This is a genomic window from Streptomyces flaveus, from assembly GCF_014647675.1.
Taxonomy (GTDB): Bacteria; Actinomycetota; Actinomycetes; order Streptomycetales; family Streptomycetaceae; genus Streptomyces; species Streptomyces flaveus.
In genome coordinates this window covers 271,555-323,826 of record NZ_BMPQ01000009.1, presented here as the reverse complement: position 1 = coordinate 323,826, position 52,272 = coordinate 271,555, and the positions used below count along the sequence as shown (strand labels likewise).

The 52,272-nt window shown below is 69.9% G+C and carries 51 protein-coding genes and 2 pseudogenes (1 of these 53 only partly in view); 16 read left to right on the top strand and 37 right to left on the bottom strand.

All coding sequences use genetic code 11. From position 1 onward, the window contains the following. Positions 1-488: transketolase-like TK C-terminal-containing protein (locus IEZ21_RS21035; protein WP_281399463.1), on the top strand; the 488-nt coding region annotated here is incomplete at its 5' end. Between the two features lie 13 nt (positions 489-501). Beyond that, positions 502-1,650: a transaldolase gene (gene tal, locus IEZ21_RS21030; protein ID WP_189323454.1), complete on the top strand. Its 1,149-nt coding sequence runs from the start codon at positions 502-504 to the stop codon at positions 1,648-1,650. Between the two features lie 655 nt (positions 1,651-2,305). Here the strand turns inward: tal and IEZ21_RS21025 are convergent. The 3 genes and pseudogenes from IEZ21_RS21025 to IEZ21_RS21015 form a co-directional block, all read right to left on the bottom strand. Further along, a pseudogene (locus IEZ21_RS21025) lies at positions 2,306-2,530 on the bottom strand (CorA family divalent cation transporter); the annotation flags it as partial. A 307-nt stretch (positions 2,531-2,837) separates the two neighbouring features. Next, positions 2,838-3,629, bottom strand: a complete 792-nt coding sequence (locus IEZ21_RS21020; RefSeq protein WP_189323453.1) for a MerR family transcriptional regulator — start codon at positions 3,627-3,629, stop codon at positions 2,838-2,840. Positions 3,630-3,715: 86 nt separating this feature from the next. Continuing rightward, the gene (locus tag IEZ21_RS21015) at positions 3,716-4,330 is read right to left on the bottom strand and encodes a TetR/AcrR family transcriptional regulator C-terminal domain-containing protein (protein WP_189323452.1); all 615 of its coding nucleotides are present in this window, start codon (positions 4,328-4,330) and stop codon (positions 3,716-3,718) included. Between the two features lie 50 nt (positions 4,331-4,380). Between IEZ21_RS21015 and IEZ21_RS21010 the strand changes: the two genes are divergently transcribed. The 3 genes from IEZ21_RS21010 (at position 4,381) to IEZ21_RS21000 (ending at position 7,569) form a co-directional block, all read left to right on the top strand. After that, complete coding sequence (locus tag IEZ21_RS21010) at positions 4,381-5,835, top strand: FAD-dependent monooxygenase (RefSeq protein WP_189323451.1); 1,455 nt, start codon at positions 4,381-4,383, stop codon at positions 5,833-5,835. Positions 5,836-6,044: 209 nt separating this feature from the next. Next, on the top strand, positions 6,045-6,248 hold the full coding sequence (locus IEZ21_RS21005; protein ID WP_189323450.1) for a hypothetical protein: 204 nt from the start codon (positions 6,045-6,047) through the stop codon (positions 6,246-6,248). A 478-nt stretch (positions 6,249-6,726) separates the two neighbouring features. Then, on the top strand, positions 6,727-7,569 hold the full coding sequence (locus tag IEZ21_RS21000) for a cation diffusion facilitator family transporter (protein ID WP_246567965.1): 843 nt from the start codon (positions 6,727-6,729) through the stop codon (positions 7,567-7,569). A 480-nt stretch (positions 7,570-8,049) separates the two neighbouring features. On the opposite strand, the gene IEZ21_RS20995 is transcribed toward IEZ21_RS21000, so the two are convergent. Then, positions 8,050-8,604 (bottom strand): C40 family peptidase, encoded by a 555-nt coding sequence (locus tag IEZ21_RS20995; protein ID WP_246567963.1) that lies wholly within the window; start codon positions 8,602-8,604, stop codon positions 8,050-8,052. Positions 8,605-8,954: 350 nt separating this feature from the next. On the opposite strand from IEZ21_RS20995, the gene IEZ21_RS20990 reads away from it, so the two are divergent. The 6 genes and pseudogenes from IEZ21_RS20990 to IEZ21_RS20970 all read left to right on the top strand — a co-directional run bounded on the left by IEZ21_RS20990 (position 8,955) and on the right by IEZ21_RS20970 (position 13,634). After that, positions 8,955-9,344, top strand: coding sequence for a hypothetical protein (locus IEZ21_RS20990; RefSeq protein WP_189323448.1), 390 nt, complete (start codon positions 8,955-8,957; stop codon positions 9,342-9,344). A gap of 178 nt (positions 9,345-9,522) precedes the next feature. Then, positions 9,523-10,132 (top strand): annotated as a pseudogene (locus IEZ21_RS20985) (carbonic anhydrase). 86 nt (positions 10,133-10,218) lie between these two features. Further along, positions 10,219-10,515 carry a hypothetical protein gene (locus IEZ21_RS48620; RefSeq protein WP_308429640.1) on the top strand — a complete coding sequence of 99 codons (297 nt, stop codon included), beginning with the start codon at positions 10,219-10,221 and terminating at the stop codon, positions 10,513-10,515. After that, on the top strand, positions 10,497-10,808 hold the full coding sequence (locus IEZ21_RS20980; RefSeq protein WP_308429639.1) for an STAS domain-containing protein: 312 nt from the start codon (positions 10,497-10,499) through the stop codon (positions 10,806-10,808). Before IEZ21_RS48620 ends, IEZ21_RS20980 begins: the two co-directional genes overlap by 19 nt. Before the next feature lie 45 nt (positions 10,809-10,853). Continuing rightward, positions 10,854-11,480, top strand: a complete 627-nt coding sequence (locus IEZ21_RS20975; protein WP_373302257.1) for a hypothetical protein — start codon at positions 10,854-10,856, stop codon at positions 11,478-11,480. A gap of 84 nt (positions 11,481-11,564) precedes the next feature. Then, positions 11,565-13,634, top strand: a complete 2,070-nt coding sequence (locus tag IEZ21_RS20970; RefSeq protein ID WP_189323447.1) for a copper resistance CopC/CopD family protein — start codon at positions 11,565-11,567, stop codon at positions 13,632-13,634. Between the two features lie 106 nt (positions 13,635-13,740). Here the strand turns inward: IEZ21_RS20970 and IEZ21_RS48855 are convergent, their stop codons facing one another. Further along, positions 13,741-14,091, bottom strand: a complete 351-nt coding sequence (locus IEZ21_RS48855) for a TetR/AcrR family transcriptional regulator C-terminal domain-containing protein (RefSeq protein ID WP_220450452.1) — start codon at positions 14,089-14,091, stop codon at positions 13,741-13,743. On the opposite strand from IEZ21_RS48855, the gene IEZ21_RS48850 reads away from it, so the two are divergent. Then, a complete protein-coding gene (locus IEZ21_RS48850) occupies positions 14,020-14,337 on the top strand; it encodes a DUF6281 family protein (RefSeq protein ID WP_246567961.1) in 318 nt (105 codons plus the stop codon). The genes IEZ21_RS48855 and IEZ21_RS48850 overlap by 72 nt on opposite strands. Before the next feature lie 174 nt (positions 14,338-14,511). Here the strand turns inward: IEZ21_RS48850 and IEZ21_RS20960 are convergent, their stop codons facing one another. The 14 genes from IEZ21_RS20960 to IEZ21_RS20895 form a co-directional block, all read right to left on the bottom strand. Next, the gene (locus IEZ21_RS20960; RefSeq protein WP_189323445.1) at positions 14,512-15,012 is read right to left on the bottom strand and encodes a DUF6174 domain-containing protein; all 501 of its coding nucleotides are present in this window, start codon (positions 15,010-15,012) and stop codon (positions 14,512-14,514) included. 119 nt (positions 15,013-15,131) lie between these two features. Next, positions 15,132-15,554 (bottom strand): hypothetical protein, encoded by a 423-nt coding sequence (locus tag IEZ21_RS20955; RefSeq protein ID WP_189323444.1) that lies wholly within the window; start codon positions 15,552-15,554, stop codon positions 15,132-15,134. A 314-nt stretch (positions 15,555-15,868) separates the two neighbouring features. After that, complete coding sequence (locus IEZ21_RS20950) at positions 15,869-16,612, bottom strand: DUF1775 domain-containing protein (RefSeq protein ID WP_189323443.1); 744 nt, start codon at positions 16,610-16,612, stop codon at positions 15,869-15,871. Positions 16,613-16,656: 44 nt separating this feature from the next. Beyond that, positions 16,657-17,193 (bottom strand): hypothetical protein, encoded by a 537-nt coding sequence (locus IEZ21_RS20945; protein WP_189323442.1) that lies wholly within the window; start codon positions 17,191-17,193, stop codon positions 16,657-16,659. Positions 17,194-17,407: 214 nt separating this feature from the next. Next, complete coding sequence (locus tag IEZ21_RS20940) at positions 17,408-17,863, bottom strand: DUF3093 domain-containing protein (protein WP_189323441.1); 456 nt, start codon at positions 17,861-17,863, stop codon at positions 17,408-17,410. Between the two features lie 42 nt (positions 17,864-17,905). Then, positions 17,906-18,472, bottom strand: coding sequence for a carbonic anhydrase (locus IEZ21_RS20935; protein ID WP_189323440.1), 567 nt, complete (start codon positions 18,470-18,472; stop codon positions 17,906-17,908). 21 nt (positions 18,473-18,493) lie between these two features. Further along, the gene (locus IEZ21_RS20930) at positions 18,494-19,162 is read right to left on the bottom strand and encodes a DsbA family protein (protein WP_189323439.1); all 669 of its coding nucleotides are present in this window, start codon (positions 19,160-19,162) and stop codon (positions 18,494-18,496) included. Beyond that, positions 19,159-21,204, bottom strand: a complete 2,046-nt coding sequence (locus tag IEZ21_RS20925) for a bifunctional copper resistance protein CopD/cytochrome c oxidase assembly protein (RefSeq protein WP_189323438.1) — start codon at positions 21,202-21,204, stop codon at positions 19,159-19,161. Before IEZ21_RS20925 ends, IEZ21_RS20930 begins: the two co-directional genes overlap by 4 nt. Further along, entirely contained in the window at positions 21,194-21,787 is a 594-nt protein-coding gene (locus tag IEZ21_RS20920; protein ID WP_189323437.1) for a copper resistance CopC family protein, read from the bottom strand. Before IEZ21_RS20920 ends, IEZ21_RS20925 begins: the two co-directional genes overlap by 11 nt. Positions 21,788-21,871: 84 nt before the next feature. Beyond that, positions 21,872-22,543, bottom strand: coding sequence for a hypothetical protein (locus IEZ21_RS20915; protein WP_189323436.1), 672 nt, complete (start codon positions 22,541-22,543; stop codon positions 21,872-21,874). 420 nt (positions 22,544-22,963) lie between these two features. Continuing rightward, positions 22,964-23,653, bottom strand: a complete 690-nt coding sequence (locus IEZ21_RS20910; RefSeq protein WP_189323435.1) for a DUF305 domain-containing protein — start codon at positions 23,651-23,653, stop codon at positions 22,964-22,966. Further along, a complete protein-coding gene (locus tag IEZ21_RS20905; RefSeq protein ID WP_189323434.1) occupies positions 23,653-24,306 on the bottom strand; it encodes a thioredoxin-like domain-containing protein in 654 nt (217 codons plus the stop codon). The genes IEZ21_RS20910 and IEZ21_RS20905 overlap by 1 nt, the downstream gene beginning before the upstream one ends. Before the next feature lie 121 nt (positions 24,307-24,427). Continuing rightward, positions 24,428-24,862, bottom strand: a complete 435-nt coding sequence (locus IEZ21_RS20900) for a hypothetical protein (RefSeq protein ID WP_189323433.1) — start codon at positions 24,860-24,862, stop codon at positions 24,428-24,430. Between the two features lie 520 nt (positions 24,863-25,382). Further along, complete coding sequence (locus IEZ21_RS20895; RefSeq protein ID WP_189323432.1) at positions 25,383-26,549, bottom strand: magnesium and cobalt transport protein CorA; 1,167 nt, start codon at positions 26,547-26,549, stop codon at positions 25,383-25,385. 175 nt (positions 26,550-26,724) lie between these two features. Between IEZ21_RS20895 and IEZ21_RS20890 the strand changes: the two genes are divergently transcribed. Beyond that, entirely contained in the window at positions 26,725-27,840 is a 1,116-nt protein-coding gene (locus IEZ21_RS20890; protein ID WP_189323431.1) for a winged helix DNA-binding domain-containing protein, read from the top strand. Positions 27,841-28,050: 210 nt separating this feature from the next. Here IEZ21_RS20890 and IEZ21_RS20880 read toward each other — a convergent pair whose 3' ends face one another. The 3 genes from IEZ21_RS20880 to IEZ21_RS20870 form a co-directional block, all read right to left on the bottom strand. Then, the gene (locus IEZ21_RS20880; RefSeq protein ID WP_033324660.1) at positions 28,051-28,842 is read right to left on the bottom strand and encodes a S1 family peptidase; all 792 of its coding nucleotides are present in this window, start codon (positions 28,840-28,842) and stop codon (positions 28,051-28,053) included. 282 nt (positions 28,843-29,124) lie between these two features. Next, on the bottom strand, positions 29,125-32,040 hold the full coding sequence (locus IEZ21_RS20875; protein ID WP_189323430.1) for a helix-turn-helix transcriptional regulator: 2,916 nt from the start codon (positions 32,038-32,040) through the stop codon (positions 29,125-29,127). A 181-nt stretch (positions 32,041-32,221) separates the two neighbouring features. Beyond that, positions 32,222-33,052: a helix-turn-helix transcriptional regulator gene (locus IEZ21_RS20870; RefSeq protein ID WP_189323429.1), complete on the bottom strand. Its 831-nt coding sequence runs from the start codon at positions 33,050-33,052 to the stop codon at positions 32,222-32,224. Positions 33,053-33,168: 116 nt separating this feature from the next. On the opposite strand from IEZ21_RS20870, the gene IEZ21_RS20865 reads away from it, so the two are divergent. Beyond that, positions 33,169-34,839 (top strand): AMP-binding protein, encoded by a 1,671-nt coding sequence (locus IEZ21_RS20865; protein WP_189323428.1) that lies wholly within the window; start codon positions 33,169-33,171, stop codon positions 34,837-34,839. After that, positions 34,836-36,443: an AMP-binding protein gene (locus tag IEZ21_RS20860; RefSeq protein ID WP_189323427.1), complete on the top strand. Its 1,608-nt coding sequence runs from the start codon at positions 34,836-34,838 to the stop codon at positions 36,441-36,443. Before IEZ21_RS20865 ends, IEZ21_RS20860 begins: the two co-directional genes overlap by 4 nt. A gap of 60 nt (positions 36,444-36,503) precedes the next feature. On the opposite strand, the gene IEZ21_RS20855 is transcribed toward IEZ21_RS20860, so the two are convergent. The 5 genes from IEZ21_RS20855 to IEZ21_RS20835 all read right to left on the bottom strand — a co-directional run bounded on the left by IEZ21_RS20855 (position 36,504) and on the right by IEZ21_RS20835 (position 40,022). Next, complete coding sequence (locus IEZ21_RS20855) at positions 36,504-36,977, bottom strand: carboxymuconolactone decarboxylase family protein (protein ID WP_189323426.1); 474 nt, start codon at positions 36,975-36,977, stop codon at positions 36,504-36,506. Positions 36,978-37,123: 146 nt separating this feature from the next. Further along, on the bottom strand, positions 37,124-38,092 hold the full coding sequence (locus tag IEZ21_RS20850) for a glycoside hydrolase family 113 protein (RefSeq protein ID WP_189323425.1): 969 nt from the start codon (positions 38,090-38,092) through the stop codon (positions 37,124-37,126). Next, entirely contained in the window at positions 38,086-38,382 is a 297-nt protein-coding gene (locus IEZ21_RS20845; RefSeq protein ID WP_189323424.1) for a hypothetical protein, read from the bottom strand. Before IEZ21_RS20845 ends, IEZ21_RS20850 begins: the two co-directional genes overlap by 7 nt. Positions 38,383-38,511: 129 nt before the next feature. Further along, on the bottom strand, positions 38,512-39,027 hold the full coding sequence (locus IEZ21_RS20840) for a GNAT family N-acetyltransferase (RefSeq protein ID WP_189323423.1): 516 nt from the start codon (positions 39,025-39,027) through the stop codon (positions 38,512-38,514). Positions 39,028-39,197: 170 nt separating this feature from the next. Further along, entirely contained in the window at positions 39,198-40,022 is an 825-nt protein-coding gene (locus IEZ21_RS20835) for a hypothetical protein (protein ID WP_189323422.1), read from the bottom strand. A 301-nt stretch (positions 40,023-40,323) separates the two neighbouring features. On the opposite strand from IEZ21_RS20835, the gene gcl reads away from it, so the two are divergent. After that, positions 40,324-42,108, top strand: coding sequence for a glyoxylate carboligase (gcl, locus tag IEZ21_RS20830; protein ID WP_189323421.1), 1,785 nt, complete (start codon positions 40,324-40,326; stop codon positions 42,106-42,108). A gap of 283 nt (positions 42,109-42,391) precedes the next feature. Here gcl and IEZ21_RS20825 read toward each other — a convergent pair whose 3' ends face one another. The 10 genes from IEZ21_RS20825 to IEZ21_RS20780 form a co-directional block, all read right to left on the bottom strand. Further along, on the bottom strand, positions 42,392-43,285 hold the full coding sequence (locus IEZ21_RS20825; RefSeq protein ID WP_189323420.1) for a 2-hydroxy-3-oxopropionate reductase: 894 nt from the start codon (positions 43,283-43,285) through the stop codon (positions 42,392-42,394). Between the two features lie 44 nt (positions 43,286-43,329). Beyond that, entirely contained in the window at positions 43,330-44,187 is an 858-nt protein-coding gene (locus IEZ21_RS20820) for a TIM barrel protein (RefSeq protein WP_189323419.1), read from the bottom strand. 168 nt (positions 44,188-44,355) lie between these two features. Beyond that, the gene (locus tag IEZ21_RS20815; protein WP_189323418.1) at positions 44,356-45,198 is read right to left on the bottom strand and encodes an Rv1363c family protein; all 843 of its coding nucleotides are present in this window, start codon (positions 45,196-45,198) and stop codon (positions 44,356-44,358) included. A gap of 41 nt (positions 45,199-45,239) precedes the next feature. After that, the gene (locus IEZ21_RS20810) at positions 45,240-45,815 is read right to left on the bottom strand and encodes an Rv1363c family protein (RefSeq protein WP_246567959.1); all 576 of its coding nucleotides are present in this window, start codon (positions 45,813-45,815) and stop codon (positions 45,240-45,242) included. Then, positions 45,788-47,065: an MCE family protein gene (locus IEZ21_RS20805; RefSeq protein ID WP_189323417.1), complete on the bottom strand. Its 1,278-nt coding sequence runs from the start codon at positions 47,063-47,065 to the stop codon at positions 45,788-45,790. The genes IEZ21_RS20810 and IEZ21_RS20805 overlap by 28 nt, the downstream gene beginning before the upstream one ends. Next, a complete protein-coding gene (locus IEZ21_RS20800; RefSeq protein ID WP_189323416.1) occupies positions 47,062-48,357 on the bottom strand; it encodes an MCE family protein in 1,296 nt (431 codons plus the stop codon). Before IEZ21_RS20800 ends, IEZ21_RS20805 begins: the two co-directional genes overlap by 4 nt. Beyond that, the gene (locus tag IEZ21_RS20795; protein WP_189323415.1) at positions 48,354-49,475 is read right to left on the bottom strand and encodes an MCE family protein; all 1,122 of its coding nucleotides are present in this window, start codon (positions 49,473-49,475) and stop codon (positions 48,354-48,356) included. The genes IEZ21_RS20800 and IEZ21_RS20795 overlap by 4 nt, the downstream gene beginning before the upstream one ends. Positions 49,476-49,498: 23 nt before the next feature. Next, positions 49,499-50,611: an MCE family protein gene (locus IEZ21_RS20790; protein ID WP_189323414.1), complete on the bottom strand. Its 1,113-nt coding sequence runs from the start codon at positions 50,609-50,611 to the stop codon at positions 49,499-49,501. Then, positions 50,608-51,660: an MCE family protein gene (locus tag IEZ21_RS20785; protein WP_189323413.1), complete on the bottom strand. Its 1,053-nt coding sequence runs from the start codon at positions 51,658-51,660 to the stop codon at positions 50,608-50,610. Before IEZ21_RS20785 ends, IEZ21_RS20790 begins: the two co-directional genes overlap by 4 nt. Beyond that, positions 51,657-52,272, bottom strand: the 3' end of a protein-coding gene (locus tag IEZ21_RS20780; protein ID WP_189323412.1) for an MCE family protein. The gene runs 632 nt beyond the window's last position; the window shows 616 of its 1,248 coding nt (coding positions 633-1,248); the start codon falls outside the window, past its right edge — the gene reads right to left on this strand; it ends in the stop codon at positions 51,657-51,659. The genes IEZ21_RS20785 and IEZ21_RS20780 overlap by 4 nt, the downstream gene beginning before the upstream one ends.

Sequence of the window (52,272 nt, the reverse complement as noted above, 5' to 3'; positions counted from 1 at the left end):
GCGCCCCGCACGGTCTCGCGCTGACCCGTCAGGGCGTACCGACGTACGAGGCCAACGAGAACGCCGCACGTGGCGGTTACGTCCTGTTCGAGGCATCTACCGAGATGCCGGAGGTCATCCTCATCGCGACCGGTTCCGAGGTGCACCTCGCCGTCGAGGCGCGCGGGCAGCTGGAAGCCGAGGGGGTCGGTACCCGCGTGGTCTCGATGCCATCGGTGGAGTGGTTCGAGGAGCAGTCCGCGCAGTACCGCCAGAGTGTCCTGCCATCGTCCGTGAAGGCCAGGGTCGCGGTCGAGGCGGGCGTGGGCCTGACCTGGCACCGGTACGTCGGCGACGCCGGACACATCGTCTCCCTGGAGCACTTCGGCGCTTCGGCCGACGCCAAGGTCCTCTTCCGCGAGTTCGGCTTCACCGCCGAGAACGTCGCAGCCGCAGCCCGCGCCTCCCTCGCCGCCCTGGACAGCAACCGCGACAACAAGCACCAGTAGGAGAAGCTCTTCCATGACCGACGACGTACTCAAGCGCCTCTCCGACGAAGGTGTCGCGATCTGGCTGGACGACCTGTCCCGCAAGCGGATCACCTCCGGAAACCTCGCCGAACTCATCGAGCGCAAGCATGTGGTCGGCGTGACCACCAACCCCACGATCTTCGAGCAGGCGGTCGGCAGGGGTGACGACTACGCGGACCAGTTCCGCGAACTGGCGCTGCGCGGTGTGACGGTCTCCGAGGCCGTCCGCATGATCACCACGGCGGATGTCCGGGACGCGGCAGACATCCTGCGCCCGGTGTTCGACGCCACCGGCGGCCGTGACGGCTGGGTCTCCATCGAGGTCGACCCGTGCCTCGCGCACGGTACGGCCGCGACCGTCGCCGAGGCCAAGCAGCTGGCCTGGCTGGTGGACCGGCCCAACACCCTCATCAAGATCCCGGCCACCAAGGCAGGTCTTCTTGCGATCACCGAGGTCATCGGCCTCGGCATCAGCGTCAACGTCACGCTGATCTTCTCGCTGGAGCGATACCGCGAGGTCATGGACGCCTACCTCATCGGCTTGGAGAAGGCCAAGGAGCGTGGTCTGGACCTCTCCACAATCCACTCCGTCGCCTCCTTCTTCGTGTCCCGCGTCGACACCGAGATCGACAAGCGACTGGACGCGATCGGCACCCCCGAGGCCAAGGAGGCCCGCGGCAAAGCCGCCCTGGCCAACGCCCGCCTCGCCTACCAGGCTTACGAGGAGGTGTTCGGTTCTGCCGACGGATCGACACAGGCTTCCGGCCGCTGGGCGGCCCTCGACCGGGCCTCGGCAAACAGGCAGCGCCCTCTCTGGGCCTCGACGGGTGTGAAGGACCCCTCGTATCCCGACACCCTCTACATCACCGAGCTGGTCGCACCGGGCACGGTCAACACCATGCCGGAGGCCACCCTCGATGCCACAGCGGATCACGGAGAGATCACCGGCAACACCATCACCGGAACCTACGAGCAGGCCCGATCCGACTTCAGTACCCTCGCCGGACTGGGGATTTCCTACCGCAATGTCGCCCAAGTCCTGGAGACCGAAGGGATCCAGAAATTCCAGCGGTCCTGGGACAGCCTCCTGAATGCCGTACGGCATGCGCGGCCGACCAAGGCGCCCGCTATTGCCGACTGAGGTGACCGGCCGGCTTCGAGAGGGTCCGAGCTGGGTGCGTGATGGTCTGGGAGCCGAGGGGCCGCATCCGTGAGGTCGCCCGTCGCGGGCGGCGCAACAGAATCACGGACACCAGGGCGGCGAGCAGTGTCAGGGCTGCGGCCACGATCAGGCACAGACGGAGGCCGTCAAGGAAGGCATCGCCTACGGCGCCCAGAGCTTGGCCGGTGCTGTCGCCCAGGCGCATCTGGGCGACAGCGCACAGTCCTCCCGAATTCGCGGCCTCCACAATGCTCTGCCGCGTTGCCCCGTCACCCCGGCGTCGGCGAGATGGCCGGGGACGTGTCGAGGGCTCTGGTGGTTCGTCAGGCGTGGTGCCAGACGACGCGCAGTCCCTCCTCGGAGGCGAACCGTTCGAGGTGTACGCCGACGACGTGCTGGACCTGGGCAGGGTGTCCTCGTCAGGGCCCGCAGCGGCCAAGCGCAGGGTCGTGGCGTCGGTAGGTCATGGCGCAGGAGCCACCGGCGAGCAGCAGCGTGATTGTGTCGCCGTCGTGCACCACCTCGCATTGCGGCCGAGGTCCCCCATCACTTCTCCCCAGGGCCCGTCGCGGTCCTGTATTCGGGAGAGGAAAGAGCAAACGCTGCGCGCTACTTGCGTACGTGTTGGCCGACCCTAGAGCCAGTCCCGGCGCTTGAAAATCACGTACAAACTGGCGCAAACCACCCCCATCAGGCCGATCGCGAAGGGGTATCCGAAGTGCCAGCCCAGCTCGGGCATGTCGTCGAAGTTCATGCCGTAAATGGTTCCCACGAGTGTGGGAGCGAAGAGAATCGCCGCCCACGACGAGATCTTCTTGAAGTTGTCTACCAGGTGGCCATGACCTGCGAGTATGCGGTTTGAGGCGTCTCTGACCTGCGCGGATGCTTCTTTCATTGCCTTTCAGTTTCGCGCCGGGTTATGTAGCCGATTCTCCCCAGAGGGGCCCCGGTTCAAGGTGGAACCGTGCGAGATTTGTTCAGGTAGACCGACTACGGCGAGTGACGGCTGTATGTGCCCAGGCAGCATTCGGGTGATAGTCCCGAGCGGTGTTGGTGGCTATCTGGCTCAGACGTCCTGTGTGCTGGTGCTGCATTTCAGAGCGCCGACGATGTCGTAGCGATCGGAGCGGTAGCCGTCGGCAACCTCTTTCCGGCGAGGGGGCGGGTCAGGCGGCCGGGGTGAACAGCTCGTGGAGCAGGGCCGTGCCCTCGGCCGGGGCGCGTACCTCCAGGTGCAGCGCCGGGCCGTCGAGGTGGAGCCGGAAATCGAAGAAGGGGCAGCACCGCTGCTCGGCGGCGGCGAGTGCGGCGACGTCCCCGGCGCGCTCGGCGGGCAGGGTGAGCCGCACGCCGTCCGGGATGTCCTGGCGTTCGGCGCCGGCTGTGAGCCGCTGCCACTGGGCGGTGCGTTCGCCGATGCCGTCGGCGGTCAGCGAGCAGGCCACCGGCGCGGTCCGCCACTGCTCGGCCTCGGCGGCAGTCGTGGTGCCGGCCTCGGCAGCTCGGCGGCTGGGCAGCAGCGGCACGTCGACCCGCCGGGCGGCGGGGGCGCGGGGGGAGAGGAAGCCGCACTCCGGGTCGCAGCGGTCGGACCGGTCCGGCAGGGCGTCGAGGTGGTCCAGCGCGCGGTGCAGTGTGGCGGTGAACGCGGCCACTTCGGCTGCGCGTGCCTCGGCCTCGGTGATATGGGCGGTGATACGTGGCCGCAGGTCGGCCTTCACGTCCGCGCAGCGCCCGGAGTCCCAGACCGCGAGCAGCTCGGCGATCTCCTCCAGCGGCAGACCCAGGTGCTTGGCGGCGCCGATGAACGCGAGCCGCTCGACTGCTGCCTCGCCGTAGACCCGGTATCCCGTCGGGGTGCGGTCGGCGGTGAGCAGTCCCGCGGTCTCGTAGAAGCGCAGGGTGGTCGGCGGTACGCCGGTGCGTGCCGCGAGCTGGGAGATGCGCAGGCTGGTCACGTCTTCGACGGTAAAGCTTCGACCCGACTCGAAGGTCAAGGGCTGGGTTCGGGTGCTGGGGGACTGAGCATGGGCAGCGGCTGCTGCTAGTCGAGGATGCGGTCGATGCCGTCGGTGAATCGCGCGTCGAACGGGTCCGCGGCGAGGGCATCCAGGGCGGCGCGGAGGGCGGGGTAGGGGCCGGTGGTGACTGCCTCGCGGAAGCGGTCTTCGTCGGTCTCGGACATGGCCTGTTGTTCCTGGGTGAGGCCGAGGGTGAAGTAGACGAGGGCATAGAGGGTCCGGGCCGCTCGGGCGGCTGCGGGTTCCCTGTCGGTGAGGGCGCGCAGAAGGGTGTCGGCGAAGCGCAGGGTGTGCGGTTCGGCCGCATAGGTGCCTGTCACGAGTGCGGCTCCGTCCCGATGAGTAAGCAGAGCACGCCGGTAACGGTGCATCAGTTCCCTCGCCCGGTGGCGCGGGTCTGCGGGCAGGTCCTCGCAGGTGATGGTGCCGACGATCGCATCGGCCATCAGTTCCAGCAGCCGGGTTTTGCTCTTGATGTGCCACAGCACCGTGTTCATCCGCACGCCGAGCAGGTCCGCGACGCCGCGCACGGTGACGGCCTCCAGGCCCTTGTCGTCCAGGAGGCGCAGTGCGGCGTCCACCACAGTGCGGGGCGTCAGTCCGGGGCGGGGCGGCTGCGGAGCTTGCTTCTTGGTCACTGACCTAGTCTACTGAATCCTGTAATTGGTCACTGACCAAGGAGGGTGCTGTGGAAGAGGTCATCGTCGTCGGGGCAGGGCCCACGGGCTTGTGGCTGGCCGCCGAACTGCGGTTACAGGGAGTGCCGGTGACAGTCCTGGAGGCCCGGCGTGAGCGCAACCCGCACTCCAAGGCGCTCACCGTCCATCCCCGGACCGTGGAGATCCTGGGGATGCGCGGCCTCGCGGACGACTTCGTCGGCGCGGGCACACCCCTGCCCACCGGGCACTTCGGGGCACTGGATGCCCGGCTGGACTTCCGTGTCCTGGACACGCCCTACCCCTTCACCCTGCTCCTGCCTCAGGCGCGCACCGAGGAGCTGCTGGAGGAGCATGCGCGGGGGATGGGTGCTCGGGTCCTGCGGGGGCATCGGGTGACAGGGCTGGTGCAGGAACCGGACGCCGTTCGTATCGAGGTGGAGGGTCCCGATGGCCCGTACACCCTGCAGGCGCGGTACGCCGTGGGCTGCGACGGCACCCGCAGCCGGGTGCGGGAGGCGGTCGGCATCGACTTCCCCGGCACCGACACCACGGTCTGGGGATGGCTGGGCGATGTCATCCTCGACGAGCCGCCCGTCGGCCCGGTGAGCGAGTTCGGCCCACAGGGCGGCGTGATGGCCGTGCCCCTGCCCGGCGGCCTCACCCGCTTCGTCGGAATCGCCCCGGAAGACCACCGGCCCGACCATCCCGGCGAGCTGACCCTGCGAGAGATGCACGAAAAGACCCGGCGCGTACTGGGTACCGATTTCGGTATGCGCGATGCGCACTGGCTTTCCCGCTTCGGCAACGCCACCCGCCAGGCCGCCACCTACCGCAAGGACCGGGTCCTGCTCGCGGGCGACGCCGCGCACATGCACTTTCCCACCGGGGGCGTGGGCCTCAACGTCGGCTTCCAGGACGCCACCAACCTCGGCTGGAAGCTCGCCGCGACCCTGCAGGGCACGGCCCCCGCAGACCTCCTGGACACCTACCACGCCGAGCGCCATCCCGTCGGCGCACGCCTGCTGTCCGGCACACGGGCCCAGACCGCCCTGATGACCGCCTACCCTTTCGAAGGCCAGGCACTGCGCGCCTTCCTGGCAGACCTGATCAGTGACCTGCCCGTGCTTTCCCGCGCGCTCGCTGAACGGCTCTCCGCCCTCGACGTCGGCTACCCGCCGACCGACCCGCACACCGCGCACCCGCTGACCGGCACCCGCGCACCGGACCTGGCTTTCGCGGACGGCACCAGCCTGTTCTCCTTGATGAACAGCGGACGGCACCTCCTGCTCGATCTCGACGGCGTCGACGAGAGCCGCAGTCCTGACCCGTCACCCGCGCTTCCGTACGGAACCCACCGCCACACCACCCGTCTGTCGCAGCCCGACGAGCAGTGGGCCAACGTCCACACCGCACTGATCCGTCCCGACGGCCACGTCGCCTGGGCCTTCGACCGCACCATCGACACCGCGTCCTGGCCGCGGTGAGTATCGCAGCCGTCTTCGCCTCCCAGGCCGGCCACCGCATCGAGGACGCCTGCAATTGCTGCGCATCCACCCCGCCGCGTACCAGCACTACGCCGCCCGTACCGGCTTTCCTGCCCGGCATCGGCAAGCTGCGCTCTGGTGGTGCGCCCGTTCGAGGCGAGGGACTTCGGCAGTGAGAGTCAGGCTGACGCTGGTGGCGGCTGCGGCGAGTGGCGCACGCGCGACCGATCCGCGACCGCACGGTGCTGTGGATGCCCGAAGCGGGCGCGCTGCGGGCTTGGCGGGCTGCCGTCTTGGCGGCGATGTGCGTGCTGCTGCCGCTGCCGCTGATCGGCCATGCGCTCGTACATGAGACGCGCCGCGCCTGGCTGGCGTGGCCCTGCTCGCCCCTGTGGCGTGCGCGGGCGCGCTGACCCGCCGAAGGCTCTCGGACACCCAGATGCTCGCCGCACTCGCGGGTGCGCAGGTCGCCTGCCACGTCGCGTACTCGCTACCAGGCGTGTGCTCATCGTCGATCGACGGGGGCATGCCGGGGCAGAACCTCATGGCCCTGGTCGAGCACGCCTTCGGAGAGTCAGTCGGGCTGTTGGAAATGGTGCGGCTGTTCGTCCGTATGCCGTTGGCCGCGTATTCACACCCCTCCGTACTCGGCCCGCCGCTGGGAGGTCCTAATCGCGCCCCTTCGAAGCAGTGTTACGTTTCCGCAGGTCAGTGGCCTGTTAACGGACATGACAACGGTCACCGATGCAGCCTTTGCCCCTTTTGGTCCCTGTGTGTTTCCCTGCCTGGGACAGACACCAGGAAAGGGGAGGGCAGGCGGTCATGGGCGGAAGCGGTCACAGCCATGGGGTGGGCAGTCACGCGGGAGGCCGGCACCGATGGCGGCTTGCGGTGTCGTTCGCCATGGTCGGTTCGTTCTTCGTGGTCGAACTGGTCTACGGGCTGCTGTCGGGCTCGCTCGCGCTGCTGTCGGACGCCGGGCACATGGCCGCCGACGTGGTGGCGCTGGGCGCGGCGTTGGTGGCCACCCGGATAGCCACCCGGCCCGACACCACCGGCCGCCGCACCTACGGCTCCTATCGCGCAGAGGTGTTCGCCAGTCTGCTGTCGGTGCTGCTGATGCTCGGCGTGTCGGTCTACGTGGTCTTCGAAGCCATCGGCCGCATCGGCGGCGGCGCCGAGGTCGCCTCCGGTCCCATGCTCGTCGTGGGCGGGCTCGGCCTGGCGGTCAACGTGGCCGCGCTGCTCCTGCTGCGGTCCGGCGCGTCCGAGAGCCTGAACGTCAAGGGCGCCTACCTGGAAGTCGTGGCTGACACCGCCGGCTCGGTCGGCGTGATTCTGGCGGGCGGGCTGGTGGCCGCCACCGGTCAGCCGCTCTGGGACACCCTGGTCGCCCTCGCCATCGGTGCGTTCGTCGCGGTGCGCGCCGTTGCGCTGGGCCGCGAGGTCTTCGCCGTCCTCGGCCAGCACGTGCCGGCAGGCATGGACTCGGCCGCTGTGGCCGACGATCTGTCCGCCGTCGGCGGCGTGAAGGACGTGCATGACCTGCACCTGTGGACCCTGACCTCGGGCATGAACGTGGCAACGGCCCATTTGGTCACCGCTGACCGCACCGACAGCCACGCCGTCCTCGACCAGGCGCGCGACCTGTTGCGCGATCGCCACGGTGTCTCCCATGCCACCCTGCAGGTCGAACCCGCCGAGCACACCGGCTGCGACCGCGTCGGCTGGTAGGGGGAGCGGACCGGGGCGAACGGCGACCAGTTCGTCCGCCGTTCGCCCGCTGGGCTGAGAGGGCCCGGACGGCGCTGCAACCTTCCCATCGCGTACACGTCCAGGAAGCGCGGGATGGCGTCTCCGGATGCCCGGCCGGAGGTCGGTTCCCATCCGGCCGCCCTATCGGTGCTCGCCGGGTGAATCCCGGCCGCCGGACGATGTCGCCGTCCGAGATGTATGGGCGTCCGCTGAGGCGTTTGTGCCGGGCATGGGTGGCATTCACGTGTGAGACCGCGGCCAGGGAGATCTCAGCAGTTGGAAGGGCGGCGCTCGCCGTGGGCGGCGTGAGGTGGGGTGCCGATTACGGCTCCGGCGTGCGCCCGGGCCTCGGGATCGCGCCGGGATTTGAGCAAGCTGGCTACCGTTCCGATGTGCCCGCTGCTGCGGCGGCCGAGCGGGCGGTCGCTGAAGTCCCTTGCGTAGCACGGGTGTCGGTGCTCAAGGTCTGCTGGCTGCGAAGAACGGCATGGAGTCCAACGGGACGATCTCGACGTTCTTGCCGGTGCGCGGCGCGTGGATGGCCTTGCCGTTGCCGACGTACATGCCGTTGCGCTGGTTGTCGTTGTACCAGTAGATGATGTCGCCGGGCTGCAGATCGGCCCTGGCCACCTTCCGGCCTGCGTCGTACTGCTGCTTGACGGTGCGCGGCAGCGAAACGCCCGCCGCACGCCAGGAGGCGCCGGTGAGTCCCGAGCAGTCGAAGGAGTTGGGGCCGGTCGCGCCCCACTCGTAGGGCTTGCCCAGCTGCGCGTACGCGAAATCGAGGGCCGCCTTGCCGCGGCCGCTGGCCGGGCCGTTGTACGTAGCCGGGGAGTCGCTGACGCCCGCCGCGGCGTCTTCGCGCTTCTGGTCGGCTTCCATCTTGGCGCGCTGTGCCGCGGTCAGGCTGTTGAGGAGCTTGCGCGCCCTGGTGAGCTTGTCAGGGACGTCCACGCCGCCGTCGGCGCGCTCGTACGCGCCGAACTCGCCCGCCCGCACACCCGGCCGACCCACCCGCCGACCGAGGAGGCCGCAGCCCGCAGCCAGATCGTCACAGCACCGAAGCCCGCGTCCGCAGCGGCCTCGGCCGTGTCCGCCCGGCGGCGCCCGCGCGCCCGAGCCACGGCGGTCCTGCGCCGACTCTCCACAGTCTGCGGATAGCACCGCACCGCCGCTCGACCCTCACCGCTTCCCTACATCCGGCATGCTCCACCGAACCGGGTGATTGCTCCTGCAACGAGAGTGCCGGTGTTGCTCATGTCACCTTTTCTACCCGGGAGTTCAGCATGTACGAGGGATGTGGGCCGGTAACGTTTTGGCGTCAGCACGAGCAAGACATCGGGGGCCCAGTGGTGATGCGGCGCATGACGGCAGCAGTCGTGCTGCTGGCTGCTGCCGTCATGCTGCACTTCGGACTGCCCCACCACTCATCGGCCCCGCCGAGCGCGGTGTCCGCCATGGCACCCGCAATCGAATCGGAGCCCTGGAAACCGCAGGGTTCCGTGTCCGCTGCGGCCAGCCTCGGCACCGGCTCGCAGTACCACGAGGCTACGGACGACGCTCTCGCCCTGCCGCCGCGGACAAGTCACCTGGTCGAGCCACCGTCGCTCGTCGACGACGCGACCGCGGACGAGACGACGACATCCCTCGTCATCGTGTCCGGTGCGGCGCATCCCCGCACCGCGAGAGACGTCTGGAATCCCGGCTCCGGACTCGCCCCCACTCCCAGCACCCTGCAGACCTTCCGCTGCTGATCGGCAGCGTGCTCCGCGCATCCTCCCCGCTACCGGTACGCACCACCACCGTCGCGGGCCGAGCGTTCAATCGACCGCTCGCCACGGCTCGCTGACGCGTACGCCGGACGCGCGCAGCACGCACTCTTCGCGCCCTTTCGTCCTGAGAGCCCCACGAAGAGTCACGAGGCCAACTTTCATGCAGACCCTCATCGAGCACGCTCGTACGTTCCCCGAGAAGATCTCCGACCAGCAGGAGGAGTTCGCCCAGCTGGCTCAGGGGCAGCAGCCCCAGGCCCTGTTCATCTCCTGCTCCGACTCCCGTGTCATCCCCGCCCTGTTCACCGGTGCCAGCCCCGGCGACCTCTTTGAACTGCGCACCGCGGGCAACATCGTGCCCCCCGTACCGGTCGCAGGTCGCGTGCGGTGTCGCCGGGTCCCTCGAATTCGCCGTCCAGGCCCTGCAGGTGCCGAACATCGTCGTCTGCGGCCACTCGCACTGCGGTGCCGTCCAGGGGCTGATGCGCGAGCAGAACGTCCAGACGCTGCCGCTCGTACGACACTGGCTGTCCCGTGCCGGACACCGCACCCGGACCGACGAGCCGTGGCAGCCCCAAGGGCTCGGCGAGGACCCGGTCGCCGTGACCCAGCAACACGTCCTCATTCAGCTCGACCACCTGCGCAGCTACCCGTTCATCGCCCGACGCCTGTCGTCCGGACGGCTGCGGCTGCACGCCTGGTACTACACCGTCGAGACCGGCGAAGTCCTCGCCGCCGCTTCCGGCCGCCGCACTTTCAAGCCGCTGTGACCCGCTCGGACCACGGCCCCACAGACCCGTCCGTCCGCTCCGGTCGCCTTCCACACGACGTTCCTTCGCCCCGCAGAGAGAACGCCATGACTTCCCCTCTTTCCTCCCTCCGGTCCGCCCTGCGCACCGACTTCACCTCGTCTCTGGTCGTCTTCCTCGTCGCCCTGCCGCTGTGCGTGGGCGTCGCGGTCGCCTCCGGCGTGCCGGGCGCGCTCGGCATGATCCCGACCGCCGCGCTCGCCGGCGTCCTCATCCATGCCGGCTTCAAGCTGCTGCCGGTCAAGGAGCTGGGGCCGCTGTGGCGCGAACACCGGGGCGAGGCCGTGGTGTTGGTGATCACGGCGGGGCGATCCTGGTCACCAACATGTTCGAGGGCGTGTTGATCGGGCTGCTGCTCGCGGTGGTGAAGACGGCCTGGGAGACCTCGCACGTCCACATCGACGTCGACGACTCCGGTACGGGCGCGGTGCGGGTGCGGATCCGCGGCCATGCCACCTTCCTGCGCCTGCCGCGCATCCTCGACGCCCTGGAGCAACTGCCCGCGCACCGGCCCATCGAGCTCAACCTCGCCGGGCTGCGGCACCTCGACCACGCCTGCATGAGCGCCCTGCAGAACTGGGCGGATCAGCACAACGCCCACACCGTTCAGCCCGAGCGCACCCGCGTCTCGGCGTAGAGACCGGTCCGTGGGGCGGCTCCCCTACCGCCCTACGGACCTTTCATGACATACGGGGTGAACGTCCACCGAAGTTCACCCGTACCCCTTGTCGTACACCTGGCCGCCGACGCGGACGGGAACAGCCTGGAGACGGAGAGGCACGTGCCACAGCATCCCGAGCAGTCGGAGCAGCCACAGCGAGGACGCACCGGCCGCACTCTGCCCACCACCCGCCTGATACACGGCGCCGCACTGGCCGCGAGCCTGGCCCTCCTTCCCCTGGCCACGGCCTGCAGCAGTGGTGGTGATGATGACGGCGCTTCGGCGAGCAGCAAGCCGTCGGAGATCTCCGACGCGCCCGCGGCGGCGGTGGTGGCCCCGGCGAAGGTCGAGGTGATCGCCAACCTGACCGGCTGCAAGCCCAAGATCCGCATCGAGGCGGACCAACTGCGCCAGGGCCTCTGTCACACGAAGAAGGTCGACTACCTCATCACCACCTTCCCCGAGGAGAAGTACAAGCAGACCTGGCTGGACTCCGCCGCCATCTACGGGGGCAAATACCTGGTCGGCACGCGCTGGATCCTCAGCGCGAAAGAGCCGGAGATGCTGGAGCAGTTCCGTACCAAGCTCGGCGGGACCATTCAGCAACTGCGGGGCATCGGCCCGACACCGGCGCCGAGCACGTCGTAGCGGCAGCTCCGCCCCCGACCACCGCAGCCCGCACGGGCCGGGCCACGACCGCACCGTACGACCCACCCACCCGGAGGCTCCTCCATGCCCACGGCACCGCGCCGGACCAGGACACCGCTGACCGCCCTCCTCCTGGTCGGCGCCGTGCTCGCCCTCCTTTTCGGCGGCGCCGGACCGGCCTCCGCCCACGCCACCCTGACCCGGTCCGCACCGGCCGACACCTCCGTCCTCAAGACGGCCCCGCAGCACATCACGCTCGCCTTCACCGAGAACGTCAGCCTCTCCGACGGCTCCCTGCGCGTGCTGTCCCCGAAGAACGAGCGGGTCGACCGCGGTGCGATCACACACGCGGGCGGGAAGGGGAGCACCGCCCGGGTGCTGCTGCGCGGGAAGCTGGCCGAGGGTACGTACATTGTGTCCTGGCGGGTCGTCTCCGCGGACAGCCATCCGGTCTCGGGCGCGTTCACCTTCTCCATCGGCACACCATCCGCCGCCACCGCCGCAGTGCCGGACGAGTCCCCGGACGACACCGTCGCCTCCCGCCTCTACGGCTTCTTCCGCTACGTCGCGTACGGCGGCCTCGCCCTGCTCATCGGTGTCGCCGTCTTCGCCCTCGTCTGCTGGCCCGCCGCGGCCGGGCTGCGCCCGCTGCGCAAGCTGCTGATCGGCGGCTGGACGACGCTGGCCGCCTCCACCGTCGTCCTGCTGCTGCTCCGCGGCCCATACGAGACCGGACAAGGTCTCAGCGCGGTGGCCGACCCCTCGCTCCTGGGCCGGACCATCACCGGCAGGACCGGGGCGGCCCTGGGCACACGGCTGTTGCTGCTGGCCGGCGCAGGCGCCCTCGCGGCGCTGTTCACCGCCCGGCACCGCCGCACGGCCGAGCAGACACGGCACGAGTCCGCCGCCGACGCAGCCGATCGTACGGACACGTCGTCCACCATCACCGCGGGCGCCACCGCTCCGCCCGCCGACAATCCGCAGTTCGGTACCGGGGCACGTGCGGCGGGAGCGCTGTTCGCCCTGGGCCTGGCCCTCACCTGGGCCGCCGCCGAGCATGCCTCCACCGGTATCCAGGTGCCGCTGGCGATCCCGGTCTCCGTGCTGCACCTGCTCGCCATGGCGGTGTGGCTGGGCGGGCTGGTCGCGCTGACCCTCGCCCTGTTCCGGGCACCCACCGGCACGGTGATCCCGGCAACGGCGGTCGCGCGCTTCTCCCGGCTGGCGTTCACCGCGGTCGCCGTCCTGGTTGTCACCGGGGTCTACCAGTCCTGGCGGCAGCTCGGCTCCTTGAACGCGCTCACCACCACCGAGTACGGCAATCTCCTCAGGCTCAAGGTCGCCGCCGTGTTCCTGGTGCTGACCGCGGCGGCGTTCTCCCGCCGGTGGACCGCGCAACTCAGCCAGGAACCGCAGACGACGGAAACCCACTCGGCTGCAGAGCCGCAACGCGTACGGGTGGCCGAGCGCGTGGGTGTCGGCGCCTCCTCGGGCAGCGGCACAACCGAGGGCGGGGACAACGCCGGGCCACCCGGCCCGGGCGATCCCACCGATAGCTCCGACCCCTCCGACTCCAACCTGTCCGACCCCGACCCGTCCGGCTCCTCACCGTCCGCGTCCGGCTCGTCCGGCCCTCCGTCCTCGTCCTCCGACCAGTACCGGCGCGGGCTGCGCCGGTCGGTCGCCACCGAAGCCGTCCTCGGTGTTGTCGTCCTGGCGATCACCACCGTGCTCACCGGAACCCAGCCCAGCCGCGCCGCCGAGGAGAGCGCCGCAGCTGCCACCGCGTCCCGGCGGCCCCCGGCGGCGGTGGCGACGGTCCCGTTCGACGTCGGTACGCCGAACGGGCAAGGCAAGGTGCAGATCACCTTCGACCCGGGGCAGGTCGGCGACAACACGGTGCAGGCCCTGGTGTTCGGACCCGACACCGGTGTCTCCACCGTTCCCGAACTCCGTCTCACCCTCACCCATCGCGCCCAGCGGATCGGCCCGCTGGACGCGAAGCTCGTGGACAGGAAGGGCTATTGGTGGACGGAGAGCCTGCGGCTTCCGCTGCCCGGCACCTGGACCATGCGCCTCACCGTGCGCACCACCGACATCGACCAGGTCACCGTCTCCAAGGACGTCACCATCAGGCCGCTACCGGACTACTGACCGGCCGCTCAAGCCTGCGCGTGGGCCGCGATCCCGTCGATGCAGACGTCCAGGGAGAACTCGAAGAGCGTGTCGGGCGAGTCGGGGTCCAACTCGCCGACCCGCTTCAGGTGGGGCAGTTTCTCTTCCGTCTCGGAGCGCAGCCACGGCGGCGGCAGTTGTTCCAGGTCCGCGGGCTCCAGATGGGCGGGTGGCCGTACAGGATGTCCTGCAGTTCCACGAACCCCACGACGAGCCGGATCGTCTCCATGCATGCGCGGTAGGCGTCCTGCAGCGACAGCCCCACGCTCTCGAAGAAGCCGATCAGGGCGTCCACGTTGCGCAGCATCGTCGGATGCCGGGCCATGGTGATGTTCTCGGTCAACGCGAGGGTGGTCATGCCGGGATGGCGCCGGTAGTGCGCGCGCAGGTCCCGGCAGTACGAGCGCAGGCTGTCCCGCCATCGCCCCGGCTCCAACTCGGGTGGCTGCCATTCGGACTCGAAGATCTCGGCGGCGACGGTGAGCAGGTCGCGCCGGTCCTCGACGTAGTTGATGACGACGGCCGGGCAACGCCGACCTCGACGACCGCCTATGCGGTCAAGGGGCTGGATCCCAGCATCGCCATCGCAGTGGGGGAAGAACCCGGTGACGCTCGCTTCGTCGCCGTCCACTCCGGCAACGAGATTCCCCCCGAGGTCAGAAAACTGATCCACGGCTCTTGATGCCGAGTGCGGAGTCCAGCCGCGTAGGTGGCGCCCGGCACTGGTCCCCGTCCACGTCAGTTGCTGAGTGCCACCACAACCTCGCTGGGCTGCCGCAGCATCTCGTGGCCGCGGACCAGGCAGCGGGCGTGCACTGACTCAGGCTCACCTCGCTGAACGGTCCGCCGTCACGGCCTAGTTTTTGGCTGGTTCGTAGGCGCTGATGACATACAGCGCTTCGTCGTCGATCGCGTCCTTCTCCCAGTCCAGGAAGATCCGTACGGGGTGCCCGTCGGCTGCGTACTCCGCCTCCGCCACGTCTGCTTTGTCCTGGCGGGCCTGCTCCATCTCCTCCAAGAGCTTGCCGATGGTGGGTACTTCACCTGGCAGTTCCTTCACCAGCCGCCGGCCACTGCCGTCGAGGCCGACCGCCTCCGCCACCTTGCCGTCCCGGACCGTTACCCGGAAGGTCCCGAGCAGGGTCCGTTCCCCTTCACTCGACTTGAGGGTGTAGGTGTACGAGGAAGGCTCCTCCCAGGCGGTCCCGCTCCCGGCTGTAGAGCTCCTCGGCTCACTTCCCTCGGCAGATCCTGAGGACGTAGGACTCTCGGTGCCACAGGCGGCAGTCGCACACAGCAGCCCTCCGAGGAGCGCGGCAGCGGACACGAAACGAGCACTGGAGCGTATGACAGTCATGGTGGCTCCCTCACGGAAACGGCTACCGCTATGACGTCGGTTGGCCCAGGAACGTTCGGGGCAGAGGCGTCTGTGGGGCGGATGTGGTTCCGCCCCCCCGGCAAGATCCGCCCTACCGCCTAGGCGCAGCCCGGCGGTTCGTCCTTGGTCGGTACGAATTGCATGGTGGGCATCCCGGCGGCGTCGAAGTTGGCAGTGTCCGGGCCGATCAGGGTCATGTAGCCGGCGAGCCTTTGGCTGTCCTGCGCGGGCGGCTCCCCCTTGACCTGCTCGACACCGGGGAACACGGAGTCGAGGACCCACCAACGGCCGCCGAACTTAACCCACTTGATCCCGCAGTGCGTATAGATGTCGTACGGATACGGCTTGTGCTGCTTGGGCTCGGCCGGCCCTTCCTGCCACTTGCCCTTCGCGACGGTACGGGCGGGCAGCGTGGGGCCGGTGTACCCCTCGTCGCCCGGATTGTCGGACGAGGACGAGCAACCGGAGAGCAACAGCCCGGCACTCAGGAGCAGGACGGCGGCTTGCCGCGATACTTTCATGTACCTCAGACGCTGCGGGTACGTGTTCCGTTCGATCCCTGTCGTCCTCTTTGCGATGCTCCGCGACGGCACCGGCCTGCATGCCGACGGCGCCTCCCGCTGTTCGCGCTGGACCTGATGGGGCCAAGACGATGCCCGGCTGGTGCCCCTGTCCGCCCGCGGCCTTCGGGCGACGAGCAGCGGGCCACAGGCAGCGGTGGCGCACATCAGCGCCCCGATCAGTACGGCAGCGGACACGAAACGGGGACCGGAGCGGATGGCGGTCATCTGTGGGGCGGAAGCGGTGCCGCCCCACAGACGCGGCAGGCAGTGGGTCAATTGTGCGACGACGCGGTGCGCCGCTTGGCCAGCCACCATGCTCCGCCACCGAGCACCAGCAGGGCCACGACCACCCCGCCGATGATCACGCCGGCCGAGCTTCCCTCGTCCTCCTCGGCGGCCGTGTTCTCGGTTCCGGCGCCCGCGGCCGTGGTGGCCGACTCGGTGACCGAGGGGGTAGGGGTTGGGCTGGGCGTCTCACTTGCGGTGGGGCTCGGGCTGAGGGGGGTGGCGCCCGGTGCCGCCGCCTTCAACGTCAGGATCGGCGCGGGCTGTTCGGGCTCCTCGCCGCCGCTGGGCAGCTCGATCCAGCGGGAGACTTCGCCGTCGCTGTAGGTCTCGACGGTCTTGAACGCGACCTCCTTCGCATCCGGGAGCTGCCGGACCTTGATCTTGTGCTCGGCGTCGACGCCGGTCTTCAGGGCGGGGCCGCCGACGGTGTATCCGTCGCTGGTGGCCTTCAGCTTCCAGCCCTTGGGCGCCTCGCCGAGCGTCACGTCACCGGGAGCGATGCCTTCGGGCAGTACGACGCGCATTTCAGTGAAGCCCGCTGAGTCGGACTCGGCCTCGGAGACGAAGCTGAGGGTGACGTTCTCGGCTAGGGCCTGCGGGGTGTCGGCCTCGACCTCCGCGTGCGCGGCGGCCGGTGCGGCCAGGGCGAGCGTGGCCGTCAGCGCGGCGGCACCGGCGAGTGCGACATGGTGGCCCGCACGGGCCACCCGGTGGTGGTAGATGGACACAGGGGAACTCCTTGCTGGTACGGGAAGAGCCGGCCCCGCAGACGTCAGGGACCGGTGAGGGACTGGAGGCGCTCCCGCCGCGGTGGTCCCCTGCGCACCACCGCGTGCTCCAGTACGTCATCACATGCGTGCGCCGCCACCTCGAAGAGGGCCCCCGGCCGCCGGTCGGGCAGCGCGAACACCATGCGGCCGGTGTCGTGGACCAGTAGTCGCGGCAGCATCTGGGCCAGGGCCGCAACGGCCGCCCTGGCCAGCGTCGCAAGCGTGCCGAGGGCGGCCGTCATCCGTGCGTCCGCCCGGTGCAGCAGCCAGGCCACGACCAGCGCGGCGACCACGTGCACGGTCGTCATCGCGGCCCCGGCGTGATGCCAGGCGTGACCGTCCCCGGCCACGGTCGTGCCGTGCCCGGCGTGCATCGCGTGCCCTCGCACCGCCGCCTGCGTGTCCCCGTCCGTGTAGGACAGCGCGAGATGCAACATGCCCTGCACGGCCAGGGTGAACGCGATGGTCGCGGCCGGCGTATAGCGGCGGCGTGCCAGCGGCCAGACCGCCGTGAACTGGGCCACGATCGCTACGCCCACCAGCCGCCAGGGCACCGTCCCTTAGGCGATCGCGTGGTGTCCGAAGGTCGCGAGCACGGTTCCGAGCATGGCGAACAGGCCGGCCCGCGCGCACGTTCCCGCGCGGCTGGCCCGGCCTGCCCCGGCACGCCCCGCGCGCCCGTTCACGTCATCGCGCTGCACGACGCCCGTCATCCCCTACCGGTCGGCGCCCGTCCCGGAAACAGCCGCACGATCAGGCCCGCGCACTGATCGCCTTGGCGAGCCGGTCCGGCGTCCGCGTGGAGAGGTACAGATACGGGGTGGGGTCGTCGCGGTCGATCACCTCGACGCGTACCGCGGTGGGGATGAAGCTGCGCATCGCCATGAACGCCCGCAGATCGGCCTTGTACGTCCGCCAGGCCCGCGCCTCCTCGCCGTCGAGGACCTCCGGCTGCCCCAACGCGGTCAGCGGGATGCGGGCGTCCATGACGAACAACGTGTCGCCGGTGACCCGGATACGTGTCGATCCCTGTGCGCTGACGTACATCCCGGCCAGGCAGGTGCCGATGGCCAGCGCGATGAGCGCGGCGATCAGCCCGTAGGGGAGGAAGACCAGGGCCAGGGAGAGGCCGAAGAGGACGGCGATGGCCCACCAGATTCTCGGGGCGGTCAGACGTTCGTCGTAGAGGAGTCGGCTGGGGGCGGCCACGGGCGTTCACCTTGTCGTATACGTCGGGTCGGGTGGGGCTGTTCACAGGGGCAGGAAGGCACTGGCGCGGGCGTGGTGGGCCAGGGTCGTGCCGGTGTCGATGTCGTGGAACCAGGCGTGCAGGTGCAGCGACCGGTCGGCCAGCCGGGGCGCGACGCACGGGTAGTTGCTGAGCGCGTCGAGCTGCGTCAGGACGTGCCAGTGCCCGGTGGCGGTGAGGTCTCCGATCAGCGGGGTGGGGTCGTCGTCGGACTCCGTGATGCCGGAGGTCGCCAGGCTGTTGTGCATCGCCGCGGTGACGACGTCGCAGTCCGAGTGGCCGCAGACGATGATGTCGGAGACGTGCAGCTCGTTGACCGCGTACTCCATCGTCCGTCCCTCGCCGGTCGGCGTCTTCGCGTCGTAGGGAGGTATCACCCCTCCGTATGTGCGCAGTTCGAAGAGGTCTCCGGGCTGGGCGGCGGTGATCAGGGCGGGTACGACGCGGGCGTCGGAGCAGGAGATGAACATCGCCCGCGGCCGGTGGTGCTGGGCGACGGCGGCCAGGTTCACGGTGTGGGCCGCCGCGCGGGCTCGGAAGACACGTGCCTGGTCGATCAGGTACTGCATGGTGCTGCCTCCCCGTTTGCGTCAGTCGGACAGCCGGTTGTCGATGACGGCCTTGAACGCCTCGTATGAACCGGGGGTCTGGAACATGGTTCCGTCGACGAAGAAGGCCGGGGTGCCCTGCACGCCCAGTCCGAGGCCGTCGCGCTGGTCGGCCTGGACACGTCCGGCCGTCTCCGGATCGGCGAGGTCGGCGTCGAACTGGTCCATGTCCAGGCCGAGCTGCTCGGCGTAGCCGCGGAAGACGGACTCCTTCCAGTCCTGCGATTCGCCCCACTCCTTCTGGGTGGTGAAGAGCTTGGTGTACATCTCCTCGAACTTGCCCTGGCGGGCGGCGGCTTCGGCGGCGCGTGCGGCCGGCTCGGCGTTGCGGTGGCCGGGCATGGGGAAGTAGCGGGCGACGAAGGTGACCCGGTCGCCGTACTCCTCGCGCAGCTTCTCCACGACCGGGTACATCGCCCCGCATGCCTCGCACTCGAAGTCCAGGAACTCCACGATGGTGAGTTCGCTCTTCTCAGGCTCGGTGAGGCGGTGGCTGCTGTCGCGGACCGGCAGGGCCTCGGCGGCGGGCTGCACGTTCACGCCGCCGGCGTCGCGGTCGTCGGGGGAGAACAGCAGGAAGGCGCCGAGGGCGGCGGCGAACGCGGCGACGAGCGCCGCGGCGACGATCAGGTGCTTGTGCAGCTTCTTCACGATTCCTCGGTGGGGGCGGAGTTGGTGGTGCGGGCGGGCTGCCGGTCGCGGGCGTGCAGGCTCGCCAGGTAGGCGTTGTAGGCGGCCAGCGGGTCGTTCTCGTCGCCGCGGTCGATCTTCCGGTCGACGCGGCGGGCCTCGCGCTGGTCGGAGCGGACCCACTGGATGGCCAGGATGATCGTGGTGATCAGGACGGGGATGTCGCCGGTGGCCCAGGCGATGGCCCCGGCGTCGTACTGGTCGTCCAGCGGATACTCGACCCAGGGCCGGTCGAGCGCGGACCACCAGCCCTCGCCGATCAGCGCGGTCGAGCTCATCAGCGAGATGCTGAACCAGGAGTGGAACGGCATCGTCAGGATCAGCGCGAACAGACGGCCCAGATGGGGCGGTCGGTGCGGTCCGGGGTCGATGCCGATGACGACCCAGAAGAACAGCAGTCCGACGGCCAGGAAATGCACCAGCATGAACATGTGGCCCAGATGACTGCGCATCAGGGTCTCGAAGAGCGAGCTGTAGTAGACGACGAAGGCGCTGCCGATGAACAGCACGCTCGCCACCACCGGATGCGAGATGACCTTCACGTAGCGGCTGTGCAGCAGCTTGAGGAGCATCTCCCGCGGCCCGTCCGGCTCGCCCTTGGGGGCGCGGGGCAAGGCGCGCAGGGCGAGCGTGGCGGGCGCGCCCAGCACGAGCAGGATCGGCACCGTCATCGCGAGGATCATGTGCTGGCCCATGTGCACGCTGAACAGCACCTTGCCGTAGACCGCCAGCCCGCTCATGGTCGCCAGCACGGTCACCACCAGGCCCAGCAGCCACGAAATGGTGCGCCCGACCGGCCACTTGTCGCCCCGGGCGCGCAACTTCAGTACGCCCGCCAGGTACAGCAGGGCGGCCGCCGCGGTGCCGAACGCGAACAGCGGGTCGAAGTGCCACTGGGTGAACAGCGGTGTCCACGGGAAGTCGCCGAGCGGCGGCGGCATGGGGAAGCCCAGCAACTCCTCGGCGGAGGAGAGCGACGCGTCCTCGGCACCGGGCGCCGGGGTACGTGACAGGCCCACCGCGAGTCCCATCGCGGCGGCCATGAGCAGCAGTTCGCCGGCCGCGAGCCGGACGAACCCGCGTCGTCTGCCCGCCTGGAGGGCGGGCAGGGTGCGGCGTCGGTGCCACCAGCCGATGCCGCTCAGAGCGGCCAGCGCCACCGATTTGCCGAGGACCATCAGCCCGTATCGGCTGGTGAACACCTCACTCACGGACGGCAGCCGGACCGCGGCGTTGACGATTCCGCTGGCCGCGACCGCGAGCAGTGCCCCCGCGGCGAGCGGGCTGAAGCGCCGCACCGCGTCCGCAGCCTCGTCTTCCCGGCGCGCGGCGGCCACGAGGACGAAGACCAGCCCGCCGACCCATACGGCCACGCCCACCAGGTGCAGGGCGAGGCTGGTGACAGCGGCGTCGTGGTTGCCCGCCGCCGAGGAATGCCCGGTGAACGCGGGCGGCAGCAGCCCGGTCAACGCCACGACGAGCGCCAGGCGGGCCCAGCGCGCCGTGCCGATGCCCACGCAGAGCGTCGCGATCACCCCTGCCGCGGCTGCCATCAGGGCGTACGAGCGGCCCTGGGTGTCCGTCGTGACGAAGTCCGCCAGCACGGCAGGTGATGCAACCTCGCCGATCGGCTGGGCGAACAGGTCGGAGAGCGTGAACACCAGGGTCGCGGCCGACCCGACGGCCCACAACACCGCAGCAATCGCCCCCCAGTTGAGGTAGCGCAGCTGAGTCGTGCCGAGCTTCCTGCCGCCCGGCAACAGCACGACGACCAGCAACAGTGCGCCGACGGTGGCCACCGCGGCAGCGTCCGCGACCATACGGGCGACGGGCAGACCCCAGGCGGTCACGGCCCCGGCATCCGCAATCCCCGGGATCTCCGCGGCCACGCCCCCACCGGCCCACACCGCGGCGGCAGTCACGGCGACGGCGACGCCGGCCGACGCGGCCAGCACGAGAGGCAACTGGGGCAGCCGCCGGGCCTTGGTGCTCTCAGTGGCCATGACGGGCTCGCCTCCGTCGTGCCAGGAACGCACCCATGGCCGCCACGGCAAGCGCACCGGCCGCGACCAGGACGGAGACGGCCACGCCGGAGGACTCCTCGTCTGTCTGGTCTGGTACGGACTCCCGGTCCGCGCGGGGAGCCGCGGCGCCGGCTGACTCCGTCGTACGTGGGGATGGGCTGCCGCTGCCCGCCTCTTTGACGGTGAAGGTGTATGAGCCCGAGACGGGATGGCCGTCGGCGGAGACGACCCGGTACCCCACCGTGTAACGCCCGGCGGGCGAGGCGGGATCGAGCGCGAGGGCGACCTTCCGGCCCGAGACCTCGGGCGCGCCCGCGGCGGTCGACTCCCCGTCGGGCGAGGTGACGGCGACCTTGGCGTACTTCTGGGTCATCGCGTCGCTGAAGGTCAGCGTGATGCGCGGGGGCAGTCCGGCCAGTGTGGCGTTCGCGCCCGGACTGCTGGTGTCGAGTTCGGTGTGGGCCGCGGCCTGCGGAGCGGCAACGGCCAGAGCCGTCAGGGCGACGGGCAGAACAAGGCTGCGTGCCGCCGTGCGGACGGCACGCCGGTCGGTGAAATACATGATGCGGAGCTCTCTGTGATCCCCGGTGACCTGGTCGCCAGGCTGGAGGTACCGGCCCGCCGGGCGGTCCTCGCATCACACCCGTCAGGGCATGCAGGGAGCGCTGATCGGCGTCGGCCGGAGAAGGGCGGACGGAATGTGCCCGGGGCGCGGGGGCGCCCTGCCCTCGTGTAGCCGCACCAGCAACGCCGACATCAGCGGTGCGGTGCTCTCAGGGATCGCTGTCTGTGGACCGGTGTCATGACGGCCACTCAGCAGCGGCCAGAGGAACAACACCAGACGTCGTACGGCTGTCAGCAGCGACCTGCTCTGCCACAGCAGCCGCTCGGTGATGCCCAACAGACGGGCGGCCAGCAGCAGCGTCACCAGGTGCCCGGCCAGCATGACACCGGTCGGCGGCCCGGCGACCGCGTCATGCTCGACCAGCCGGGACAGCCCGACAGCGCCGTCCTGTCCCGCCACCGCCGTCGCGCAGGCCCCGGGCAGGGAGTAGGCGGCGTGGTAGGCCAGCTGCGCGACCGCGAGCACGGCCAGCACCTGCGTGTCCGTCAGCCGACGCCGCGTCAGAACCGCCGCACCCGGCACGGCCACCGCGGCCATCGCGGCCACGATGATCCACCGGGGAGCGTGGCCCTGCGCCAGCACGTGCCCGGCCAGCGGCAGCAGCACACACAGCACCGCCAGCACTCCGGCCCGGAGCCCGCGCAGCACGCCGGACGCCGGGGAGGCGGATCCTCGCGGGCGGTGCGGACGCATCAGGTTCGGGCCTTCGAAAGCCCCATCCGGGACCGGACGGGAGAGCGGGCAGCGGGCTGCGGGGGAGGGACTCCCCGTACGCACTGGCAGCGTACCGACAACCCCGTCCCCACCTTCACAAGAGGGTGGAACTGACGGCTTCGCCACTCTCCTGCGGCACGACTGTGGCATCACCCAATTCCTCCCCGGCATCGGACGGCTGCGGACTGAGGCCACGAAGGACGCCCCGTAGCCGCAGCAGTACGTCAGGGCCGGGTGAGAAGCCGTACGCGCCAGTGCGCGTGATGGTCCCCAAGGCAAGGCGCGCAGACCCTGGGTCGCCCTCCTTTCCTCAGCCCCGCAGCCGCGGGCGGGCCGGCACCGCCCCGGTAGTCGGGGGATCGGGGACCCCCGGCTACCGGGGCTCGACGGATGGCCGTATCAACGCGGCGCCGAGCCGCGCTCCTTGAGCATGTCGGCCATGAGCCTCATCTCCGACTGCTGGCCCTCGACCATCCCCTGGGCCAGTTGCCGCTCCGTGGGGACCTCGCACTGCTCGGCGCAGGCGCGGGCCATGGTGACACCGCCCATGTGGTGGTCGGTCAGCAGCTGGAGATAGAGAATCTCGGCCTCCTTGCCGCCGGCCTTGCCGAGTTGGTCGATCTCGGTGGGGGTGGCCATGCCGGGCATGAGGCTGCCGTCCTTCGCCGTCTCGTGCCCCATGTGGCCGTCGCCCTTCATCCAGGCCATGTAGCCGTCGGCGGACGTCTTCGGCAGGCTCCACAGGTCGAGCCAGCCGAGCAGCATGCCGCGCTGGTTGGCCTGGGTCTGCGCGATGTCGTACGCGAGGCGGCGTACGTCCTCGTCGTCGGTGCGGTCGCGGACGATGTAGGACAACTCCACGGCCTGCTGGTGGTGCACGGCCATGTCGCGGGCGAAGCCCGCGTCGGCGGAGGCGGCGGTGGGCACGTCGGACGAGTCGTCGCCGGGAGCGGCCACCAGCCAGAGGAGCAGGCCGAGGGCGACCAGGACCGCCGCGGCGGCGACGACCCATGGGACGGGGGAGGGCTTGAGGGCGGGTGCGTCGCCGGAATCCGTCACGTCCGGTTCCGTCACAGTCGTATCGCTCATCAGGCGGTCAGGCCCCCTGTGCAGGCGGCGCCGGGTTCGGGGGTCTGCGAGCCCTGGACGTACTTGGACAGGAACTGCTCGACCCTGGGATCGGAAGCCTTGTCCACGCTGAGCTGCGTGCCCCAGGCCGACAGCGTGATGGTGCCGGACTGGTCCTTGCTCGGGCTCATCAGCGTGTACGGGGTGCTGGAGACCTTGTCGCCGAGCGTCTTGATGTCGGCGTCGGCGGCCTTGTCGTTGTACGTGATCCAGACCGCGCCGTGTTCGAGGGAGTGGACGGCGTTCTCGTTGCCGATGGGCTTGGTGTAGACGGTGCCGTCGCAGGTCATCCACGCCTGGTTGTGGTCGCCGCCGACGGGCGGCTTCATCGGGTAGTCGACGGTGCCCTGGACGTGGTTCTGGGCGAGCTTCTTCTTGTCCCAGGTCTTCTCGCCGCGTACGGGCTTCTTCTTCGCGGCGGCCTGCTGTTCGTCCTTCTCGTTGGCGCTGTTGAGGGCGTAGCCGCCCCAGCCGACCAGTCCGGCGACGATGACCGTGCTGAGGGTGATGGTGATGATCCGGTTGCGGCGCTCGCGGGCCCGCTCGGCGCGGCGCGCCTCCTCTATCTTTGCCCGCCGCGCCTGGGCGGCCGCCTTCTTGTTGGTCTTGCTCATGGCTGTGTGTTCCTCGTCCCCGCCGCGCGATGTCGTCGGGCGGCGGATGGGTGCAGGTGTGGGGGTGGATGGGTGAAAGCCGGCGGCCGTGCGCGTGAGAGCACGGCGCAGTGGCTTCCCCCTAGGTCCGTTGCACCTGGAGGACGTGGAGATCGGGAGCGCGGCAGGTCGGCGCGCGCTCGGTGAAGCGCGAGGAGGTCTCCGGCTGCCTGGTGAGGTCCGGCATGCGGGACAGGACCGCCGGGAGGGGCTGGGCGGGAGTGGCCAGCACGGCTCGTACGTCGTCGGCGGCCGGGCGGCAGCACACGTCGCCGGGCAGGCAGTCGGACGGGTGCGCGGCTGTCGTCGCGTGGTGTTCGGCCGGGGTGCCCGACGGGACCGCTGTGGCGGCGGACATGGTGGTCATGGAGGCGTGGGCCAGGGCGCTGTGGCCGTGGGCCACCAACCCCAGGCAGATCACCAGCGCGGCGAGCAGCACGCCCACGGCAGGGCAGAGCGCCGCGATCCGCGTGGTCCACCGCAGCCCGCGGGCCGTGTGCTGTGTCCGGCTCCCCATCACAGTTGATATTAGGCGGTTGCTCGGGGCGAGCAGGCGGCTTTGCCCGGACGCTCAGTGATCAGGACCGGCCTCGTCCGCCTCGGAATAGACGAGGTGCGGGTGACGAGCCGCCGACGTGGGCGGCCGCGACATCGTTGGCGCGCATCTCCACCAACCGCGCGCGGTGTCCAGCTCGCCGAACTGCGCCATGTGTCGTCGGTCAGCAGCGGGTACAGCCCGATGTGCAGCTTCTCGCGGATGTGCCGCAGGAGCGGCGACGTCGGGCGCGTAGCGCCGAACAGGAAGCCAGGCGGGCTTGTTGCGGGAAGCGCAGGGCGTGGGCTGTCATTCGTTTCTCCCCGGATTCTCCCCAGCGTTCGTCGGTGCCCAAAAGGCCTGGTCAGGGGCTCGTCGGAGGCAGGGCGAGGAGATCACCTGCATCACTTCTCCCCAGGGACTCCCCAGCGCCCCGTATGGCTCCCCGTTCGGGAGATGCAAGAGCAAACAATGCGCACTACTTGAGTAGCGTTGGCTGACGCTAGAGCCAGTCTCTCCGCTTGAAAATCACGTACAAACTGGCGCAAACCACTCCCATCAAGCCGATCGCAAAGGGGTATCCGAAGCGCCAGCCCAGCTCAGGCATGTTCTCAAAGTTCATGCCGTAAATAGTTCCCACGAGTGTGGGAGCAAACAGAATCGCTGCCCAGCTCGAGATCTTCTTGATCTCCTCGTTCTGCTCGAAGCCCGCCTCCGCCAACGCCCGCATCTCCGCGTTCTGTTGCTGCGTGACCAGCGTCGCGTTCACCGTGAGGATCTCGGTGAGGGCCTGGCGGAAGCCGTCGACTCGTTCGCTGGTGTGGGTGACGTGGTCGGCGACATCGCGCAAATACCGTTGCAGTTCCTCGTCTGTGCCGTATTTCGCGAAGCCCGCCATCAAACCGTGCAGCATGCCGACCAGGGGGCGGGTGGCGCGCTGGAACTCGACCATTTCGCGGGAGAGTTCGTAGATACGGCGGGAGACCCAGGGATCCCCGCTGAAGACCTCGGTCTCGATCTCGTCGATGTCGTTCTGGACGCCGGAGACGACCGGTGCGTAGCCGTCGACCACCGCGTCCAGGATCGCGTACAGGACCGCCTCCGGGCCGAGCTTCAGCAGCTCCGGTGATTCCTCCATGCGGTGACGGACGGCTGACAGATCCGGCGCCGCGCCGTGCCGGACCGTGATCAGGAAGTCGGGGCCGACGAACACATGCAGCTCGCCGAAGTCGACCTCCTCGGATGCGTCGAGATAGCGGGCGGCGCGCAGGACCACGAAGAGGGTCTCGCCGTAGCGTTCCAGCTTGGGGCGCTGATGGGCCTCCATCGCGTCCTCGACGGCGAGCGGGTGGAGGTCGAACTCGTCCGCCAGCGACAGGATTTCGGCCTCCGTCGGACGGGCCAGCCCTATCCACGCCATACCGTCCTGCTGCTTGCGCAGCTCACGGAAGGTCTCGGCCAGCGACTCGGGCGCGGAGACGCGTACGCCGTCGCGATAGAGCGCCGCCTGGACGATGCTGCGCGGTTCCGCCTCAGTCGTGGGCGAAGAAGCCGGGCGGGGTGTCGGCGGCTCCGAGGACGGTGGCCCCGACGAGGTCACGGCGCGTCGCCACACCGACTTGCGGTTGCTCTTCGCGGTGGGTGCGGGGCGGGCTCGGCGCTCCGGCATCGCGGCTGCCTCCCGTGTCGAGTCGAATGGCTGTCTCTCTTGTTCCTGTTTGTCCCTCAGTCTCGCTCATCATCGAGTCAGGCCTACCCCGAGTCTGACTGATCGCAGGGAATTCGCTGAGGGCGCCCCTGTACGCGGACAGACCGTGTCCGCCTGCCCCGCTAACGTGCGAAGCATGACGAAGACCTCGACCGCCCCCGTGCTCAGCGCCCGCGCCCTGAACAGGGCGACCCTCGACCGGCAGCTCCTCCTGCGCCGGGCCGACCTGTCCGCGACGGACGCCGTCGAGCACCTCGTCGGCCTCCAGGCGCAGAACGTCAAGCCCCCGTACTACGCGCTCGCCGCCCGCCTCGAGGGCTTCGATCCCGAGGAGCTCTCGGCGGTGATGGGCGCCCGCGAGGTCGTACGCATCGTGACCATGCGCTCGACCATCCACACGCACACCGCCGACGACTGCCTCATACTGCGGCCGCTGGTGCAGGCCGCGCGCGAGCGGGAGTTGTACGGCTTCCGCAAGGGGCTCGTCGGAGTCGACCTGGACCGGCTCGCCGTGATCAGCCGGGAACTCGTCGAGGCCGAGCCGCGCACCATGAAGCAGTTGCGTGAGGCGCTGCTCGCCGAGTGGCCCGACGCCGACCCGCTCGCCCTCACCGTCGCGGCCCGCTGCCGACTGCCCCTCGTCCAGGTCACCCCGCGCGGCATGTGGGGCAGAAGCGGCCAGGTCACGCTCACCACCGCCGAACACTGGCTGGGCCGCCCAGCCGCGCCCGTCCCCGCACCCGACGACACCGTGCTGCGCTACCTCGCCGCCTTCGGCCCTGCCTCCGTCAAGGACATGCAGACCTGGGCGGGTCTGACCCGGTTGCGCGAGGCCTTCGAACGGCTACGGCCCCGGCTGATCACCTTCCGCGACGAGAACGGCGTCGAACTCTTCGACCTCCCGGACGCACCCCGCCCGGACCCGGACACCCCGGCCCCGCCCCGCCTCCTGCCCGAGTTCGACAACCTGCTCCTCTCCCACGCCGACCGCTCCCGAGTGGTCCCCGCCGCGCACAAGGGACGCAGCTGGCAGGGCAATCAGGCGTACCGCACGCTGCTCGTCGACGGCTTCCTCAGGGGTGTATGGCGGCTGGAGGAGTCACGTGACCGTGCCGTGCTCACCGTCGAGCCGTTCGACCCCCTCACCGAGGGCGAGCGTGACCAGATCGTCGAGGAAGGGCAGCGGATGCTGTCGGTCCTGAGCACGGCTGCCTCGTACGACATCCGCTTCGGCACCGTCGTACGCGCCTGAAGAGGCGGTCCTACGCACCGGGGGACAGAGAACCTCAGTCCGACCGTCCCGTCGCCGCCACCGTCACGCCCAGCCCGGTCATCGCGCAGCCGCCCGCGCCGCCGATCACCGACTGGATCAGGCACATGGATAGGGGGCGTTGCGACCCGCTCGTGGCGGCCCGCAACGCCCCCTGGCGTTACCTGAGCTGGTTGCTCAGGAGTCTGTCGGTCAGGAGTTGATCTGTGTCGTCACCAGCGACGAGAAGGTCGTCAGCCGGGTGTAGACGCCGGGGACGCCCGCGTCGGCGCAGCCGTCGCCCCATGACGTGATGCCGGCGAGCCTGCCGCCGATCACGAACGGGCCGCCGCTGTCGCCCTGGCAGGTGTCGACGCCGCCCTGCGTGTAGCCGGCGCACACCATGTCGCTGGCGACGAACCGCGAGCCGTATGCCGACGAGCACGAGGAGTTCGAGACGGTCGGGACCGTCGCGGTGCGCAGCTGGTTGGAGGAGGAGCCGCCCGAGCGGGTGGTGCCCCAGCCGAGGATGCGGGCCGTGGCGCCGGCCGCGTAGACGCCGGTGTCGGAGGAGGAGACGTAGCCGATCGGGGAGTACGGCATCGACGTCGACAGGGTGAGCACGGCGACGTCGTCGCCCCGCGTGACGGTGCTGTAGTCCGGGTGGATCCATATCTTGCTGACTCTGGCCACGGTGCCGTTCGTGCCGTTGCGGTAGGTGCGGCCGCCGACGACTCTGACGCCGCTCGTGGACTCGCCGACCATGCAGTGGGCGGCGGTGATGACCTTGGTCGCCGACACGAGCGTGCCGCCGCAGAACTGGTTCTGGGAGGAGTCGGTGATCTGCATGACGTACGGGTACGCGGATGCCGTGGTCGTCGTGCCGCCGACGATGGGGTTGGGAGCGGCGCTTGCGGTGGTCGCGCCGAGCAGTCCGGTCGTCGCGGCGGCGGCGACCGCCGCGGTGACGGCGAGGGCCTTCTTGGCAAAGGTGAGCCCGAACATGAGTCTCCTCAGGAGTGCCGGTGGGGGGTTGCACTGTGGGGGGAGCGGTGTGGGGGGTGGCTGCGACGGCCTGCGGGCGTGGGTCTCACGCTAGAAGCGGGCTCACCGTTTCCCAATTAGGGAACGCCCTGCGGGAGTTGGCGAGGGAAAACCCTCTACCACCCTTCGCGCCACCGCAGTCGCCAGACCCGTACGACCCCTCGGTCACGTCGTGCTCGACCCGCGCTCGACCCGCGCGCACAAGACCTGTACGCCCCCTCGGTCATCCTCCGCGCGCCCGATTCACCCCGTCCGCTGCTGCCCCGCCGCCAGCCGCACGATGTCGACCCGCGACCGGATCCCCAGCTTCCGGTAGACCCTCGTCAGCGTCGCCTCAACCGTCTTCACGCTGATGAACAGCCGTGCCGCGATCTCCCGGTTGGTGGCCCCTTCGAGCACGAGCGCGGCGACCTGACGCTCCGTCGAGGCGAGCCGGTCGAGCTCCACAGGAGCGGACCGGCCGCCGACCGGCGCCCCGGGGCCGACAACGGAACCCATCGCAGCCATCGAGCCCACAGCCCCCGGAGAACCCGTAGGACCCGTGGAACCCGCCACAGCCGTCTCCACCTGCCGCAGCCACGGCGTAGCCCGGCACCGCCGCAACAGCCGCGTCGCCTCGTCGTACGCACCCCGCGCCGACCGCCCCGATCCCCCCGCCCGTTCTGACCGTTCCGCCTGAAGTCGCCCCAACTCCAGCGCCACACGCGCCTCTTCGAGCCCGTACCCCAGCTTCGCCAGCCGCTCCTGCGCCGACGTCAACTGCCGTACAGCCGACTCGTGTTCGCCGTGCGCGGCCTTCAACAGGGCCTCCGCCCGGTCCAGTACGGCGAGGACGCTCGCCCGTCCGAGCCGCGATGCGTGCTCGCGCGTGGCGTCGATGACGTCCTGCGCCTCCGTGAGCTCGCCGATCCGGATCAGTGCCTCGGCGAGGTCACCGTGCCAACGGCCGCGCGCGGGATCGAAGATGCCGAGCCCTTGCTCCAACTCCCGTGCCCTGCGCAGTGATTGGACCGTCCCCGCGGCGTCCCCGGCCACGAGCTGGGCGTGTCCCAGCGCGCCCAGGGCACGCGAGAGGTAGATCAGGTCGCCGTCCTCCTCGGCACGGCTGACCGCGTCGCCGGCCAGGGCGAGGGCCCGGCCCACGTCACCACCCGCGGCCTCGGCGAGCGAGGTGAACATGTTGCCCGCCGCCTCGCCGATCCCCGTGTCCCGCGCGAGCGCGAGGCTCTCGTGGGCGAGGTCGAGGGCCCGGCCGCAGTGCCCGGCGCGCAGTTCGGTGTCGGCGAGCCCGCGCAGGAAGTGCACTTCGGCCTCGACCATGCCGCGCTTGCGGACCTCGCTGAGGAGCCCGGTGATCGTCGTACGCGCCTCGGTGAGCTGGTCGCTCATGATCTGCCAGCGGAACCGGGTGGCGCCCGCGCCGTTGTGATCGCAGGTCACCCTCGGGTCCTGCGGCTCGGTGAGCGCCCGTTCCAGGGTCGCCGGGGCGTCGGGGTGCCCCATCAGGGTCTCCATCTGGGCCTGGAACGACAGGGCCATCAACTCGGTGCGCCGGTCGGCGGCCGTGGCGGCGAGCCGCGCGGCGTGCGCGGCCTCCTCGCGGCCCTTGGTCATCTCGCCCTCGACCAGCAAGGCCCGCCAGGCGAGTTGGTAGCGGACCAGCGCGAGCAGCCGCGGGTCCTCGCCCGCGTCGGCGAGGGCCTGCGGGAAGACGGACTCGACCTCGGCCATCGCCTGGCCCGCCGCGTCGATCACGACCATCCAGGCGCGTACCCGGATCGCTGCATCGGTCGCCCGGTCCAGTACGTCGCGGGCCACCTCCCGTGCGAGGTCGATGTCACCGGAGGTCAGCGCGTCCTCGGCGGACGTCAACCGGCGTTCGTCCGCGCCCGGTTGGACGTCCTGCGGAGTGTGCCGGGCGGCGAGCAGGCCGAGTTGGGCCGCGACCGAGGGGGCGCCGCGGTCCCGGGCCAGGGTCGCGGCCTCGGCGAGCCGCGCGGCGACCGTCTCGTCCGTACCGGTCGTGGCCAGGGCCAGATGGCGGGCCCGTTCGATCGGGTCGGAGGCCGCTGTGGACAGCGCGGCATGGGCGGCCCGCCGCTCCTGGGGCGTCGCCTGCGCGTAGAGCGCGGCCGAGACGAGTGGATTCGCGAACCGTACGGTTCCCTCCTGGCCGTCCGGACCGCCCGTCGCCACCAGCCCGAGGGAGGCCGCGAGCGCCGTCTCGGACTCCGCGTCCGTGCGGCCCGCGGCGTGCAGCAGCGCGAGCGTGGGGCGTGCTCCGGCGCTCGCGACGAGCAGCGTGCGCCGGGCCTCGGCGGACAGCAGGTCGAGGCGGCTGAGGACGAGGGCGCGCAACGAGGTCGGCACCGGCAGCGGCTCGCCGGGGCGCGGCGGCGTGGGGCTCTCGGCCAGGGCGCGGCCGAGTTCGAGCGCGAACAGCGGGTTGCCGCCGCTGGTGTGGTGGATGTCCCGGACGGTCGAGCGGCGCAGGCCGGTGTAACCGCGGGCGGCGAGGAGTTCGGACACCTGGGAGTGGGTGAGCGGGGTCAGGTGCAGGGCGAGTGACTCCGGAGGATACGCGCGTAGATACGGAAGGTGTTCCTGCTCCTTCGGTTCCGTGCGCGTGCGCACCGCGCCGAGCATCCGCACCGGCATCCCACCGAGGCGACGGGCCGCGAAACCGAGCAGCTCGGCACTGGGCGCGTCCAGCCACTGAAGGTCGTCGGCGACGAGGAGGACAGGACCTTTGACCGCCAGGGCGCGCAACGCCGAAAGGACCGCGAGGCGCAGCGCCAGGCCGTCCTGGTGCAGGGACGATTCGGCGCGGCCGGTGAGCGCGGCTTCGAGCGCGGCACGCTGCGGCAGGGGCAGCGCGTCCGCCACCTCGTCGGCGACGAGGCCGAGCAGATCGACGAGGGCCAGGAAGGGGAGGTGGGATTCCGACTCGGTGGCCGAGCAACGCAACACGGTCCGGGCCGAGTTGGCGTATTCCGCGCCCAGTGCGCGCAGCATGGTCGACTTTCCGATTCCGGGCGGCCCGTGCAAGAGGACGCTGCCCCCTCCGGAGAGCTGGTCACGCGCCCGCCCCAGCAGCTCGTCCCGGCCGATGACCTGGTCGGAACGGGGTCTGACAGGCTCTTCGGCATCCCGTCGCACGCGCACCGCCCCTCTCATGTCGTGTCCGTTTCAATATTAAGCAAAGACCCCCTGAATTTCGGAGGGGTGCACCGTGAGGGAAATAACAAGGTTCAGCGTGGGGGCAGATTTTCGTATACGGGATTTCAGGGCGCCCGAGTATGAATGGCACCCGACTTCAGGGCGGCAGCCCCGCTCCTCCTCAGGGCAGCAGCCCCGCCCGCCGAGCCGCCACCACCGCCTCCAGCCGCGTATGCGCCCCCAGCTTCCGCATCGCCGACCGCAGATACGCCTTCACCGTCTCGGCCCGCAGCCCCAGCCGCTCCGCGGCGACCGCGTTCGTCGCACCGCCGGCCACACAGACCACAACGTCCAGCTCACGAGGGGTGAGCCGCACCCCACCTGCCGCCGGGCCCGGAGCCGGAGCCGCCGCCAAGGTGTCGCAGACCGCGAGGAGCTCGGCCCGCAGCTCCGGGTCCGCGACCCGCGGGGCCAGCGCCCGCAACGCCCCGTGCGCCTCCCGGACCTGCTCCCACGCCGCGCCCGCCTCGGGCTCACGCGCCGCCACCAGCAGACCCTGCGCCTCGTCCCGTACGACCAGCGACTGCTCCACGTCCCGCGCCGCCTCCACCGCCGCGTTCAACGTCCGGTCGCCCAGCGGCTGAGCCGTACGCAGCGCGCCGTACAACACCCCGCGCACCCGGCGGCGTACGACAACAGGCACCGCGAGGACGGACCGCAGCCCCTCCGCCGCGACCGCGGCGTCGTACTCATGGCTGATCTGCCGCGACGCGGAGTAGTCGGTGACGGCACAGGGCCGGGCCAGGGCCACGGTCTTGCCGCCGAGCCCGTTGCCCGACGTCACCGCGAGCGACCTGAGAGCCATCGTCCTCGCACCGTTCAGCTCGCTGATCCGCACCTGCCCGCGATCCGGCTCGACCAGCCCGCCGAAGGCAACCGGCAGTCCCGTCGTGCGCCGCAGCCGTATCAGGGCGCCCCGCATCTCCACCGCTCCGTTCACATCTGCTGTCATCTGCCAGTCCCTCCGCTGCGGCGCACCCCCCGTTCGGGGGTAGTGAGATCCACGTCACGCATACACGATGTCATTGAGCCGCCCGGCAATGTGGCCGGGTTCGAGGAGGACGACGGATGACGACGCCGACGGAGCGCTTCCGCAGCGCGCGGGACTTCCTGCTGAAGCACCGCGAGGACTATGCCACGGCATACGAGGGCTTCAGCTGGCCCCGGCCGGAGTACTTCAACTGGGCCCTCGACTGGTTCGACGTCATCGCACGCGGCAACGACCGCACGGCCCTGCATATCGTCGAGGAGGACGGCGAGCGCGTCGAGCTGTCCTTCGCCGCGATGTCCGAACGTTCCGCCCGGACCGCCAACTGGCTGCGCGAGCAGGGCGTACGCCCCGAGGACCGTGTCCTCGTCATGCTCGGCAACCAGGCAGAGCTGTGGGAGACGGCCCTCGCCGCGATGAAGCTGCGCGCCGTCGTCATCCCCGCGACACCGCTGCTCGGCCCCGCGGACCTGCGCGACCGCGTCGAGCGCGGGCGCGTACGGCATGTGATCGTGCGGGCCGAGGACACCGCCAAGTTCGACGACGTACCCGGCCGCTACACCCGCATCTCGGTCGGCGGTGAGCGGGACGGCTGGCGGTCGTACGAGGACGCGTACGCCGCCCCCGCGGACTTCGTGCCCGACGGCGCCACCAGCCCCGACGACCCCCTGATGCTGTATTTCACCTCGGGCACGACCGCACGCCCCAAACTCGTCGAGCACACCCATGTGTCGTACCCCATCGGCCACTTGACGACCATGTACTGGATCGGCCTCAAGCCCGGCGACGTCCATCTGAACATCTCCTCGCCCGGCTGGGCCAAGCACGCCTGGTCCAACCTCTTCGCCCCCTGGAACGCCGAGGCGACCGTCTTCATCCACAACTACACGCGCTTCGACGCGGCCCGCCTGATGGCGGAGATGGACCGCGCGGGAGTGACGACCTTCTGCGCCCCGCCCACCGTGTGGCGCATGCTCATCCAGGCCGACCTGACCCAGCTGCGGACCCCGCCGCGCGAGGCCGTCGCCGCCGGGGAGCCGCTGAACCCCGAGGTCATCGAGCAGGTGCGGCGGGCGTGGGGCGTGACGATCCGGGACGGTTTCGGACAGACCGAGACGGCCGTGCAGGTGTCCAACAGCCCCGGGCAGCCGCTGAAGACCGGCTCCATGGGGCGGCCCAGTCCGGGCTTCCGCGTCGAACTGCTCGATCCGGTGTCGGGGGTGCCTGGTGCGGACGAGGGCGAGATCGCGCTCGACCTGTCCGGCAAGCCCGTGGGGCTGATGACCGGCTACCACGGCGACCCCGACCGTACGGCGGAGGCGATGGCGGGCGGCTACTACCGGACGGGGGACATCGGTTCGCGGGACGCGGACGGCTACATCACGTACGTGGGCCGAGCCGACGACGTCTTCAAGGCCAGCGACTACAAGATCAGCCCCTTCGAGCTGGAGAGCGCGCTCCTGGAGCACGAGGCCGTCGCCGAGGCGGCCGTCGTCCCCGCGCCCGACGAGCTGCGGCTCGCCGTCCCGAAGGCGTACGTCGTGCTGGCGGAAGGCTGGGAGCCGGGCCCCGACACGGCGAAGATCCTCTTCGAGCACGCGCGCACCACGCTCGCCCCGTACAAGCGCATCCGCCGACTGGAGTTCGGCGACCTCCCCAAGACCGTGTCGGGCAAGATCCGCCGGATCGAGCTGCGTGAGGCGACGGCCGCGGGGTCGGACGCCGAGTACCGCGAGGAGGACTTCCGGTGACCGAGATTTCGTACACACACGGGACGAGCGATACCGCCCTGCTCGGCGACACCATCGGATCCCGTCTCGACCGGGCGATCGCCACATATCCCTCGCGGGACGCGCTCGTTGATGTGCCCTCCGGGCGGCGTTGGACGTACGAGGAGTTCGGCGCCGCGGTCGACGAAGTGGCGCGCGGGCTGCTCGCCAAGGGCGTGGTGAAGGGCGACCGGGTCGGCATCTGGGCGATCAACTGTCCCGAGTGGGTACTCATCCAGTACGCGACCGCCCGCCTCGGCGCGATCATGGTGAACATCAACCCCGCTTACCGCGCCCATGAGTTGGAGTACGTACTGAAGCAGGCCGGGATCTCGCTCCTGGTCGCCTCGCTCGCGCACAAGGGCAGCGACTACCGGGCGCTGGTCGACCAAGTGCGCGGAAAGTGCCCGCAGTTGCGCGAGACGGTCTACATCGGCGACGAGAGCTGGGACGCGCTGGTGGCGGGCGCGGTATCGGTCCCGTACGAACAACTGGCGGGCCTGGAAGCCGAGTTGAGCTGCGACGACCCGGTCAACATCCAGTACACCTCGGGCACCACCGGCTTCCCGAAGGGAGCCACGCTCTCCCACCACAACATCCTCAACAACGGCTACTGGGTAGGCCGGACCGTCGGCTACACCGAGCAGGACCGGGTGTGTGTGCCGGTGCCCTTCTACCACTGCTTCGGCATGGTGATGGGAAATCTGGCAGCCATGTCCCACGGTGCGTGCGTCGTCATCCCGGCCCCGTCCTTCGATCCCGCGGCGACGCTGAAGGCCGTCGAGCAGGAGCGCTGTACGTCCCTCTATGGCGTCCCGACGATGTTCATCGCCGAGCTGAACCTCCCGGACTTCGCGACGTACGACCTCTCCTCCCTGCGTACCGGGATCATGGCGGGCTCGCCCTGTCCCGTGGAGGTCATGAAACGGGTCGTGTCCGAGATGCACATGGCCGAGGTCTCCATCTGCTACGGCATGACCGAGACCTCGCCCGTCTCCCTCCAGACCCGCCGCGACGACGACCTGGAGCACCGCACCGGCACGGTCGGCCGCGTACTGCCGCACATCGAGGTCAAGATCGTCGACCCGGCGAGCGGGGTGACGCTGCCGCGCGGCTCCGCCGGTGAACTGTGCACCCGCGGCTACAGCGTGATGCTCGGTTACTGGGACGAGCCCGAGAAGACCGCGGAGGCCGTCGACTCCGGGCGCTGGATGCACACCGGGGATCTGGCCCAGATGCTCGACGACGGCTACGTCCAGATCGTCGGCCGGATCAAGGACATGATCATCCGGGGCGGCGAGAACATCTACCCGCGCGAGATCGAGGAGTTCCTGTACGCGCACCCGAAGATCGCGGACGTCCAGGTGGTGGGCGTACCCGACGAGCGCTACGGCGAGGAGGTACTCGCCTGCGTCATCCCGCGCGACCCCGGCGACCCGCTGACCCTGGAGGAGCTACGGGCCTTCTGCGCGGGGCAGTTGGCGCACTACAAGGTGCCCAGCCGGCTGCGGATCTTGGAGTCCTTTCCGATGACGGTGTCGGGGAAGGTGCGGAAGGTGGAACTGCGGGAGCGGTTCGCTGACTAGCACTACGCCCCGGGCTCCCTGCGAGAGGTGCCCGGGGCGTATCGCTTGCAGTGATCCTCGTTATCCGAACATGCCGGGCTGGTAGTCGCCTGCGGGTGTCTGGAGCATGACGTTCCCGCGGTTGAAGGCATTGATGACGGCGATGACGCACACCAGGTCGGCGAGCTGGTCCTCGTCGTAGTACTTGGCGGCGTTCGCCCAGGCCTCGTCCGTGACACCACCGGCCGCGTCCGCGATACGGGTGCCCTGCTCCGCCAGCTCCAGGGCCGCACGTTCGGCCTCGGTGAACACGGTGGCCTCCCGCCAGGCCGCGACCAGATTGAGGCGCGTCCAGGTCTCCCCGGCGTGCATGGCGTCCTTGCTGTGCATGTCGGTGCAGAAGCCGCAGCCGTTGATCTGGCTGGCGCGGAGCTTTACCAGTTCCTGCGTCGAGAGCGGCAGCGTCGAGTCCGCGAGCACCTTGCCCGCCGCGACGATGTGCTTGAAGGCCTTGGCTGCGCCCGGGCGGGCCATGATGTCCAAGCGAGCTTCCACGATGAGCTCCTCCGTCGTTGTTGGTGGCTTCACCTCTACGACGGCTCGGCTCGGCGAGATGTGACATCCGCGAATGTGACCTGCGTCTCTCGCGCTGGGCCGCCCACTCGGCCGGTGGCTCGTCTTCCGGGCCGCTCATCTTTCGGTCATTCCTCCACGGCTATGTCTCTGTAGCGCCGCGCGACCTCGTGGAACGCCTCCTTGGGGCAGCACGCACCGTCGCCGGTCACCGCCACGACCCCGAAGCCGGCCTTGTCGAGGTCGAGACGAGGATCGTCGTGGTGCGGGAAGTCGGGCATGGCGAAGGTGAACACGAAGCAGCCGTGCACGCCCTCCGCGTCGTACTGGTCGATGAGTTCACCGAGGTAGCGGGCCTGGACGGCCTCGTCGCGGGGGTGGTCGCCGCGGATGCGCGGGGGTGTGGCGAACCAGTTGACGATCCAGAAGGAACCGGCTCCCCGCTGGTCGGCTCCGGTGAAGGCACCGCACCCGAACTCGGTGATGACGACGGGCCTGTCGTGGTCGCGAACCAGGCTGCGCAGGCGGTCCGTGTAGGTGGCGTGGTTGCGGCCGGAGCGGTAGAAGCTGACGCCGACCAGGTCGAACAGCGACCAGTCGACGTGTTCCCACCCGGCCGCGGAGTAGGTGACCGGCCCGCCGAAGCGGCGCCGCGCGGTGGTCACGGCGGTGGTGAGCAGCCGGTGGAGCCGCCGGTCGATCCGGCGCCGCAGCACGCGGTGGAAACGCACGATGAGCTTCAAGCGCAGGAACGAGCGAGGTCCGGGGACGATGCCGGGCACGGTGTGGGAGAACTCGCTGCCGACCAGGAGCGTCACCCGGTCCGGGTGTTCCAGACGAAGTTCTTCGGCCGCCTCGGCGACGGCGTCCAAGTGCTCCAGCAGCTTCGGCTGAGGCAGCTCGGGAACGCTGGGCCGGATGTAGACGCCGAGACCGACCTGGAGGGCGGTGCGGGCGGCATCGATCAACCGCTTCCCGTCCCCGATGAGCATCACCGTGGTGCAGTGCAGGTCCCGGGCGATGACCTCCAGGTCCCGCCGCACATCGTCGGTGCTCGCCTCACCGACCAGGTAGGAGATGCCGCGGACGGTCAGCATGCGCTCGGCTCCTGTCGACGCAGTCGGTGGGCGGCCATGAGGAGAAGGGCGGCGACACCGCCGAGCATCGCGGCGTTGACCGCGTACTTCATCACGTAGTCGACGTCGCCGAGCGGTTCGACCAGGAAGGACAGCCCGGCGCGGACGACGAGGGCACTGCCCGCGGCGGTTCCGTAGAGCGGCGCGAGGAACGGGCATGAGCATCCTTTGGGGGCCGAGTCGTCATCGGTCCGGTCGACGCTAGAGAGACAGCCGGTGGTCGGGCATCCGTCTTTCGTCCAGGAGCGCATGACTTCCGTCTATAAGAGGTCGCGCGGACAGTCAGCAACTCCATGATCACGGAACTTGCGCCTGCCCCATTCCTGCCTGCTTCATCCGCCGCCTATCCGCGCGACCTCTAAAACGCTTTCGACACACGCCTAGTCGGCGGTGTCCCTGCGCATGCAGACCCGGGGCCAACGGTCCAGGCCGTGTTCGGCTTCCATGGCGCGGATCTTCCGTAGGCCCGGGGTGAGTTCGGGACCGGTCAGGATGCGGAAGCCGAGGCGCTCGTAGTACGGGGCGTTCCAGGGGACCTCCGTGAACGTGGTCAGGGTGAGAGCGGGCAGGCCCTCGTCACGTGCGCGCTCGGCGGCGTACGCGATGAGGGCCCGGCCCACGCCCCGACGGCCCGCGTCCGGGTGGACGGTGACCTGCTCGATATGAAACGCGTCGTCCACAGGCTCGCCGATCAGATACGCCACGACTCGCCCGGTGACGTCGTCCTCGGCGACCCAGGCATGCCCCGCCTGCCGGAAGCGCTCCAGTTCGTTGAGCGCGGGCGGTTCGTCATCGGCGATCTCCGGCATACCGAGAGGGCGGAAGAGTTCGCCCGCGGCGCGCTCGATGTCCTGGAGGAGGGGGAGGTCGGCGGGGGTGGCGGGTCTGATGGGCATGGGGCAAGTATGCGAACTTTGCAGCTGAGTCCCGCATCAATAATCCAGCCCGTCCGGCGCTTGAGGACGAGGCCGTTCAGGCCGATGGGGGTCTGGGGCGGAGCCCCAGCGAGGCCCAGGGGCAGCGCCCCTGGTTACGGGAAGGGGCGGGGTGGGGAAAGGAACCGAGGTCAAGCCCCCGCGGCGACCAGCTCGTCGGCCAAACTGTTGACCGGCTGGGGCGTCCCCGTGAGGTCCAGCACGAAGAGAGGAACACCGAGGGTGTCGGCGACGGATCGGGCATCCTCCGCGTACCCGGCCAGGGAGAAGTAGACGCACCCCGTCGACTCCGTCATCGCCGTCAGCCACAGGCATTCCACGTCGCGCAGCGAGGCAGGCCGCAGGGTCGGGTCGATCTGGGCGAGGACGCCGTGCGCGGCCAGGCCGATCCCGGAGGGCGGGCGCTGGTCAGCCCGCCGGATTTCCTGGTAACCGAGCCAGCGGAGGTACAGGGCGGCGGCGGTCACGGCATCCCGGGCCGTACGGATCGTCACCGGGTTGAAGGAGGGTCGGGGAGAAGGGGCGGCGCGCGGGAGAGGAATGCGGGGACGACGGGAGCCGGATGGCGCGGGCGCAGCTTGGCCGGTGCCTTCGTCGGCGCCGGAGTCCGCGGCTTCCGACTCACCGCCTGTACCGGCACCCGAGTCGCTCTCCCCTTGCGCCTCCTCCGTCAACGCATCCCTCCGCCCCGACCGCTCCTGAACCAGCGGCACCCGCAGCACAGTGCCGCAGGGGCACCCCAGTTCGGGCCGCGGCCACTGGTCCTGGCGGGCGCAGGCCGTGCACTGGACCGTGATCCAGTCGTCGTCCCAGGTGTGGTGCGTGAGGGCCTCCGGGACAGCGTCCCGGTCGAGTTCGGGCGTGACAGGCGCTCCGCACACACAGGGATACGACGGCGCCGCATACACATGCTCGCGCCGACAGGCCGGACACCGCACCGGCACGCTCTCGGCCATGACCACTCCAGAAACGTCACATCCACAAACGCCCCACGGGACAGACTCTCATCGTCCTCCAAGTGGGCGATCCACGGCAGGGAGTTGGGACAACGGGTGTCCGGCCCGCGCCGTCATGGCCACTAAATGGATGCCGTGTCTTGACTGCCCTGAGGGCCCGACCTACATTACTTTCAGATAGTAGAAACTATTTTCCGCAATGCGGAATCATCTGAGTCTCTGGGGAATCCCGGCAGAAATGTGAAGCTCTCCGCGGGGCGCGACGGGAGCCTGCATCCGACCGTCGAAGCAGGAGTACGCAATGGCTCGAATGACCGCTGCCCGCGCGGCAGTTGAGATCCTCAAGCGGGAGGGCGTCACCGACGCGTTCGGTGTCCCGGGCGCGGCGATCAACCCCTTCTACGCCGCGCTCAAGGCCTCCGGCGGGATCGACCACACCCTCGCGCGCCATGTCGAGGGCGCCTCGCACATGGCGGAGGGGTACACCCGTACCCGTCCCGGCAACATCGGCGTCTGCATCGGCACCTCCGGCCCGGCCGGCACCGACATGATCACCGGCCTGTACTCCGCGATCGGTGACTCCATCCCGATCCTGTGCATCACCGGCCAGGCGCCGACCGCCGTGATCCACAAGGAGGACTTCCAGGCCGTCGACATCGCCTCGATCGCCAAGCCGGTCACCAAGATGGCGGTCACCGTGCTGGAGGCGGCGCAGGTGCCGGGCGTCTTCCAGCAGGCCTTCCACCTCATGCGCTCCGGCCGCCCCGGGCCCGTCCTCATCGACCTGCCCATCGACGTCCAGCTCACCGAGATCGAGTTCGACCCGGACACGTACGAGCCACTGCCGGCCTACAAGCCGTCCGCGACCCGCGCCCAGATCGAGAAGGCCCTCGCGCTCCTGGGTGAGTCCGAACGCCCGCTCATCGTCGCGGGCGGCGGCATCATCAACGCCGACGCATCCGAACTCCTCGTGAAATTCGCCGAGTTGACCGGCATCCCGGTCGTCCCCACCCTCATGGGATGGGGCGTTCTCCCCGACGACCACGAGCTGAACGCCGGCATGGTCGGCCTCCAGACCTCGCACCGCTACGGCAACGCCACCTTCCTGGAATCCGACTTCGTCCTCGGCATCGGCAACCGCTGGGCCAACCGCCACACCGGCAAGCTGGACGTCTACACGGCCGGCCGGAAGTTCGTGCACGTCGACATCGAGCCGACACAGATCGGGAAAATCTTCCCGCCGGACTACGGCATCGCCTCCGACGCGAAGGCGGCGCTCGAGCTCTTCGTGGAGGCGGCACGGGAGTTGAAGGCGGCGGGTGCGCTGCCGGACCGGTCCGTGTGGGCTCGCCAGGCGCAGGAGAAGAAGGCCAGGCTCCAGCGACGTACGCACTTCGACGACATCCCGATCAAGCCACAGCGCGTGTACGAGGAGATGAACAAGGTCTTCGGACCGGAGACCCGGTACGTCTCCACGATCGGCCTCTCGCAGATCGCCGGCGCCCAGATGCTGCACGTCTACCGGCCGCGCCACTGGATCAACTGCGGCCAGGCGGGCCCGCTCGGCTGGACCGTCCCGGCCGCCCTGGGCGTGGCGAAGGCCGACCCGGAGGCGCCCGTGGTCGCCCTCTCCGGCGACTACGACTTCCAGTTCATGATCGAGGAGCTGGCCGTCGGCGCCCAGCACAGGATCCCGTACGTGCACGTCCTGGTGAACAACTCCTACCTGGGCCTGATCCGCCAGGCGCAGCGGGCGTTCGACATCGACTTCCAGGTCAACCTCGAGTTCGAGAACCTCAACTCCCCCGAACTGGGCGTCTACGGCGTAGACCACATCAAGGTCGCCGAGGGCCTGGGCTGCAAGGCACTCCGCGTCACGGACCCGAGCGAGCTGGGCGCGGCCTTCGAGCAGGCGCTGAAGCTCGCCGCCGAGTACCGGGTGCCGGTGGTCGTCGAGGCGATCCTGGAACGCGTCACCAACATCTCGATGTCCACGACGAACGACATCAGCGCTGTGGTGGAGTTCGAGGAGGTCGCCACGGAGCCGGGTCATGCGCCTACGTCGATCAAGGCGCTGAAGACCTGAACAGCCAGTCGGTATGAGGCCCGCCGCCCCCGTGCCGGCGGGCCTCATGTGCTGAGGATGTGCCCGCAGACGGGGGGAGTTGAAGCCCCTGGGCACGGGTTCAGAGGTTCTCTTGAGGGTTTCGTAGGCGGCGTACGCACCCTGGCGTACGGGCGGGACGCAGTGAGCGCCGGGCACGGAACAGTCCGTGCCCGGCGGCCCACTGTGTGTCCGGATGGCGCCGCCGCCCGGGCGCGACAGGACAGATGTCAAGCGGCGGCGCCACCCGGAGTCATCGGGGGCGTCAGACCTGCGCGCCGGAGAGGCGCTCGACCGCGCGCAGCAGCGCGGAGTGGTCCAGGTCGCCGTCGCCCTGCGTGCGCAGGGAGGCGACGAGTTGGGCGACCACGGCGCCGACGGGCAGGGCCGCGCCGACGTTGCGGGCGGCGTCGGTGACGATGCCCATGTCCTTGTGGTGCAGGTCTATGCGGAAGCCCGGCTTGAAGTCGCGGTTGAGGAAGTTGTCCTTCTTGCGGGTCAGTACCGTGGAGCCCGCGAGGCCGCCGTTCAGGACGTCGAGGGCTGCTTTCAGGTCGACGCCCGACTTCTCCAGGAAGACCACGGCCTCGGCGCACGCCTGGATGTTGACGGCGACGATCAGCTGGTTCGCGGCCTTCACGGTCTGGCCGGAGCCGTGCGGGCCGCAGAGCACGATGGTCCTGCCGAGGGCCTCGAAGACCGGCTTCGCCTCGTCGAAGTCGGCCTGCTCGCCGCCGACCATGATGGACAGCACGGCCTCGACGGCGCCCGCCTCGCCGCCGGAGACCGGGGCGTCGAGGACGCGGATGCCCTTCGCCGCCGCGGCCTTCGCCAGGTCGACGGAGGTCTGCGGGGTGATGGACGACATGTCGATCAGCAGGGCGCCGGACCTTGCGTTCTCCAGGATGCCGTCAGGGCCGTACGCGACGGCCTCGACCTGCGGCGATGCGGGCACCATCGTGATCACGACGTCGGCGTCCCGTACGGCTTCGGCGATGGAGCCGGCCGCGGTTCCGCCGGCGGCGGCCAGGCGGTCGAGCTTGTCCTGCTCCAGGGTGTGGCCGGTGACGTCGTAACCCGCCTTGATCAGGTTCTCGGACATGGGGGAGCCCATGATGCCGAGCCCGATCCACGCGACCTTGGGAAGTCTGCTGCTCATCAGGGTGCCTCTCCAACTGCCGTACTACGTCTGTGGGTTGCCGTTCAGCGGGCGGCGCGCGCCTCGCGCGGCAGCCACTCGAAGGCCTCCGTGCTCGGGCGGTCGCCCGGCTTGTACTCCAGGCCCACCCAGCCCTCGTAACCCGTCTTCCTGAGCTGGTCCAGCAGGTCCTCCAGCGGCAACGTCCCCGTGCCCGGAGCGCCGCGCCCCGGGTTGTCGGCGATCTGGACGTGGCCGGTCTTCGCGGCGTACCGCTCGATCACCGACGGCAGGTCCTCGCCGTTCATGGACAGGTGGTAGAGGTCCATGAGGAACCTGGCGTTGCCGAGGCCGGTCGCCTCGTTGACCTTGTCGACGATGCCGATGCCGGCCGGGGCGGACACCAGCGGGTAGCGCGGCGACTCCGGCTTGTTGAGGGTCTCGATCAGCAGGTTCGCGCCGATGCGGTCGGCGGCCCGGGCCGCGAGCGCCAGGTTCTCCAGCGCGAGCGCGTCCTGCTCGGCCGGGTCCACGCCCTCGACGCGGTTGCCGTACAGCGCGTTGAGCGCCCCGCAGCCCAGGGACTGGGCGAAGTCCGCCACCACGTCGACGTTCGCGCGGAACCTCTCCGACTCCTCGCCAGGAATCGACAGCGCGCCCCGGTCCGGGCCCGGCAGCTGCCCGGCGTAGAAGTTCAGGCCTGTCAGCCGCACGCCCGCGTCCTCGATCGCCTGCTTCAGGGCATCGAGCTCGGACTGGTCGGGAGTGGGGGAGTCGACCCAGGGCCACCACAACTCGACCGCGGTGAAGCCCGCCGCGGCGGCTGCCGCGGGGCGCTCCGGGAGCGGGAGTTCCGTGAAGAGGATGGACAGGTTGACGTTGAAGCGCTGGTCTGTGGCTGTGGTCCATTCGGAATCTGGCATCGGGGTCGGCGCTCCCTTTCCTTGATATTTCACAATGCGGAAATTTATTTCTGCTTAATGGAAAGGCTGCCCAAGGCTGGGGAACCCTGTCAAGAGCGGGCGCAGAAAAACGCCCCCCGCGCGGGATGCGCGGAGGGCACGGCCAGGGAGAGGCGGTCAGGAGCGTGCTCAGAGCGCGTCGACGGCGCTCACCTTCCAGCCCTCGGAGGTGCGGTCCAGGGTCATCCGCACCCGGTTCAGATCCACGCGCGGCCCCGACACCTGGGTGCTCCTGGTCACTTGGTTGACGAAGAGCAGCACGACCGCCTTGTCCGGTGAGGCCGACACGACCGAGGCCGCGGGAGTGCCGCCGTCGGCGGGTTCCACGACGGTGGCTTTCACCACGCCCTCGTACTTCCTGGCCGTCGGCCCGACCACCGTTTTCGTGGTCTTCCCGTACTCGTCGCGGAAGTCCCCGGTGAGGTGGGCACGTGCCGCGGCGAAGTCACGGTCCAGGCGCCGGTAGTCGTACGACAGCACGACGGGCGCCGCCTTCCGCGCGGCCGTGAGTGCCTGCCCCCGTGCCTGCTCGGCCCGCCGCCCCTCGCGGTACTGCCATCCGAGCACGGCGACCGCGACCAGACCCGCCACGAGCAGGACGGACAGGATCGCGGTGAGCAGCCTCCCGCGGGACCGCCGCGCAGCGGTACCTGAGCCGGTCCCGCCCTCGTTCTCGATCGCGTCCTCGCCCTCCGGTGGATCCTCCTCGAAGTACTCCGGTGACGGCTCCGGCGGGTCGTCCCAGCCGTCCGGAACCTCGATGAGCACCGTGGGCCCGGCCTCTTGCCCTTCCGGCCGCCGCGGTGCCTTGCCGGCGACCTCTTCCACCGGGGCCGGGACCCCAGGATCGTCCGGGCCCCCGGGATCGCCGGTGACGCGCTCCGCGCGCTTGGCCGCCGCGCGTTTGGCCGCCGTCAGGGTGCGGCGGGCGGGCGAGCCGGCGCCGCGCGTTCGGGAAGTCGGGTTCGCCACGGTCTTACTCCTTACTGGTTGTACGGCGGGGTGGAGAGCGGTCAGCCGACGAACTCCACGTCGGACGTCAGCCAGCGACCGTCCCTCAGGACGAGGTCGAGTTGCAGCCGGTACGTACGCGCCTCCCCGTCGGGCACGGCCGTGTTGGTCACCTTGCTGTCGGCGACCACCAGGACCCGGGCCGAGCGCTCGTCGGACCGGACGATGCCCGCATCGAGGACCCGCCCCTCGGACACCGACTTGTTCCGGGAGACCAGCGCGGTCAACTCCTCGGTCTGAGCGGCGAACTGCTCCTTGAAGTCGCCGGTGGCGCCCTTCAGCACGTTCCCGCTGTCCCGGTCGTAGTGCCGGTAGTCGAGCGAGGTGAAGTTCAGCGCCGACTGACGGGCCGCCGCGAGGATGTCCTGGCGCCGCTGCTCCGCCTCGTGCCGCTCGAGCAACTGGAGGCTCAGCCAGATGGTCAGCGCGGTGGTCACAGCCGTCGCCACGGCGAGTCCCACCGACAGAGCCCTGCGCCGCCGGGCGGAACCCAGAAGTGCCCCGCGACGCCCGGCGAACGCCACGACCCTCAGCGTCTGCAGCTTCCCGATCACGCCATCGGTCCCACTAGCAGCCATTGCCACGATTCCTTTCCGAACACGGTCTGCTGTCCGCCTGTCGAGCCGATCTCGACAGGCGTTCCGTCCGGGCCGGTCGCGGTGCCGGTCTCCGGGTCGTACGGCGCGACGTACGCCGCCCGGCCGGCACCGCCGGAACCGGCCGAGGCACCGGGCGCGTTCTGTGCGCCGCGCACCGAGGTGTCCCCGCCGCGTGGAGCAGTGCAGCGCGCGTCGGTGTTCGCCGGGCGCGTGCCCGTGTCCGCGGGGTCGCGCCGCCGCGTCCCGTATCCCTGGGTGCACGGCGGCGGATCGTCGGCGTTGAGGACAAGCCCGAAGTGGGTGGTGCCGTCGCCCGGGATGACGGTGTAACTGCCGGCGACCACCACCGGGAAGGTGACCAGGGCCTGCTCCACGCCGGGCAGCCGCGCCACCGTGACCTGGCCCCCGCTGATCAGGTTGGCCAGCAGGACCCGAAGGTCCGGACTGGTGGACTTGAGCAGCGAGTTGACCTCCTGCGCGGCCGGCGGCGCGTTTCCGATCAGCCTGCGCAGGTCCCCGTCGCTCGACTTCAACTCCGCGGTGAGCGCCGCCAGATCACGGGAGAACGACTTGATGGACGAGCCCTGGTCGGCCTGCGTCTTGAGGACCTTCCGTGAGTCCTCGATCAGCGAGACCGTCTGCGGGAGCGAGTCGGACGCCGACTCCACGAGCGCGTTGCCCGAGTCCACCAGTCGGCTCAGCCGCGGTCCGGTGCCGGCGAAGGCCTTGCCCAACTCGTCGACGGTGACCCTCAGATCGTCCTTGCCGACCGAGGTGACCAGCCGGTCAAGACTGAGGACCATGTCCGTGGTGGGCAGCGGAACCCGCGTGCTCTCCCGCGGGATCGTGCTGCCGTCGAGCAGATACGGGCCGCCGGAGTCGCGCGGCTGCAGATCGACGTACTGCTCACCCACCGCCGAACGGTTCGCCACCACGGCCAGGGTGTCCGCCGGGATGCGCGGCCCGTCGCCCTCGATGTCGAGGGACACCGAGACGCCCTTGGAGCCGGTGAGCCGCAGCGAGCCGACCCGGCCCACCGGCACCCCGCGATACGTGACCTCGGCGCCGGAGAAGATACCCCCGGAGTCGGCGAAGTCGGCCCGCACGGTGTAACCGCGGTCGAGGAGTTCGTCCACCAGGCCCGTGTACTCGGCGCCGACGTACGACACCCCGACGGCGGTGACGGTGGCGAAGGCGAGCAGCTGGGCCTTGACCGTACGTGTGATCACGGCTGTATCCCCTTCAGCATGAGCTCCGCGAGCGCGAGGTCGATCCCTGACGGAAGGTCACCCGAGGTCCCGTGGGCGGCGTAACTGCTGGTGCACACCGGTGGGCACAGCGGATCGCCGTCCGAGGGCGCCGAGGGCTCGACGGGCGCGTCCGGCAGGCTCGGCGTGCTCGGCAGCGCCGTGGGGGTCGGCAGATCCGGTACGTCCGGTACGTCCGGGAGTTCGGGCGGATCCGGGACCTCGGGCCCGGCGTCCTGGCCCTTGTCCTCTCCACCCCCCTCCCCGGGCTCGTCGGTGAGGTTGCCGTAGATGCCCGTCAGATCGAGGTCGGCGGTGATCTTGAGGTTGACGTAGTCGCCCTTGACGGCGTCCACCGCGTTGCGCGGAAACGGGTAAGTGGTCAGCATCTCAAGGGAGTTGGGCAGATCGTCGCCCGCCTTGTCGAGCTGTTGCAGGATCGGCCTCAGCTGCTTCAGGTTCGCGACCGTGTCGTCCCGCGAGGCGTTGACCACCTTGGTGCCGGTCTTGCCGAGCTTCGACAGCGCGGTGAGCATCTTCGTCAGATCACGTCGCTGGTCGGCGAGGACCTTCAGCGCGGGCGGCATGGTGTCGACGGCCCGCGCGATGGTCTTCTTCTCCTTGCCCAGCCGTTTGGCCAGCCGATCGATGCCCTCGAGCGCGCGCACGACGTCCTTGCGCTGCTCGTCCAGGCCGCCGAGGAACGTGTTCAGCTCCTTGAGCAGGGATTTGACCCGGTTCTCCCGGCCCGCCAGAGCCTTGTTGAGTTCCACGGTGATCGTCTTGAGCTGGGCCACTCCGCCGCCGTTGAGGAGTGCGGACAGGGCGGACAGCACCTCTTCGATCTCCGGGTTGCGGCCGCTGTGGGACAGCGGGATCCGGTCGCCGTTGCCGAGTCGGCCCACGGGGTCGGTGTCCGGCGGGGCGGACAGCGCCACGTACTTCTCGCCGAGCATGCTGGTCTGCCGCAGCTCGGCGACCGCGTTGCCGGGCAGCTTCACCGAGTCGGCGACGCGCAGCCGTACCCGCGCGTGCCAGCCTGCCAGCTCCACCTTCTCGACGGCGCCCACGGTGACGTTGTTGACCTTGACCGCCGACTGCGGCACAAGGTCCAGTACGTCCCTGAACTCGACCGTGACGTGGTAGGCGTGACCGTCCGCGGCGGCGCCACCGGGCAGTTCGACGTCGTACCAGCCGTTGAACTCGCAGCCGGACAGCAGCACCGAACCGACCGCCGCCCAGGCGACCGCCCCGCCCTTGTGCAGCATGCTCATGCGCTCGCCCCCAGAATTCCGCCCAGCGTCCGGTCGACCGTGCCCGTACTCGGCACCGCCGGGGCCCGCGGCACCTCGGGCAGGGAGTCGAAGAGCTTCTTCAGATCCCCGCAGTCCGGGTTCTTGCCGCCCTCGTCCCCGGTCGTCTTCAGCAATGAGCACAGCACCGCCGCCGGATCCTGCGGCCCGTCCGGGTTGTTGCGGGTGTCGAGGGTGCCGGAGGACGCGTTGTAGGCGTTCTGGAGATTGGACAGACCGGTCGGCGCGACCTCCAACAGCTCCTCCAAAGCGGCCCGTTGGGTGACGAGGACCTTCGTGACCTTGCTGAGGCCCTTCACGTTCGAGGTCAGCGACTTCTTGTTCTTCTTCACGAACTCGGAGATGTCCCCGAGCGCCGTCCCCAGGTGCTTCAGCGCCGCCGCGAGGTCCTTGCGCTCCCCGGCGAGCTGCTTCGCCACCTTGGCGAGGCTGCCGTTGAACGACCGCACGCTCTTGTCGTCGGCCGCCAGCGCGGCCGTGAACACCTGCAGGTTGCGTACGGTCCCGAACAGGTCCCCCCGTCCGTCGGACAGGGTCGTGACCGCCTGCGAAAGGTCCTCGACCGTCTGGTTCAGGTTCTCGCCCTGCCCGTCGAGGTTGTCGGCGCTCACTCCCAACAGCCGTGACAGCGAGCCGTCTTCGTTCGCCCCATTCGGGCCGAGCGCCTCCGACGTGGTGTGCAGACTGTCGAAGATCCGGTCCAGCTCTACCGGTACGGCCGTACGCGCCTCGGGGATCACGTCACCGTCCCGCAGCACCGGGCCCTTCCGGTACACCGGCAGCAGCTGTACGTAACGGTCGCTGACCACCGAGGAGTTGATGATGGCCGCTTTGGCCTCGGCCGGTACCTTGCGCCCCTCCTCGTACTCCAGCTCCACCCGCACCCGCTTGCCCTCCGGCGTGATCTTCTTGACCTCGCCGATCCGGACCCCGAGGACGCGGACGTCCGAGCCGGGGTAGATACCGACGGTGCGCGGGAAGTACGCCGTCACGCGCACGGGCTCCGAACGAGGCCACAGCACGACGGCGAGCGTCGCGACCACGGCCAGGGCGGTGACCAGGGCCAGACGGCGAGCCATGGGTGAACTCTCCAGTGGTGACTTCATCGCGAGCCTCCCGTCCGCGGCACCACCGGAGCGGCGACCAGGTTCTGGATGTAGCTGTCGAACCAGCGGCCGTTGCCGAGGGTGTTGGTGAAGACCCGCACATAGGGGGCGAGCAGTTTGACGCTCCGGTCGAGGCTCGACTGGTTGCGTTCGAGCATCTTCACGAAGGTGTTGAGGCCCTTGAGAGCGGGCCCGATCTCCTTGCTGTTGTCCTCGACCAGACCGGAGAGCTGGATGCCGAGCGCGGCGGAGCTCTTGAGCAGGTTGTGGATCGCCGTGCGCCGCTTGTTGATCTCCTTGAACAGCTTGTCGCCGTCCTTGACGAGTGCGGAGAAGTCCTCGGAACGCTCGGCCAGCACCCCGGTGACCCCGTTCGCGTGGTCGAGGAGTTCGCGCAGCGCCTTGTCGCGAGAGGCCACCGTCTTCGAGATCCGCGACAGCCCCTTGACGGACGCCCGCACCTCGGCGGGCGAGTCCTGGAAGGTGGTGGAGATGGTGTCCAGCGCCTGCGCGAGCCGCTCCGTGTCGACCTCCTCGGTCGTGGTGGTCAGATCGCTGAAGGCCTGCACGACGTCGTACGCCGCGACCGTCCGCCGCAGCGGGATCTCGCTGCCGGGCTTCAACTGCCCCGGCCCCTTCGGATGCAGCGCGAGATACTTCGCGCCGAGGATCGTCTTGACGCGGATCGACGCACCGGTCGCCGGGCCGAACCCAGGCTCGCCCTTGACCTTGAAGGTGACCTTGACGTGGTCGCCGTCCAGATCGACCTCCTCGACCTTGCCGACCTTGACCCCGGCGATCCGCACTTCGTCGCCCGCCTTGAGCCCGCCCGCCTCCGAGAAGGCCGCGCTGTACGTCCGGCCGCCGCCGATCAGCGGGAGACTGTCGGCGTTGAACGCGGCGAAGGTCAGCAGCGCGAGGGCGGTGAGGCCGGCGGCGCCGATGACGACGGGGTTCCGGTCCCGGAACGGCTTCAGGCGTGGGCGAAGCCGTATCCGAGGCAGCCTCGGCTGCGGGATTCTCGGCAGCCTAGGCCGAAGGAACCTCGGCAGCTTCGGCGGGTCGATGCGGACCTTCACCAGGGGCTCCGGGCGGTGCTTGCGGGTCATCCGCCACACCTCGCCCTCGCCACGTGCAGCTCGGGAGTGAGCACCTGCTTCGTCTTCGGCAGCACGATGCGGCCGTCGAAGTCGCAGAGATAGAAGTTGAACCAGGAGCCATAGGACGCCGTCCCCGTCAGCTCGTTGAGCTTGTTCGGCAGCCGCTTCAGGACGCCCTCCACGGTCTTCTCGTTCTTGTTCAGCGTTCCGGTCAAATCGGTCAGCTCGGTGATGTCGTCCTTCAGGGGTGGGCGCGCGTCCTCGAGCAGTCCCGAGGTGGCCGCGGCCAGGTCGCCGATGCTCACCAGCGAGTCGCCGATGGGCTTGCGGTCGGCGGACAGTCCGGAGATCACCCGCCGCAACTGCTTGAGCAGTCCGGAGAAGCGGGCGCCGCGCCGGTCGAGCGTCTGCAGCACGGTGTTGAGGTTGTCGATCACGGAACCGATCAGCTGGTCGCGGTCCGCGAGGGTGGTCGTGAGCGAAGCCGTGTGTGCGAGCAGGCTGTTGACGGTGCCGCCCTCGCCCTGAAGCGTCTTGATGATCTCGGTGGCGAGCTGGTTGACGTCCTTGGGGCTGAGCGCGGCGAACAGCGGCTTGAAGCCGTTCAGCAGCGCGTTGAGATCCAGGGCGGGCCGGGTCCGGGACAGCGGAATCGTGCCGCCGGGCCGCAGCCGTGTCCCGTCGCCCGCACCTTCGGTCAGCGCGATGTACCGCTGTCCGACCAGGTTCCGGTAGCGGACGACCGCGCCGGTGCTGCGCAGCAGCGGACGGTCCTCGCTGACCGTGAAGCTCACCTCCGCCCGCGTACGGTCCTTGATCCGGATGCCCTCGACCTCGCCGACCCGCACCCCGGCCACCCGTATGTCGTCGCCCTCCTCCAGGCCTGTGACGTCGCTGAACACCGCGCGGTACGTGTGCTCGGGAGTGAAGGAGATGTTGACGATCGTGGCGGCGAGCAGGGCCGTCGCCAGGATCGTCACCACCGCGAACAGGCTGAACTTGATGAGCGGCGCGGCGGTCTGCCGGGCTCCCGTCGGCTTCGTACGTCCTGTGCTCATGCGACGCTCACCGCCGTTCCGCGGGCCATCGGGCCGAAAAGCAGGGTCGCGACCGGCGGTACCTCGTCGGCGGGCACGCCCATGGCGGGCGCCACGAGGGAGCCGACCGCGCGCTGTTCGGCCTCGGTGGCGGACACATCGATTCCGCCGGGCAGACTGTTGCCCGAACTCCCCGATGACGTACCGTCGTTGAGCTTCGTGGGCGGTGCGGGCACCCCCGGATGGGGCAGACCTCGGCAGTCGGGCCCGGACCGCTCGCCGTAGCGCGGCTCCTCACCCGGTTCGTACGCGGGCCGCTGCCGGACGACTTCGAGGGTGATGCGCATCTTGCCGCCGCGGAACGCCTCCTCCGCGGCTTCCTCCTGCCGGACCAGGCCGTCGAGGAGGCAGGGGTACTCGGGCGAATAGCGGGCGAAGAGGTCAAGCGTGGGGCGGGAGACCCGGCCGAGGGTGATCAGCCGGTCGCCGTTGTCGTCGAGGAACTCGTCCGCGGTGCCCGCGACGCCGGTGGTCGCGGTGAGTGCGGCGGCCAGTTGGTCCCGCTTCTCGACGAGGGTGCGGCTGGTGGTGACGGTGTTGCGCAGGATCTTCATCAGGTCGGGTGCCGCGTCT

Coding starts and splice junctions, on each gene's coding strand:
- tal (WP_189323454.1), top strand. CDS start 502: ATGACCGACGACGTACTCAAGCGCCTCTCCGACGAAGGTGTCGCGATC.
- IEZ21_RS20990 (WP_189323448.1), top strand. CDS start 8,955: ATGACGGCAGCAGTCGTGCTGCTGGCTGCTGCCGTCATGCTGCACTTC.
- IEZ21_RS48620 (WP_308429640.1), top strand. CDS start 10,219: ATGACTTCCCCTCTTTCCTCCCTCCGGTCCGCCCTGCGCACCGACTTC.
- IEZ21_RS20980 (WP_308429639.1), top strand. CDS start 10,497: ATGTTCGAGGGCGTGTTGATCGGGCTGCTGCTCGCGGTGGTGAAGACG.
- IEZ21_RS20975 (WP_373302257.1), top strand. CDS start 10,854: ATGACATACGGGGTGAACGTCCACCGAAGTTCACCCGTACCCCTTGTC.
- IEZ21_RS20970 (WP_189323447.1), top strand. CDS start 11,565: ATGCCCACGGCACCGCGCCGGACCAGGACACCGCTGACCGCCCTCCTC.
- IEZ21_RS48850 (WP_246567961.1), top strand. CDS start 14,020: ATGGCGCCGGTAGTGCGCGCGCAGGTCCCGGCAGTACGAGCGCAGGCT.
- IEZ21_RS20960 (WP_189323445.1), bottom strand. CDS start 15,012: ATGACTGTCATACGCTCCAGTGCTCGTTTCGTGTCCGCTGCCGCGCTC.
- IEZ21_RS20955 (WP_189323444.1), bottom strand. CDS start 15,554: ATGAAAGTATCGCGGCAAGCCGCCGTCCTGCTCCTGAGTGCCGGGCTG.
- IEZ21_RS20935 (WP_189323440.1), bottom strand. CDS start 18,472: ATGCAGTACCTGATCGACCAGGCACGTGTCTTCCGAGCCCGCGCGGCG.
- IEZ21_RS20925 (WP_189323438.1), bottom strand. CDS start 21,204: ATGGCCACTGAGAGCACCAAGGCCCGGCGGCTGCCCCAGTTGCCTCTC.
- IEZ21_RS20920 (WP_189323437.1), bottom strand. CDS start 21,787: ATGTATTTCACCGACCGGCGTGCCGTCCGCACGGCGGCACGCAGCCTT.
- IEZ21_RS20915 (WP_189323436.1), bottom strand. CDS start 22,543: ATGCGTCCGCACCGCCCGCGAGGATCCGCCTCCCCGGCGTCCGGCGTG.
- IEZ21_RS20910 (WP_189323435.1), bottom strand. CDS start 23,653: ATGAGCGATACGACTGTGACGGAACCGGACGTGACGGATTCCGGCGAC.
- IEZ21_RS20905 (WP_189323434.1), bottom strand. CDS start 24,306: ATGAGCAAGACCAACAAGAAGGCGGCCGCCCAGGCGCGGCGGGCAAAG.
- IEZ21_RS20900 (WP_189323433.1), bottom strand. CDS start 24,862: ATGGGGAGCCGGACACAGCACACGGCCCGCGGGCTGCGGTGGACCACG.
- IEZ21_RS20895 (WP_189323432.1), bottom strand. CDS start 26,549: ATGCCGGAGCGCCGAGCCCGCCCCGCACCCACCGCGAAGAGCAACCGC.
- IEZ21_RS20890 (WP_189323431.1), top strand. CDS start 26,725: ATGACGAAGACCTCGACCGCCCCCGTGCTCAGCGCCCGCGCCCTGAAC.
- IEZ21_RS20880 (WP_033324660.1), bottom strand. CDS start 28,842: ATGTTCGGGCTCACCTTTGCCAAGAAGGCCCTCGCCGTCACCGCGGCG.
- IEZ21_RS20870 (WP_189323429.1), bottom strand. CDS start 33,052: ATGACAGCAGATGTGAACGGAGCGGTGGAGATGCGGGGCGCCCTGATA.
- IEZ21_RS20865 (WP_189323428.1), top strand. CDS start 33,169: ATGACGACGCCGACGGAGCGCTTCCGCAGCGCGCGGGACTTCCTGCTG.
- IEZ21_RS20850 (WP_189323425.1), bottom strand. CDS start 38,092: ATGCTGACCGTCCGCGGCATCTCCTACCTGGTCGGTGAGGCGAGCACC.
- IEZ21_RS20845 (WP_189323424.1), bottom strand. CDS start 38,382: ATGCGCTCCTGGACGAAAGACGGATGCCCGACCACCGGCTGTCTCTCT.
- IEZ21_RS20840 (WP_189323423.1), bottom strand. CDS start 39,027: ATGCCCATCAGACCCGCCACCCCCGCCGACCTCCCCCTCCTCCAGGAC.
- IEZ21_RS20835 (WP_189323422.1), bottom strand. CDS start 40,022: ATGGCCGAGAGCGTGCCGGTGCGGTGTCCGGCCTGTCGGCGCGAGCAT.
- gcl (WP_189323421.1), top strand. CDS start 40,324: ATGGCTCGAATGACCGCTGCCCGCGCGGCAGTTGAGATCCTCAAGCGG.
- IEZ21_RS20825 (WP_189323420.1), bottom strand. CDS start 43,285: ATGAGCAGCAGACTTCCCAAGGTCGCGTGGATCGGGCTCGGCATCATG.
- IEZ21_RS20820 (WP_189323419.1), bottom strand. CDS start 44,187: ATGCCAGATTCCGAATGGACCACAGCCACAGACCAGCGCTTCAACGTC.
- IEZ21_RS20810 (WP_246567959.1), bottom strand. CDS start 45,815: ATGGCTGCTAGTGGGACCGATGGCGTGATCGGGAAGCTGCAGACGCTG.
- IEZ21_RS20800 (WP_189323416.1), bottom strand. CDS start 48,357: ATGAGCATGCTGCACAAGGGCGGGGCGGTCGCCTGGGCGGCGGTCGGT.
- IEZ21_RS20795 (WP_189323415.1), bottom strand. CDS start 49,475: ATGGCTCGCCGTCTGGCCCTGGTCACCGCCCTGGCCGTGGTCGCGACG.
- IEZ21_RS20790 (WP_189323414.1), bottom strand. CDS start 50,611: ATGACCCGCAAGCACCGCCCGGAGCCCCTGGTGAAGGTCCGCATCGAC.
- IEZ21_RS20785 (WP_189323413.1), bottom strand. CDS start 51,660: ATGAGCACAGGACGTACGAAGCCGACGGGAGCCCGGCAGACCGCCGCG.